This window comes from Massilia jejuensis (assembly GCF_042656795.1).
Taxonomy (GTDB): domain Bacteria; phylum Pseudomonadota; class Gammaproteobacteria; order Burkholderiales; family Burkholderiaceae_D; genus Telluria; species Telluria jejuensis.
Map to the genome: position 1 here is coordinate 1 of NZ_JBHSMS010000004.1, position 55267 is coordinate 55267.

General features: G+C 65.0%; 52 protein-coding genes and 3 pseudogenes. 26 read left to right on the forward strand and 29 right to left on the reverse strand.

Annotated features, from left to right (window positions below; genetic code table 11):
* Positions 1–553: 553 nt before the first annotated feature.
* A pseudogene (locus tag ACFPOU_RS00935) lies at positions 554–835 on the forward strand (IS5/IS1182 family transposase); the annotation flags it as partial.
* Positions 836–914: 79 nt separating this feature from the next.
* On the opposite strand, the gene ACFPOU_RS00940 reads toward ACFPOU_RS00935, so the two are convergent.
* The 5 genes and pseudogenes from ACFPOU_RS00940 to ACFPOU_RS00960 all read right to left on the reverse strand — a co-directional run bounded on the left by ACFPOU_RS00940 (position 915) and on the right by ACFPOU_RS00960 (position 3486).
* Positions 915–1385, reverse strand: a complete 471-nt coding sequence (locus ACFPOU_RS00940; protein ID WP_379715789.1) for a T6SS effector amidase Tae4 family protein — start codon at positions 1383–1385, stop codon at positions 915–917.
* A complete protein-coding gene (locus ACFPOU_RS00945; RefSeq protein WP_379715792.1) occupies positions 1382–1753 on the reverse strand; it encodes a Rap1a/Tai family immunity protein in 372 nt (123 codons plus the stop codon). The genes ACFPOU_RS00940 and ACFPOU_RS00945 overlap by 4 nt, the downstream gene beginning before the upstream one ends.
* Positions 1753–2243: pseudogene (locus ACFPOU_RS00950) on the reverse strand (Hcp family type VI secretion system effector). The gene ACFPOU_RS00945 and the pseudogene ACFPOU_RS00950 overlap by 1 nt, the downstream one beginning before the upstream one ends.
* Before the next feature lie 233 nt (positions 2244–2476).
* Positions 2477–2764 carry a hypothetical protein gene (locus tag ACFPOU_RS00955; RefSeq protein WP_379715795.1) on the reverse strand — a complete coding sequence of 96 codons (288 nt, stop codon included), beginning with the start codon at positions 2762–2764 and terminating at the stop codon, positions 2477–2479.
* Complete coding sequence (locus tag ACFPOU_RS00960) at positions 2764–3486, reverse strand: S24 family peptidase (RefSeq protein WP_379715798.1); 723 nt, start codon at positions 3484–3486, stop codon at positions 2764–2766. The genes ACFPOU_RS00955 and ACFPOU_RS00960 overlap by 1 nt, the downstream gene beginning before the upstream one ends.
* A 116-nt stretch (positions 3487–3602) precedes the next feature.
* On the opposite strand from ACFPOU_RS00960, the gene ACFPOU_RS00965 reads away from it, so the two are divergent.
* From ACFPOU_RS00965 to ACFPOU_RS00975, 3 genes and pseudogenes are all read left to right on the forward strand, one after another.
* Positions 3603–3833: a holin gene (locus tag ACFPOU_RS00965; RefSeq protein ID WP_379715801.1), complete on the forward strand. Its 231-nt coding sequence runs from the start codon at positions 3603–3605 to the stop codon at positions 3831–3833.
* Positions 3834–3921: 88 nt separating this feature from the next.
* Entirely contained in the window at positions 3922–4857 is a 936-nt protein-coding gene (locus tag ACFPOU_RS00970) for an aldo/keto reductase (RefSeq protein ID WP_379715804.1), read from the forward strand.
* Positions 4858–4892: 35 nt separating this feature from the next.
* Positions 4893–5306, forward strand: a pseudogene (locus ACFPOU_RS00975) (DUF6064 family protein); the annotation flags it as partial.
* A gap of 218 nt (positions 5307–5524) precedes the next feature.
* Here ACFPOU_RS00975 and ACFPOU_RS00980 read toward each other — a convergent pair.
* The gene (locus ACFPOU_RS00980) at positions 5525–6643 is read right to left on the reverse strand and encodes a succinylglutamate desuccinylase/aspartoacylase family protein (protein ID WP_379715807.1); all 1119 of its coding nucleotides are present in this window, start codon (positions 6641–6643) and stop codon (positions 5525–5527) included.
* Between the two features lie 197 nt (positions 6644–6840).
* On the opposite strand from ACFPOU_RS00980, the gene trmB reads away from it, so the two are divergent.
* Positions 6841–7533: a tRNA (guanosine(46)-N7)-methyltransferase TrmB gene (gene trmB / locus ACFPOU_RS00985; protein ID WP_379716025.1), complete on the forward strand. Its 693-nt coding sequence runs from the start codon at positions 6841–6843 to the stop codon at positions 7531–7533.
* Positions 7534–7589: 56 nt separating this feature from the next.
* Here trmB and ACFPOU_RS00990 read toward each other — a convergent pair whose 3' ends face one another.
* The 3 genes from ACFPOU_RS00990 to ACFPOU_RS01000 are packed head-to-tail and all read right to left on the reverse strand — an operon-like array spanning position 7590 to position 11601.
* The gene (locus tag ACFPOU_RS00990; RefSeq protein ID WP_379715810.1) at positions 7590–8864 is read right to left on the reverse strand and encodes a sugar MFS transporter; all 1275 of its coding nucleotides are present in this window, start codon (positions 8862–8864) and stop codon (positions 7590–7592) included.
* 28 nt (positions 8865–8892) lie between these two features.
* On the reverse strand, positions 8893–10716 hold the full coding sequence (gene recQ / locus ACFPOU_RS00995) for a DNA helicase RecQ (RefSeq protein WP_379715813.1): 1824 nt from the start codon (positions 10714–10716) through the stop codon (positions 8893–8895).
* Positions 10717–10743: 27 nt separating this feature from the next.
* The gene (locus ACFPOU_RS01000; protein ID WP_379715816.1) at positions 10744–11601 is read right to left on the reverse strand and encodes an undecaprenyl-diphosphate phosphatase; all 858 of its coding nucleotides are present in this window, start codon (positions 11599–11601) and stop codon (positions 10744–10746) included.
* Positions 11602–11730: 129 nt separating this feature from the next.
* On the opposite strand from ACFPOU_RS01000, the gene ACFPOU_RS01005 reads away from it, so the two are divergent.
* Positions 11731–12246, forward strand: a complete 516-nt coding sequence (locus ACFPOU_RS01005; RefSeq protein WP_379715819.1) for a hypothetical protein — start codon at positions 11731–11733, stop codon at positions 12244–12246.
* 96 nt (positions 12247–12342) lie between these two features.
* Here ACFPOU_RS01005 and ACFPOU_RS01010 read toward each other — a convergent pair whose 3' ends face one another.
* Positions 12343–12600, reverse strand: coding sequence for a YkgJ family cysteine cluster protein (locus tag ACFPOU_RS01010; RefSeq protein WP_379716027.1), 258 nt, complete (start codon positions 12598–12600; stop codon positions 12343–12345).
* Between the two features lie 144 nt (positions 12601–12744).
* Here ACFPOU_RS01010 and ACFPOU_RS01015 point away from each other — a divergent pair, with 144 nt between their 5' ends.
* The 5 genes from ACFPOU_RS01015 (at position 12745) to ACFPOU_RS01035 (ending at position 16964) form a co-directional block, all read left to right on the forward strand.
* Positions 12745–13641, forward strand: a complete 897-nt coding sequence (locus ACFPOU_RS01015; protein WP_379715822.1) for an SDR family oxidoreductase — start codon at positions 12745–12747, stop codon at positions 13639–13641.
* A gap of 112 nt (positions 13642–13753) precedes the next feature.
* Positions 13754–14416, forward strand: a complete 663-nt coding sequence (locus tag ACFPOU_RS01020; RefSeq protein WP_379715825.1) for a TetR/AcrR family transcriptional regulator — start codon at positions 13754–13756, stop codon at positions 14414–14416.
* Positions 14417–14577: 161 nt separating this feature from the next.
* Positions 14578–15231, forward strand: coding sequence for a protein-L-isoaspartate O-methyltransferase family protein (locus ACFPOU_RS01025; protein WP_379715828.1), 654 nt, complete (start codon positions 14578–14580; stop codon positions 15229–15231).
* A gap of 10 nt (positions 15232–15241) precedes the next feature.
* Positions 15242–15565, forward strand: a complete 324-nt coding sequence (locus tag ACFPOU_RS01030; protein WP_379715831.1) for a rhodanese-like domain-containing protein — start codon at positions 15242–15244, stop codon at positions 15563–15565.
* 40 nt (positions 15566–15605) lie between these two features.
* Complete coding sequence (locus tag ACFPOU_RS01035) at positions 15606–16964, forward strand: TolC family outer membrane protein (RefSeq protein ID WP_379715834.1); 1359 nt, start codon at positions 15606–15608, stop codon at positions 16962–16964.
* A gap of 90 nt (positions 16965–17054) precedes the next feature.
* Here ACFPOU_RS01035 and ACFPOU_RS01040 read toward each other — a convergent pair whose 3' ends face one another.
* From ACFPOU_RS01040 to ACFPOU_RS01055, 4 genes are all read right to left on the reverse strand, one after another.
* On the reverse strand, positions 17055–18290 hold the full coding sequence (locus tag ACFPOU_RS01040) for a hypothetical protein (RefSeq protein WP_379715837.1): 1236 nt from the start codon (positions 18288–18290) through the stop codon (positions 17055–17057).
* A 183-nt stretch (positions 18291–18473) separates the two neighbouring features.
* Complete coding sequence (gene gloA, locus ACFPOU_RS01045; RefSeq protein WP_379715840.1) at positions 18474–18887, reverse strand: lactoylglutathione lyase; 414 nt, start codon at positions 18885–18887, stop codon at positions 18474–18476.
* 101 nt (positions 18888–18988) lie between these two features.
* The gene (locus ACFPOU_RS01050) at positions 18989–19420 is read right to left on the reverse strand and encodes an OsmC family protein (RefSeq protein WP_379715843.1); all 432 of its coding nucleotides are present in this window, start codon (positions 19418–19420) and stop codon (positions 18989–18991) included.
* Positions 19421–19435: 15 nt separating this feature from the next.
* On the reverse strand, positions 19436–19747 hold the full coding sequence (locus ACFPOU_RS01055) for a hypothetical protein (protein ID WP_379715847.1): 312 nt from the start codon (positions 19745–19747) through the stop codon (positions 19436–19438).
* A gap of 284 nt (positions 19748–20031) precedes the next feature.
* Between ACFPOU_RS01055 and ACFPOU_RS01060 the strand changes: the two genes are divergently transcribed.
* Both ACFPOU_RS01060 and recN read left to right on the forward strand, forming a co-directional pair.
* Positions 20032–20934 (forward strand): NAD kinase, encoded by a 903-nt coding sequence (locus ACFPOU_RS01060; protein WP_379715850.1) that lies wholly within the window; start codon positions 20032–20034, stop codon positions 20932–20934.
* A 27-nt stretch (positions 20935–20961) separates the two neighbouring features.
* The gene (gene recN, locus ACFPOU_RS01065) at positions 20962–22626 is read left to right on the forward strand and encodes a DNA repair protein RecN (RefSeq protein ID WP_379715853.1); all 1665 of its coding nucleotides are present in this window, start codon (positions 20962–20964) and stop codon (positions 22624–22626) included.
* Between the two features lie 76 nt (positions 22627–22702).
* Here recN and ACFPOU_RS01070 read toward each other — a convergent pair whose 3' ends face one another.
* Positions 22703–25261: a sensor domain-containing protein gene (locus tag ACFPOU_RS01070; protein ID WP_379715856.1), complete on the reverse strand. Its 2559-nt coding sequence runs from the start codon at positions 25259–25261 to the stop codon at positions 22703–22705.
* A gap of 216 nt (positions 25262–25477) precedes the next feature.
* Between ACFPOU_RS01070 and ACFPOU_RS01075 the strand changes: the two genes are divergently transcribed.
* The gene (locus tag ACFPOU_RS01075; protein WP_379715859.1) at positions 25478–25906 is read left to right on the forward strand and encodes an organic hydroperoxide resistance protein; all 429 of its coding nucleotides are present in this window, start codon (positions 25478–25480) and stop codon (positions 25904–25906) included.
* A 34-nt stretch (positions 25907–25940) separates the two neighbouring features.
* On the opposite strand, the gene ACFPOU_RS01080 is transcribed toward ACFPOU_RS01075, so the two are convergent.
* Entirely contained in the window at positions 25941–26468 is a 528-nt protein-coding gene (locus ACFPOU_RS01080) for an ATP-binding cassette domain-containing protein (protein WP_379715862.1), read from the reverse strand.
* A gap of 221 nt (positions 26469–26689) precedes the next feature.
* Here ACFPOU_RS01080 and hemH point away from each other — a divergent pair, with 221 nt between their 5' ends.
* The 6 genes from hemH (at position 26690) to ACFPOU_RS01110 (ending at position 33252) form a co-directional block, all read left to right on the forward strand.
* On the forward strand, positions 26690–27793 hold the full coding sequence (gene hemH / locus ACFPOU_RS01085) for a ferrochelatase (RefSeq protein WP_379715865.1): 1104 nt from the start codon (positions 26690–26692) through the stop codon (positions 27791–27793).
* Between the two features lie 387 nt (positions 27794–28180).
* Positions 28181–28735, forward strand: a complete 555-nt coding sequence (grpE, locus tag ACFPOU_RS01090) for a nucleotide exchange factor GrpE (RefSeq protein WP_379715868.1) — start codon at positions 28181–28183, stop codon at positions 28733–28735.
* A 115-nt stretch (positions 28736–28850) separates the two neighbouring features.
* A complete protein-coding gene (gene dnaK / locus ACFPOU_RS01095) occupies positions 28851–30791 on the forward strand; it encodes a molecular chaperone DnaK (RefSeq protein ID WP_379715871.1) in 1941 nt (646 codons plus the stop codon).
* 115 nt (positions 30792–30906) lie between these two features.
* Positions 30907–32040 carry a molecular chaperone DnaJ gene (gene dnaJ, locus ACFPOU_RS01100; protein ID WP_379715874.1) on the forward strand — a complete coding sequence of 378 codons (1134 nt, stop codon included), beginning with the start codon at positions 30907–30909 and terminating at the stop codon, positions 32038–32040.
* Positions 32041–32188: 148 nt separating this feature from the next.
* Positions 32189–32866, forward strand: coding sequence for a carbonate dehydratase (can, locus tag ACFPOU_RS01105; RefSeq protein ID WP_379715877.1), 678 nt, complete (start codon positions 32189–32191; stop codon positions 32864–32866).
* Positions 32863–33252 (forward strand): nucleotide pyrophosphohydrolase, encoded by a 390-nt coding sequence (locus ACFPOU_RS01110; protein ID WP_379715880.1) that lies wholly within the window; start codon positions 32863–32865, stop codon positions 33250–33252. The genes can and ACFPOU_RS01110 overlap by 4 nt, the downstream gene beginning before the upstream one ends.
* Before the next feature lie 48 nt (positions 33253–33300).
* Here ACFPOU_RS01110 and ACFPOU_RS01115 read toward each other — a convergent pair whose 3' ends face one another.
* The 3 genes from ACFPOU_RS01115 to gabD all read right to left on the reverse strand — a co-directional run bounded on the left by ACFPOU_RS01115 (position 33301) and on the right by gabD (position 36925).
* On the reverse strand, positions 33301–35025 hold the full coding sequence (locus tag ACFPOU_RS01115; RefSeq protein ID WP_379715884.1) for a carboxylesterase/lipase family protein: 1725 nt from the start codon (positions 35023–35025) through the stop codon (positions 33301–33303).
* A gap of 149 nt (positions 35026–35174) precedes the next feature.
* The gene (locus ACFPOU_RS01120; protein WP_379715887.1) at positions 35175–35477 is read right to left on the reverse strand and encodes a DUF4844 domain-containing protein; all 303 of its coding nucleotides are present in this window, start codon (positions 35475–35477) and stop codon (positions 35175–35177) included.
* Positions 35474–36925, reverse strand: a complete 1452-nt coding sequence (gene gabD, locus ACFPOU_RS01125) for an NADP-dependent succinate-semialdehyde dehydrogenase (RefSeq protein ID WP_379715890.1) — start codon at positions 36923–36925, stop codon at positions 35474–35476. Before gabD ends, ACFPOU_RS01120 begins: the two co-directional genes overlap by 4 nt.
* A 176-nt stretch (positions 36926–37101) precedes the next feature.
* Here gabD and ACFPOU_RS01130 point away from each other — a divergent pair, with 176 nt between their 5' ends.
* Complete coding sequence (locus tag ACFPOU_RS01130) at positions 37102–38064, forward strand: L-lactate dehydrogenase (RefSeq protein ID WP_379715897.1); 963 nt, start codon at positions 37102–37104, stop codon at positions 38062–38064.
* Between the two features lie 52 nt (positions 38065–38116).
* Here ACFPOU_RS01130 and ACFPOU_RS01135 read toward each other — a convergent pair whose 3' ends face one another.
* Together ACFPOU_RS01135 and ACFPOU_RS01140 are read right to left on the reverse strand one after the other, a co-directional pair.
* Positions 38117–38425, reverse strand: a complete 309-nt coding sequence (locus ACFPOU_RS01135) for a DUF1540 domain-containing protein (RefSeq protein WP_379715900.1) — start codon at positions 38423–38425, stop codon at positions 38117–38119.
* Between the two features lie 99 nt (positions 38426–38524).
* Positions 38525–40054, reverse strand: a complete 1530-nt coding sequence (locus ACFPOU_RS01140) for a L,D-transpeptidase family protein (RefSeq protein ID WP_379715903.1) — start codon at positions 40052–40054, stop codon at positions 38525–38527.
* A gap of 318 nt (positions 40055–40372) precedes the next feature.
* Between ACFPOU_RS01140 and ACFPOU_RS01145 the strand changes: the two genes are divergently transcribed.
* From ACFPOU_RS01145 to ACFPOU_RS01155, 3 genes are all read left to right on the forward strand, one after another.
* Positions 40373–41131, forward strand: coding sequence for a gamma-glutamyl-gamma-aminobutyrate hydrolase family protein (locus ACFPOU_RS01145; protein WP_379715906.1), 759 nt, complete (start codon positions 40373–40375; stop codon positions 41129–41131).
* 128 nt (positions 41132–41259) lie between these two features.
* Positions 41260–42630, forward strand: a complete 1371-nt coding sequence (locus ACFPOU_RS01150) for a glutamine synthetase family protein (RefSeq protein WP_379716030.1) — start codon at positions 41260–41262, stop codon at positions 42628–42630.
* Between the two features lie 67 nt (positions 42631–42697).
* Positions 42698–44110: an aspartate aminotransferase family protein gene (locus ACFPOU_RS01155; RefSeq protein ID WP_379716033.1), complete on the forward strand. Its 1413-nt coding sequence runs from the start codon at positions 42698–42700 to the stop codon at positions 44108–44110.
* Positions 44111–44155: 45 nt separating this feature from the next.
* Here ACFPOU_RS01155 and ACFPOU_RS01160 read toward each other — a convergent pair whose 3' ends face one another.
* Positions 44156–45616: a high affinity choline transporter 1 gene (locus ACFPOU_RS01160; protein ID WP_379715909.1), complete on the reverse strand. Its 1461-nt coding sequence runs from the start codon at positions 45614–45616 to the stop codon at positions 44156–44158.
* Between the two features lie 129 nt (positions 45617–45745).
* On the opposite strand from ACFPOU_RS01160, the gene ACFPOU_RS01165 reads away from it, so the two are divergent.
* Positions 45746–47233, forward strand: a complete 1488-nt coding sequence (locus ACFPOU_RS01165) for an aldehyde dehydrogenase (RefSeq protein WP_379715912.1) — start codon at positions 45746–45748, stop codon at positions 47231–47233.
* A gap of 514 nt (positions 47234–47747) precedes the next feature.
* Here the strand turns inward: ACFPOU_RS01165 and thpR are convergent.
* The 6 genes from thpR to hda are packed head-to-tail and all read right to left on the reverse strand — an operon-like array spanning position 47748 to position 52402.
* On the reverse strand, positions 47748–48260 hold the full coding sequence (gene thpR, locus ACFPOU_RS01170; protein ID WP_379715915.1) for an RNA 2',3'-cyclic phosphodiesterase: 513 nt from the start codon (positions 48258–48260) through the stop codon (positions 47748–47750).
* A gap of 1 nt (position 48261) precedes the next feature.
* Complete coding sequence (panB, locus tag ACFPOU_RS01175; protein ID WP_379715918.1) at positions 48262–49119, reverse strand: 3-methyl-2-oxobutanoate hydroxymethyltransferase; 858 nt, start codon at positions 49117–49119, stop codon at positions 48262–48264.
* Positions 49116–49634 (reverse strand): 2-amino-4-hydroxy-6-hydroxymethyldihydropteridine diphosphokinase, encoded by a 519-nt coding sequence (folK, locus tag ACFPOU_RS01180; protein ID WP_379715921.1) that lies wholly within the window; start codon positions 49632–49634, stop codon positions 49116–49118. Before folK ends, panB begins: the two co-directional genes overlap by 4 nt.
* On the reverse strand, positions 49631–51028 hold the full coding sequence (gene pcnB / locus ACFPOU_RS01185; RefSeq protein WP_379715924.1) for a polynucleotide adenylyltransferase PcnB: 1398 nt from the start codon (positions 51026–51028) through the stop codon (positions 49631–49633). The genes folK and pcnB overlap by 4 nt, the downstream gene beginning before the upstream one ends.
* Positions 51021–51695, reverse strand: a complete 675-nt coding sequence (locus tag ACFPOU_RS01190; RefSeq protein WP_379715927.1) for a histidinol-phosphatase — start codon at positions 51693–51695, stop codon at positions 51021–51023. The genes pcnB and ACFPOU_RS01190 overlap by 8 nt, the downstream gene beginning before the upstream one ends.
* Positions 51695–52402: a DnaA regulatory inactivator Hda gene (gene hda / locus ACFPOU_RS01195; RefSeq protein WP_379715930.1), complete on the reverse strand. Its 708-nt coding sequence runs from the start codon at positions 52400–52402 to the stop codon at positions 51695–51697. Before hda ends, ACFPOU_RS01190 begins: the two co-directional genes overlap by 1 nt.
* Positions 52403–52819: 417 nt before the next feature.
* On the opposite strand from hda, the gene purM reads away from it, so the two are divergent.
* Entirely contained in the window at positions 52820–53863 is a 1044-nt protein-coding gene (gene purM, locus ACFPOU_RS01200) for a phosphoribosylformylglycinamidine cyclo-ligase (RefSeq protein WP_379715933.1), read from the forward strand.
* A gap of 159 nt (positions 53864–54022) precedes the next feature.
* Here the strand turns inward: purM and ACFPOU_RS01205 are convergent, their stop codons facing one another.
* Complete coding sequence (locus ACFPOU_RS01205; RefSeq protein WP_379715936.1) at positions 54023–55246, reverse strand: 6-phosphofructokinase; 1224 nt, start codon at positions 55244–55246, stop codon at positions 54023–54025.
* Between the last annotated feature and the right edge of the window lie 21 nt (positions 55247–55267).

Genomic DNA, 55267 nt, shown 5'->3' on the forward strand with positions numbered 1-55267 from the left:
CGGTCGAATATGAAAAGCAGTATTTCCAGCGGCTCGCGAGTGTCTAGTAAACTCGTGGCGATTCAGTTCGGACAAGCTGACCAACTTGGCATTGCTACATCCGAATTGCCACATGCAACATCACTCGAAAGAGAAACAAGGCACTGCCGGTATCTCTATGTTCAAATAGGGTACTGACGGATTGCTCGAGCCGTATGCAGGGAAACTTGCCCGTACGGTTCTACGGGGAGGGGGGCGCCGCGAGGCGCTCTCCTTACCCAACTTACGACGAGGGTTCGATTCCCTTCACCCGCTCCAATAAGAATCAGCCGAAAACGTCTTTTCGCCGCTTCACAAAATTAGCGTCGCTCCACAAAATTGACTGCCCGGGAACGTATCACGGGGAATCTGTGGCACATCCTCCAGTAAGACAGCTGTATCGGATCAATACGAATCCTGACGACTGGTCAGATGCGTGGTTCCACCATCTCGGCCTTGTCGCCTATTATTTGGTCAAATGGAGTGGGTGCCGTACCTCTTGGGCGATCGCGTCGGGTGCACGATGGCTCAGCGCCGCAAGAACGCCAAACCCTGAAAGACGAATCGCCTCGGAGCGGACGCCCGAAACGACATCCTGTACACGACACACAGGCGGGGCCGGACGATCTGGAAAAGATGGAGCGGCTTCCACTACCGCAGCCTCGTAGAGACCAAGATGCACTGTTTTAAACTATTGGGCGAACGCGTCATAGTGCGCGACTTTGTTGACCGTCAGGTCGCCGAACTACAAGTGCGGGCCGCGGTGCTGAACGGATTCACTCGGTTGGACACCCCGGTCACGGTCCCGGTGTTGTAAATCGAACTACAAAAGCGTCAGCTCGGTCTCCCCTCAATTTGCTCAACAAAGCCATGCACATCTGTCGGTTGTTGGACAGCTACCCCAGCGGCCAAAACCAGATCTCGACCGCACTGAAGTAGCAACTCCGGGCGCATCGATGGAACCCTCCACCTGCTGGCCAGACCAGGTCGATATGCCCACCATCTGCCGGCCCCCCACCGTGAATCCGGAAAAACGAAACGACTCCGCTTCGGACACCGATACCGAGGTTTGCGCTATTGTCTTCCATGAACACTTCCGGCGCGCCCCAAACTCGCTTAAGGATGCCTGACAGGCGGGCCTGACCAGGCTCGAGTCGCTTTCCCCTCAGCGACCCCGCATTCGCTATCATGCGCGCACCAGGAAGCACCATGCCAGCGCCAAGAAGCCCCATGCTCATGCGGATCGCGCAGGTATCGGCGAATGCTGGGTTGTCGACTAGATCAGTCCAGCCGATCAAGGCGTATAGTTCCTCGCGCTTGCCGGCCTTGGGATAGTGCTGGTGCACCATGTGGAAAGACGGCTTCATGGCCTAGCGCCCTTGGCTGGCTGGCAGGGAAAGGCCTGGCCCAGCAAACGCAGGATCAATGCCGAGGCGTTCTTCTTCCGCTCGGCCGGCGGCAACTTGGCTATCTGGTCAGCCAGTTCGTAGGCAAGATCCGGCGTCTTCAGCTGGTCTACGTCGCACCAGGTGCGACCCTCCGCGCTGTCCCGGGCGCCGTCGAGATAGCTGTACGCCTTCTCCCGCTGCATGTAGTCGTAGCTGCTGAGCGGTTCGGGCCTGATCATCATGTTAACGAACCTGTCACCACTGAGGGTTGGCGCAGAGAACGCTGCTTGGGTTAAGACCGAGGCCGCCAGCCCGGCGGAAATGGCCAGTATCTGTAGGGCGCGCATTACGCCATCCTGTTCGTGGCCAAATCCCAGCCGCCCGCCGTGTTGCCGCTGGCGCCACCGCTAACCCTCTGCCGCGTATATCGCCATTTCACCTTCGAAAACTTAAGCGACACCGCTTCGCTCATTGTGTTGCCCGGTATAACCGACGGCGCAAGGTAGCTGATCAGCACGTTCTCGAGTTCGATCTCGTAATACTTGATGCGGGCGCCGTCGCCGTCGGCCCGCATGAATTCAAATTTCGCCTTTGGGATCGTCTTGCCCATCGCACAGTGCTGCGCCAGAATGGGAGAGGCCAGATCGGCCGTTTTGTGAAAGCTGATGTCGGACAGCTCGACTCGCTCAGCTGTGTGTCCGCCTCCAGTCGATGCCGTGGCAGACTTCGGTTGGCGGAGCGACCAGTCTACTGACGGCATTCGATCCAGTCCTTGTGTGTGTCGTCGGTCGACTCGCCCTTGATCCCGTCGATCTGCAGATATACGTCGATTGCCATAGTGACCTCCTTAAATTAAGGAAGTCATTTTCACATTGTTAGGTCTACCGCAAGTTGTTAACCGTCAACGGTCGGGCTGGGGGGGCAGGTGGGCGACGATGACTGTGATATGGCAGTGTACAAGCGGGTGCCTCGTTGCTTGTCTTTGCATGGCTGGTCATGCGGTATCCTCGCGCTTTGCCCGCGCTTGTCAGCAATCACCGGCGGCTTAACCATGCCTACAAGCATAGGATCTAAAAGGGCAGGGGCAGGTCATTCACCGCCGGCAAGGCGATATCGATTTCCTGGAATTCCAGCGTCTCCAGTTGCAGCAGGGCAAGCAACTCCCCGGTCTGGAAGGGCGCGAAGGCGCGAAAGCCGTTCGGCTCGACCGACACCAGCATGACGGGCCGGGCCGGAAAGTGTTGCGCGACTTTCTGCAGCACCGGTTCCGCGGCGCCTTCCACGGTCAGCCCCGACTCGACGATCGCCACCACGATGGGCGCGCCGTGCGGCGCAAATTGCGTGACCTGTATTTTCATCAGATGCGGTCGCTTTCCTTGCGCACGACGCGCCCGATGATCAGGCAGGTGTCGCCCTCGCAGGCACGGCGGTAATAGGTGCGCTGGTCCGGGTTGTCCGAGGCCAGCCACCAGCGGCCGCCATCCTTCTGCATGCGCTTGACGACCGGCTCGCCATTGAAATTGACGGCAAACACTTCGCCCACCGCCGGCTTGCGGTCGGCGGTATTGATGACGACGATGTCGTCCTCGTACAAGGTCGGCTCCATGCTCTCCCCCTTGACCAGGATCGCGATCAGGCTGGCCGGATTGAGGCACTTGCGCTCGATCCAGTCGCGGCGCATGCCGACCGTGCCGCCATCGTGATGCTCAGGCTCGGTCTGGAAACCGGTCACCCCCGCCGACAGGCGCAGCTTGACCATTGGCACTTGCACGAAGTCGGTGTCATTCGCGTCGGACACGACCACGCGCATGGCGCCGGGGAAGAGCGCCGCCGGATCGCTGCCGCGCAGCCCGTCGATGATGGCGGCAGGCAGGCTCTTGCCGGTCACCTTGGCAATTGCCAGCAGTTGCTGCAGGCTCGGACTGTGTTTCTCGGTCTCCCAATGGGAGATGTTCGCCTTGGTATGGCCGCGCGCCGTCCCGAGCTCGAACGCCAGCTTCGTTCCCAGCGCTTCGCCCGACAGGCCGGCATCGCGCCGTGCCTCCTTGATCCAGATGGCGATCATCGTCTTAAGTTCCATTGTGAAATTGTATAGGAAATCTACACGCACAAGTATAGAAAAACTTTACAATTAAGTATAGGATAACTATACGGCTTTGATTTATCTCAATGCCACAATGAAACAAGGAGATGGCGATGAAAATGAATATGGTGGAAATCACGAGCATGCTAGGGGCGGTGACGTCGATCGGAACGGCGATGACGCTCGAGCGGATCGGGGTTGGCTTCGGCATCGTGTCGGGTCTGGTCACACTGGGCTTGAACGTGTTTTACATGATCCGCAAGGATGCGCGCGAGCAGCGGCAGGCTGAACTTGCCATTCGGGAGGCGCAAGCGCGGCTGGCGGCGCTCGGACTCGAGCCATGAACCTGGCGCTCCCTGGCGTGCTCCGATTGATTCCTCATCCAATCTGTGGTGAGAAGGTGTCGGCCGGCCGGGCGCCGTGGGAGCGAGCATGCAGGAAATGTCCACACACCGCAGGATGCTGTTGCGCGCCATGCTCGCGGGCGGCGGCACTGCCGTGTGCGGCGCCGCGCACGCCGCGCCCGCCGTGCCCGCACCGCTGCTCACCCGCGCAATTGCTTCCTCGGGCGAGCAATTGCCGGTCGTCGGCCTGGGCAGCTGGATCACCTTCAATGTCGGCGACGATCCCGTCGCGCGTGCCAACTGCACAGGCGTCGTGCGTGCCTTCCTGGACGGCGGCGGGCGCCTGATCGATTCGTCGCCGATGTATGGCTCGGCCCAGGCCGTCATCGGCCATGCGCTCAAACAGTTGCGGCATCCAAAGGCCGTGTTCTCGGCCGACAAGGTGTGGATCGGGTCCGGCGCCCGCGGTCCGGCCCAGATCGAACGCTCGCGTGCCTTGTGGGGCGTGCCGCGTTTCGACCTGCTCCAGGTGCACAATCTATTGGCCTGGGAAGAGCACCTGCGCACGCTGCAGGCAATGAAGGCGGCGGGGCGCGTGCGCCATGTCGGCATCACCACGTCCGAAGGCCGGCGCCACGACGAACTGGTCACGATCATGGAAACGCAGCCGCTCGACTTCGTGCAGGTCAGCTACAACGTGCTCGACCGCGAAGTGGAGTCGCGCATCCTGCCGCTGGCGCGCGAACGGCGGATTGCCGTCATCGTCAACCGGCCCTTCCGCCAGGGCGATCTGACGCAGGCGCTGGCACACAAGCCCTTGCCGGGCTGGGCGGCGGAGATCGGCTGCACCAGCTGGGCCCAGGCTTTACTGAAATTCATCGTGGCCGAACCCGCTGTCACCTGCGCCATTCCCGCCACTTCCAATCCGGTGCATGCGCGCGAGAACATGCTGGCCGCGCGTGGCCCGATGCCGGACGCGGCGCTGCGCCGGCGCATCGCCGCCGACGCGAAGCGGCTCGCATGAGCCAGTGGTGGACGTATTCGCTGTCGGACCTGCTGATGTTTTCAAAGGCGACGTATTTTCGCCTGTTCGAATTGCATAACCTGGCGCTGTGGCCGAGCCAGTTGCTGGTCCTGGCCGCGGGCGTCGCCCTGTTCGGCTGCCTCTGGCATGGCGGCCCGAAGGCGGGGCGCGCGGCTGCTGTCCTGCTGGCGCTGGCCTGGCTCCATGTTGCGTGGCGTTATTTGGCGCAGCGCTATGCGAGCATCCATACCGGCGCCCCGTATTTTGCGATCGCCTTTGCCCTGCAAGCCGTGCTGCTGTTCTGGCTGGCTTCGCGCAAGCTGGCGCCGCGCCTGACGGAACCGATCGGCTCCCTGGGCAAGCTGGCGCTGGCGATCGCGCTCGTTGCGCTGGCACTCTATCCGCTGCTGGCGCCGTTGGGCGGGCGTCCCTGGATGGAATACGAACTGTTCGGCCTGGCGCCGGACCCGACGGTGGCCTTGACGCTCGGCGCCTTGCTGCTGTGGCGCGCGCTGGCCGCTGTGGATCGTTCCGCTGCTCTGGTGCGCGCTCAGCACGGCTACTTTGATGGCATTGCAATCCGGCCAGGCCTGGATGCTGCCAATCCTGGCCGTGCTGGCGGCGGGCGCGCGCCTGCTGGCCGCCCGCCGCGCCGCCCGATGAGGCCTCAGGAACCGAGCAGGTCGCCGGCGCGGAAGGCCGTGGCCCCCGCGATCTTGCAAACGTGCATGCCGCGCAGCAGGTGGCGGTGCGCCGTGCTGGCGAACAGCACGCCGGCATGTGTCGGGCGTACCTGCGACACCTGGCCCGTGACCGGGTTGACGATCTCGGCCACGGCTTCCCCGGCCGCGACCTTCTCGCCCAGTTTTTTCAGGAACACGAGCACCCCGGAATGGGGCGCGGTCAGGGGCTCGACCGCCTCGAGCGGCGTCGGCGCGCACAGCGCTTGCGGCAGCGCCGTCAGCGGCAGGTCGATCACGCCGTTGATGGCCAGGTATTGCAGCAAGGCTTGGGCATCCGGCTGCGCCAGGTCGTAGCGCACGTCGTTCTCGCCGCGCAGCTCGACCGTGATGGCGACGCCGGCCGGGGGAATGGCGACCTCCGGCCCGAAATGCTCGGCCAGCTCCCACCACAGGCGGCTGCAGGCCTCGTCGAAGGGCTCGCCGCCGGACGCGCGCGCCAGCAACACGGCATGCGCGCCCATCAGGCTGGCCAGCGGCTGCACGGCCTCGGCCAGCGGCGCGCCGGCATACATGTGCAAGACCGCTTCGTTATCGCAATGCAGGTCGAGCATGATGTCGGCGTCGATCGCCATCGACAGCAGGATTTTCTTCAACAGGCCGCCGCTGGTGGCCGGCGCCCATGCCGCCAGCGAGTTGCGCGCGTGTTCGCGGATCAGGGCGACGTTCGCCGCCGCATCCCTGCCGAGCTTGCCTTCGAGGGACTGCTTCAGATCGGCCGCCACGTGCTTGTAGGCGCGGTTGAAATTCACCCCGGTGGACAGGTCGTAACGGCCGAAGGGCGTGCCGTGGATCGTTTGCGACAGGCCGATCGGATTGGCCGCCGGCACCAGGATGATCTCGCCACGGATGCGTCCCGCGGCGTCGAGGCGGTCCAGTTCCTGGCGCAGGAAATGGGCGACCAGCATCGCCGGCACTTCGTCCGCGTGCAGCGAGGCCTGGATATACACCTTCTTGCCGAGGCCGGGGGTGCCGTAGTGGAAAGAGGTCAGTTGAAAAGTGGCGACGTTGTCTTCGATCGCGATCGGGTGTTTGGTCGAATGCACGGCAGGCCTCGGCAGGATTGGCACGAAAGCGACGATTATGGCGCAGATTGCCTTTATGATCACACACCCGTGCGGCATTGCGGCAGCCGCGCTGGCGCCGAATGGCCGCGCAGGCGTAGGCTATAATGTCCGCCGTTCTTTCCTCACTCTATTTCTCCATGTCTGCAGACACTCCCGACAACAGCCCGGCCCGTACGATGCTGTACGACCCGACCGAACGCCGCATCCGCAGTTTCGTCACCCGCGCCGGCCGCCTGTCGACGGGGCAGGCACGCGCGTTCGAGGAATTCGGGCCGCAATTTCTGATCGCATATAACAAGGAGATGCTCGACTACGCGGCCGCCTTCGGGCGCCAGGCGCCGACCATCCTCGAGATCGGTTTTGGCATGGGCGACACCACGGCCCATATCGCGCGCCAGATGCCGGACAAGAATTTTATCGGCGTCGAAGTGCATACGCCGGGCGTGGGCAGCCTGCTCAAGCAGATCGGCGAGCAGGACATCGCGAACCTGCGCCTGATCCAGCACGACGCCTTCGAAGTCCTGAACCACATGATTCCCGATGCCTCGCTGGCCGGCGTGCACGTCTATTTTCCGGACCCCTGGCACAAGGCGCGCCACAACAAGCGCCGCCTGATCCAGCCCGCCTTCGTGGCCTTGCTGTGCCAGAAACTGGCAGACGGCGGCTATATTCACCTGGCGACGGACTGGGAAGATTACGCGGTGCAGATGCTCGCGGTGCTGGGCGCCGAGCCGCAGCTGGCCAATACCGCCGACGGCTATGCGCCGCAGCCGGCGTACCGGCCGCTGACCAAGTTCGAGAACCGCGGCCTCAAGCTGGGGCACGGCGTGTGGGATTTGGTGTTTACGAAGAAATCATCGCACGCATAAGCGGCAGGATGCAGGGTGACGGCCCTGCAGCCTCCCTGGAAATACGGTTCGGGTAGTCAGGCCAGCCGCGGGCGCCGCGCATACACCCCGAAGCACAGGATCAGCGCATAGCACAGCACCGGCACGGCCAGCGCCATCTTCAAGCCCACGGCATCGGCCGCGTGCCCCGTCAGCAGGGGCACGATCGCGCCGCCGACGATGGCCATGCAGATCAGGCCCGACCCTTCGGCCGCGCGCTCGCCGAGTCCTTCGCAAGCGAGCGAGAAAATGGTCGGGAACATGATCGAGTTGAACAGGCCCACCAGCAGCAGCGACCAGCCCGACACCATGCCGGTCGTATTCGCCGACACCAGCAGCAGCGCGATCGTCACCGCGGCCGCGCAGGCGAGCACCTTGCCCGGCGAGAACATGCGCAGCAGGGCGGCGCCGACGAAGCGGCCGACCATGGCGCCGCCCCAGTACAGCGGCACGTGCTTGCCGGCCGCTTCCGCATCCAGCCCCAGCACGTTTGCTTCCATCAGGTAATTCACGATCAGCGAACCGATCGCCACTTCCGCGCCCACGTACAGGAAAATGCACAGCGCGCCGAAGGCAAAGCGCTGTTGTCCCAGCAGTTCGAAGGCGCGCAGCATGCTCGCTTCCGGCGCCGGCGTCTCGATCAGTTTGCGCCGGTTGTGCCAGACCAGTGCCGCCACCCCGACCAGGGCGATGGCCAGGCCGATATAGGTCTGCACCACGACGCGCGTTTCGTCGGCGCGGTAGGCGTCGAGCGCGGCGCCGGACAGGCTGGCCGGGTCGACGGTGGCGAGCGAGCCGAGGATCAGGATCGCGCCCACGTAGGGAAAGACCGTGGTGCCGAGCGCGTTGAAGGCCTGGGCAAAGGTCAGGCGGCTGTGCGCGGTGGCCGGCGCCCCGAGCAGGGAAATGAGGGGATTGGCGACCACCTGCACGATCGTGATGCCGGAGGCGAGCACGAACAGCGCGACGAGGAAGGTGGCGAATACGCCCGACGACGATGCCGGGATGAACAGCAGGCAGCCGGCCGTCATGGTCAGCAGGCCGACGACGGCGGTGCGCATGTAGCCGATGCGGCGCACGATGGCGGCGGCCGGAATCGAGACGATGAAGTAGGCCGCGAAAAAGGCCGACTGCACCAGCATGGCCTGGGCATAGGTCAGCGTGAACAAGTCCTTCAGCTTTGGAATGATGACGTCGTTCAGGCTGGTGATGCCGCCGAAAATGAAGAACAGGGCGAAGACGAAGGTCTGCAGGCTGGCGGCATTGGCCGGCACGCCATGGGTGGCCGCGGCCGATGGGGAGTCGATATGCATGAGGGACGGGGAGTGCCGCGGCGGGATGCTACAGCATTTCGTTGATGATACCGACGATGTCCTCGCCGTAGGAAACCAGTTTCTTTTCGCCCACGCCGGTCACGCCGCGCAATTGGTCGAGCGAGGTCGGCTTGACCTTGGCGATTTCACGCAGCGTCGCATCCTGGAAGACGACATAGGCCGGCACGCCGTGCTCGCGCGCGCTGCCCATGCGCCAGGAACGCAGGCGGTCGAAAATCGCCTGTTCGGACTTCGACAGTTCCAGTTCGTCGTAGCCCTTCGAGGAAGAGAAGGAGGCGCGCTTGGGCTTGACCGGTTTCTGGTATTGGCGCAGCTGCACCTTTTGCCCGCCTTTCAACACCGGACGCGCGGCGTCGGTGAGTTTCAGGGAGCTGTAGGCTTCATGGTCGACCGTGATCAGCCCGAGCGCGATGGTCTGGCGCACGATCGCGCGCCACTCCTGTTCGCCACGGTCGTTGCCGATGCCGAACACGGACAGGGCATCGTGGTGCCACTGGCCGATGCGGTCGGTCTGCACGCCGCGCAGCACGTCGATCACGTGGCCGGCGGCAAAGCGCTGGTCGACCCGGTAGATGGTGGACAACAGCTTTTGCACTGGCACGGTCGCATCAAAACTGACCGGCGGAATCAGGCAGGTATCGCAATTGCCGCAAGGGCCAGACGGCTCGCCGAAATAGTCGAGCAGGCGCATGCGCCGGCAGCTCAGCGTTTCGCACAGGCCGAGCATGGCGTCGAGCTTGACCCCCAGCACGCGCTTGAACGTTTCGTCGGCTTCGGATTCGTCGATCATCCGGCGCTGCAGCACCACATCCTGCAAGCCATACGCCATCCAGGCGCTGGCGGGGCCGCCGTCGCGTCCGGCGCGGCCCGTTTCCTGGTAATAGCCTTCGATACTTTTTGGTAAATCCAGGTGGCAGACGAAACGTACGTCCGGCTTGTCGATGCCCATGCCGAAGGCGATCGTCGCCACCATCACGATATTTTCTTCGCGCAGGAAACGCGCCTGGTGCTCGGCCCGTTTCGCGTATTCCATGCCGGCGTGATAGGGCAGGGAGCGGATGCCGTTTTCGTTCAGGAAGTCGGCCGTTTCCTCGACCTTTTTACGCGACAGGCAGTACACGATCCCGGAGTCGCCCGGATGCTCGGTGCTGATGAAGTCGAGCAACTGCTTGCGGCCGGTGGTCTTCTCGACGATCGAATAGCGGATGTTCGGACGGTCGAAGGAGGAGACGAATTTCCGGGCGTCGTCGAGCTGCAGGCGGTGCGCGATCTCGTCGCGCGTTTGCTGGTCGGCCGTGGCCGTGAGCGCGATGCGCGGCACGTCGGGGAATTGCTCGTGCAGGATCGAGAGGCGGATGTATTCCGGGCGGAAATCGTGGCCCCATTGCGAGACGCAGTGCGCCTCGTCGATCGCAAACAGGGAAATGCGCGCATCGTGGAACAGGTCGAGGCAGCGCTGCGTCATCAGGCGCTCGGGCGCGACGTAGACGAGATCGATTTCGCCGGTGCGCACGAGCCGTTCGATGCGCAGCGTTTCCTCGAAGGTCTGGGTCGAGTTCAGGAACGCGGCGCGCACGCCGACTTCCTCGAGCGCATCGACCTGGTCCTGCATCAGCGCGATCAGCGGCGAGACCACCACGCCCACGCCCTCGCGCAGGAGCGCCGGGATCTGGTAGCACAGCGACTTGCCGCCGCCGGTCGGCATCAGCACCAGGGCGTCGCCGCCGCTGGCGACATGATGGACGATGTCGGCCTGCTGCCCGCGGAAGGCAGGGTAACCGAAGACGGTTTCCAGCAGGTGAAGCGCGCGCGCCTCGAGTTCGGTGGTCATGGGTAGATGTCGATGTCGCTGCCGGTTTTATTCCGCCCAGTTCACCAGGTCGTAATGCGCGGTGACGAGGACGATCACGCCGAACACGATACGGTACCAGGCGAAGATCGTGAAGTCGTGCGAGCTGATGTAACGCAGGAGCCAGCGCACGCACAGGAAAGCCGACCCGAACGCGGCCAGGGCGCCGAGGCCGAACATCGGCAGGTCGGCCATCGACAGCAGGGCGCGTTCCTTGTAGACCGAATAGACGGTGGCGCCGAGCAAGGTTGGAATTGCAAGAAAGAACGAGAACTCGGTCGCCGCCTTGCGCGACAGGCCGAATAGCATGCCGCCAATAATGGTCGCACCGGAACGGCTGGTGCCGGGAATCAGGGCGAAGGCCTGGGCGCAGCCGATTTTCAAGGCATCGAGCACGCTCATTTCGTCGACGGTTTCCACGCGCGAGGCATGCGGCAGGCCCAGTTGCGCATTTTCCTGGACGCCCTTCGGCTTGCGCTCGACCCACAGGATGATCAGGCCGCCGACGATGAAGGCGAGCGCGACCGGCACCGGCTTGAACAGCTCGGCCTTGATGGCCTCGGCGAACACCAGGCCGAGCAGGGCGGCCGGCAGGAAGGCGACGATTTGGTTGGCAAGGAACTTCTGCTGGCGCCGCTCGGTAAACATGCCGGAGAGCACGCGCGCGATGCGTACGCGGTATTCCCAGATCACGGCGAGCATGGCGCCGGCCTGGATCGCAATCTCGAACACTTTGACTTTTTCGCCCGTGAAATTGAGCAGGCTGCCCGCCAGGATCAGGTGGCCGGTCGAGGAAATCGGCAGGAATTCGGTGAAACCCTCGACCAGGCCCATGATGATTGCCTTGACGGCGAGAAGGATGTCCATGAATTGCTTTTATCGTGTAATGAAGAGGTGCGGGATGGAAGAAACTGCGCGGGGTCGAAGCTTACCACGAGCACGGCCTCAACCGCAGAGCCAACGGGGCGGGCATGCCCCGGACCAGCCCGCCCGCCCGTGACCGGCAGCGCCTTGCACGATAGCGCCACAAACTGCGTCACGGCGCCGATTCGCGTGCTAGACTGGATTCATGATTCACTCTGCCGTTCGACGATGAGTATTGTTGTAATCCTGGTCTTGCTGGCGGTTGCATGGTCCGCCCTTGCCATGGGACAGATCCACAATCCTTTCCGTGCACGCACTTCCCAGGTTCGCCTCTGGCGCCGTGCGTTTCCTTCGGCTTCCAAGCGGCAGATCGGTGAATTCCTCGCCCTGTTCGCCGACGCCTTTTCCTTCCGCCCCACCGAAACCCAGAAATTCCGCCCGGACGACCAGTTGCTCGGCGTCTATCGCGCCGTGAATCCGGCCAAATGGATTCCCGACTCGCGCGAAGTCGAACGATTGGCCAAGCAATTGCGCAGCCGTTATGGCGTGGCGCTGGCCGACATCTGGGACGAACGCATGACCCTGGGCGCATTGTTCGCCCACGTGCAGCAGCAAAAGCGCAATGCAGCCAGGCATGGCGCCGCATGATCTGCGGATCGCCTGACTAGGGACGGCGCCCTGGACGGGCACGGCCGATGCTCATCCATCGGCCGTGCCAGAATGAAGGCTCGACCGGCCCTCCGCTCAGCCCGGTGCCGTCGCCCGTTCCAGGTCGTCGAGCCAGGCAATGGCCTGCTCACGGCTCGCCCCGCACATTTCCACCGAAGGCTGCAAGCCGCCGCAAAACGCCGGCCGCTCGGGTTTGCCGAAAATGCGGCAGCGGTTGTCCGCGTCGAGCTGCACGCAGCGCACCCCGGCTGGCTTGCCGAAGGGCATGCCAGGGATCGGGCTGGTGATCGAAGGGGCGGTGCAGCAGGCACCACAGTGGTCGCGGCAGTTCATCGGGCGCGGGGGCATGGAAGAGCGCGCAGTATAACGCGCCCGCCGCGCCGCCACCAGCGGCCAGCTGTGGCCAGCAGGCGGGCGCTGCGGCGCTTTCGATCCTGCTAAGGTTGGCGCACCCGTCAGTTACCGGAGTTTTTTTCAATGGCAAGTTCGCTCAAACCACTCGACCAGCAAGTCATCGTCATCACCGGCGCCTCCAGCGGTATCGGCCTGGCCACCGCCCAGGACGCGGCCGCGCGCGGGGCGACGCTGGTGCTGGTGGCGCGCAGCGGAGAAGTGCTCGAAGCCATCGCCGACGCTCTTGCCACCGGCGGCCACGAAGCGATCCACGTGGTGGCCGACGTGGCCGACCGGGCCCAGGTCGACGAAGTGGCGCGCCGCGCGATCGCCCATTTCGGCCGCATCGATACCTGGGTCAATTGCGCTGGCAATACGATCTATGGCCGGCTCGACGAAGTGAGCGAACAGGACAGCCGGCGCCTGTTCGACATCAATTTCTGGGGCATGGTCAATGGTTCGCTGGCCGCCTTGCCGCACCTGCGCATGACGGGCGGCGCCCTGGTCAATGTCGGCAGCGAGGCGTCGGAACTGGCCATTCCCCTGCAGGGCATGTATTCGGCAAGCAAGCATGCCGTCAAGGGGTTTACGGATGCGCTGCGCATCGAAGTGGAGCACGTCGACGGGGCAGCGGTGTCGATTGCCCTGATCGAGCCGACGGCGGTGGACACGCCGCTGCCCCAGCATGCGCGCAACTACCTGGCACACGAACCGAAGCTGCCGGCGCCGCGGCTCGATCCGCACCAGGTGGCCGACGCCATCCTGCAGGCGGCGACGACGCCGACGCGCAACCTGAAGGTCGGCGCCATGGCCAGCATCGACGTGACCATGGAAAAGCTGATGCCGGGCGTGGTCGACCTGCTGTCCGTGTTCCAGGTGCCGCGTCAGCAAACCGGGGCCGCGCCGCGCGACCCGGCCGGCACCCTGTATCGGCCCGGCGCCGCAGGACGCATCTACGGCTGTGGCGGCAAGGCGCCCTGAACTGCTGGACACGTGCGCGCCGGATACTGCACGCCAAGGCGAAGGCGCGCTTGACTACGCTTGAACCCGGGTCTATATTCGATGACTTAATACTAAGTTGTCGGACGGAAGCATGGAATGCCCTTTTGACACCAAGCCGCGCTGGGAGCGCCGCAAGGATGCTCGTCCACATGAACTTCTGGCCGCGGCGATCGACCTGTTCGTCGAGCGCGGCTTCGCTTCGACGCGCCTGGAAGACGTGGCGCGCCGCGCCGGCGTCTCGAAAGGCACCTTGTACCTGTATTTCGAGAACAAGGAAGAGCTGTTCAAGGCCGTCGTGCGCACCAGCATCGTGCCCGTCATCGGCGCAGCCGAGTCCTCGGTCGCCGAATTCGAAGGCCACAGCGCCGACTTGCTGCGCAAGGTGATGCAGGATTGGTGGGAACGCATCGGCGCGAACAAGGTGTCCGGCATCGTCAAGCTCGTCACGGCGGAAGCGGGCAATTTCCCCGAACTGGCCAAGTTTTACCAGGATGAAGTCATCAACCGCGGCACGCGCATGATTTCCAGCATGCTCGAGCGCGGTATCGCGCGCAATGAATTTCGGCAAGTCAATGTCACCCAAATGACGCAGGTGCTGATCGCGCCCATGCTCATGCTGGTCACCTGGAAACATTCGATCGGGCCCTGCGAGCGCGGCGAACTCGAACCGCTGGCCTTTCTTGCCACCTTCCTCGACATGGCGTTGCACGGGCTGCTGCCGGCCACGCATGTGGTGGCACCGGCAGCCGTGTGACGGCGGGCGCCGCCGTGGTGCCGGTTTCCCATCGTTCACCCCCTTCAAACTGCAGACTGTCGCAATTTCGCGCGATCGAGATGCCATCCCGATAAGATGTGCTTCCCGAGGCAGTTCAACGATAAAATATCGGATTATTTCTTTGTCCACCGAGTATTAAGATGAATATCGAACAAGCCCGCTTTAACATGATCGAACAGCAGATCCGCCCCTGGAACGTGCTGGACCAGGACGTGCTCGACCTGCTGCATGTCGTCAAGCGCGAACAGTTCGTGCCGCAGGCCTATCAGAACCTGGCCTTTGCCGACGTGGAAATCCCGCTGCCAGGCGGCGAATCGATGTTCAACCCGAAGATCGAAGCGCGCATCTTGCAGGAACTGAACCTCAAGAAGCACGAGAACGTGCTGGAAATCGGCGCCGGCTCGGGCTACATGGCGGCACTCATGGCGCACCAGGCGCGCCAGGTGACGACGGTGGAAATCTCGCCTGAAATCAAGGCACTGGCCGAGCAGAACCTGGCCAAGGCCGGCATCACCAACGTGACCGTGGCCGAAGGCAATGGCGCCAATGGCTGGGAACAGGGCGCGCCCTACGACGCGATCGTCATCTCGGGCGGGCTCGAGAACATGCCGGAGACCTTCCTGAAACAGTTGAAAGTCGGCGGCCGCATCGCCGCCATCGTCGGCCAGGCGCCTGCCATGCAGTGCGTGCTCGTGACGCGCGTGTCGGAGGCGGCCTATGACACGGTCACGATCTTCGAGACCAACGTCAAGATGCTGTCGGGTGCGCCGGCCGTGTCGCGCTTTACCTTTTGAGGATGCAAGCATGCAGCACATGACCGCGCTTGAACTGGCCGCGCGCCTGGCTGACGAAAGCCAGCCGCGTCCGCTCTTGCTGGACGTGCGCGAGAACTGGGAATTTGCCACCTGCCATATAGCAGGCTCGACCCAGATCCCGATGCACCTGGTCCCGATTCGCGCCGGGGAATTGCCGGACGACCGGGACATCGTCTGCATCTGCCACCACGGTGTGCGCAGCATGCAGGTTGCCGCTTTCCTCGAACGCAACGGGTTCGAGAACGTAACAAACTTGACGGGCGGCATAGACGCCTGGGCCGTGCAGGTCGATCCGGCAATGCCGAAGTATTGACCTGTTTTCCCCATTTTCGATGACTCCGACGGAGACCGCAATGCAGAAACCCCTCATCGCCGTGCTGCTGGCCAGTGCTTTCGTGTCGCTCGATGCGCATGCGATCGACCTGATCCAGGTATACCGGCAAGCCCTGGCCAACGACGCCACCTTCGCCAGCGCCCGCGCTTCGCTCGCGGCCGGACGTGAGCGCGTTACCCAGGGGCGTTCGGGGTTGCTGCCGCAAGTCGGCCTGTCGGGTTCGGTCGTGCGCAACGACAGCGATTTCTCGCCCTTCAACGAAGGCGAAACCGTGCTTGTCTCGGGCGTGCCGACCCAGGTACGTGCGAGCGGCGCCAACCTGACGACCAAGGAATACACGCTGGCGCTGAGCCAGCCGCTGTTCCGCTGGGACCGCTGGCAGACCTACGAACAGAGCAAGCTGGCGCAAGCCATTGCCGAAGCCCAGTTCGCGCAGGCCCAGCAAGACCTGATCACGCGCGTGGCGCAGGCCTATTTCGACGTGCTGTCGGCCCAGGACACGCTGGAATCGACGCGCGCCCAGAAGAGCGCCGTGACCGAGCAACTGGCCTCGGCCAAGCGCAACTTCGAGGTCGGCACCCAGACCATCACCGACACGCACGAGGCACAAGCCGCCTATGACCTGGTGGTGGCGCAGGAGTTTGCCGCCGTCAATGACCTGGACAACAAGCGCAGCGCGCTGCAGGCGATCATCGGTACCGAACCGGCCACGCTGGCGCCGCTGCAGTCGGGCATCACGCTGGCGCCGCCGCAGCCGGCCACCGTCGACCAGTGGGTGTCGTCGGCCGAAAACCAGAACTATGGCGTGACGGTGCAGCAGCTCGCGCTTGAGTCGGCCAAGCGCGACATCTCGAAGAACCGCGCCGGCCACTTGCCGACGCTCGATCTCGTGGCCAGCTCGACGCGCCGCGATACGGGCGGGCGCATCCAGAGCGCCTCGGGCGACAACCGCAGCCATGCGATCGGCGTGCAGTGGTCGGTGCCGATCTTCAACGGCTTTGCCGTCACCAGCCGCGTGCGCGAATCAATCGCGCTCGAAGACAAGGCGCGCAACGACCTCGAGACGACGCGCCGCAATGCCGCCCTCCAGGCCCGCCAGTCTTTCCTTGGCGTCAATAGCGGCCTGGCCCAGGTCAGAGCGCTGCAGGCGGCGGAAGTGTCGAGCCAGTCGGCCCTGGAGTCGAACAAGCTCGGCTACCAAGTCGGCGTGCGCATCAACATCGACGTCCTCAATGCCCAGCGCCAGCTGTACTCGACCCGCACCGACCTGGCGCGCGCCCGCTATAACACCATCCTCAACGGCCTGCGCCTGAAGGCGGCCTCGGGCTCGCTGCGCGAAGCCGATCTGGTACCGGTGAACAATCTGCTGCAAAAATGAGTGCACACGAGATTTGCCGCCCGGGCTCCGGAGGCAAATAAAAAACGGCGCCTGTGCCATTGCACCGGCGCCGTCTTGTTTGGCACGCCGCTATTTACGCGGACGCAGCAGTCCCAATCCGCCATTCGTGCGCACGACGATCGCACCGTCGTCGGCCAGCGCCAGCGCCGCCACCAGCACCACGTCCCTCGGCAAGTCCTTCACGCGCGCGTTCAGGTCGACCAGGCCGTAGCCGACGCCCCAGGCGGTCGCATGCTCGGCGTGCGTTGCCGGGTCGATCGACGAGCCCACGACCAGGCCCGCCGCGTTGATCGCCACGGCATCGGAAAAACGGGTACCGCCGAGGCTGCCGAGTTCGCGCAGGGTGGTACCGTCATGCAGGAAGGCGACCTGGCGGCCGTCGGGGTAGTAGACATAACCGGCGGCCCAGCCGCTGGCATTGATCGCGCGCGCCGCCGAGCCCAGCGCCGCTGGCGGCAGGCCGAGATCGTGCAGCGTGCCGGCGTCGAAGCGGAAGGCGCGCAAGTCGCCGCCCGCGTCGCGCGAATAGCCCACCACTTGCCCAGCGTCGTTGATGTCCTGCGCCAGCGAGTCCTGGCTCAGCGAGCCCAGGTCCTGGATCGGCGCGCCGCTGCGCGCGTCGTACAGGAAGGCGTGGTACCAGGCGTTGCCCGGACCGTAGGCATAGCCGGCGACCTGCCCGACACTGTTGACGGCGAGCGCGAACGAGCTGGTGCCGCCGAAGGTGCCGAGGTCGCGCATCGCCTTGCCGTCGTGGTAGAAGGCATGCCACTGGCCGGCGCCATTGGCGGCCCAGCCGACCACCTTGCCGCAGGTAGTGATCGCGTTGCCATACGAATCGGCGCCGCCGAGCGTGCCCAGGTCGCGCAGGGTGCCGTCGTAGAAGAAGGCGTGCGGCGCCCCGGCGGCGGTGGTGGCCCAGCCGGCGACCTGGCCGCAGCGGTTCACCGAAAACGCCCGCGAGGCGTTGCCGCCCAAACTGCCGAGATCGATATTCGTCTTGCCGTTGTAGAAGAAGGCGCGCGTATTGCCCACCGCATCCCACGAGGTGCCCGCGACCAGGCCGCCGTTGGCGATGCCCTGGCGCGCAACGTCGCCGTAAATGATGCCCGGCAGGCCGAGCGGGCTGTAATCGTAGAGCGGACCAGCGTCGGCCGGGGGCGCAGGCGCAGCCGGCGGCGCAGGCTGCGCGACGGGATGCCCGCCGCCACCGCCGCCGCAGGCGGCCAGCAAGGCCGCCAGTACGAACGCCGTGGTCGCATGACGGGGCAGGGAAGTTGCGGTGACTGAACGGGAAGAGAACATGGCGCGCTCCATTGACGAGTTGACGGTTCAGTCTAGGAGTGCGCGCGCGCTTTTGTTCACACATTGAAGAGTTTGCTTGGCGCCGGTCAAATGCCTTGTTGACGGTAAGCAATAACAGCAAAAAGCTTCGCAAAAGAAAAACGGCGCCGGAGCGCCGTCGGTGCAGGTGCGCCGGGCAAGGCCTTATGCGCCCAGGCCGCCGGGTACGCCGTCGTCCTTGCGCTGGATGAACTCGATCTTGTAGCCATCCGGATCGGTCACGAACGCGATCACGGTGCTGCCGCCCTTGACCGGCCCCGGCTCGCGCGTGATGTTGCCGCCGGCGGCGCGCACGGCGTCGCAGGTGGCGTAGATGTCTTCGGCGGAAATGGCGATATGGCCATAGGCGGTGCCCATGTCGTAGCGGTCGGTGCCGTAGTTGTAGGTCAGTTCGAGCTCGGCGTGTTGCGGGTTGCTGCCGTAGCCGAGGAAGGCCAGCGTGTACTTGTATTCGGGATTGTCGCTGGTGCGCAGCAGTTTCATGCCGAGCACCTTGGTATAGAAGTCGATCGAACGCTGCAGGTCGCCGACGCGAAGCATGGTGTGCAGGAAGCGCATGGTAGGGTCTTTCCGGAAAATCGAAACGGCAATTTTATGCGCTCCGACGATTCTCTGCCGGGCCCGGCCATATTTGGCCGGGCCCGGTATGCGGCCGCGAATCAGTTTTCCAGGCGCGCGCTCAGCGTGATGTCGGCATTGAGCAGCTTCGACACCGGGCAGTTTTCCTTGGCGGTCTTGGCGGCCTGGTCGAAGGCTTCCTGGCTGGCGCCGGGGATCCTGGCCACCAGGTCCAGGTGCACGGCGGTGATGGTGAAGCCGTCGCCCTCTTTTTCCATCGACACCGTGGCCGTGGTGCGCAGTTCCTGCGCCGTCATGCCGGCCTTGCCCAGCTGGCCGGACAGGGCCATCGTGAAGCAGCCCGCGTGCGCGGCGCCGATCAGTTCTTCCGGATTGGTGCCGGGGCCGTCCTCGAAACGGGTGTTGAAGCCGTATTGCGCATCCTTGAGCGCGCCGCTGCCGGTCGAGACGGCGCCCTTGCCATCCTTGATGCCGCCGCTCCAGACGGCGCTGCCGTTACGTTTGATGGTCATGAGTAAAAGTCCTCGTTAGTTGGGTTTGCGTGGAACGGGCGCGGCCACGTCGTGATCGCGCATCGATTCGTGGCGGTCGGGTTGCGGATTGGCCTGGCCGGTGGCGCCGGCTTTCGGTTCGACCGCTTCGCTGATGCCGGGCGTATTGCGCAGGTCGGTGTCGACCAGGCCTTGCGCCAGGTCTTCGGCCGCCTGTTTCATGATGCCGCGCGGCCGCGTGTCCTGGCCGTCGGGCGACTCGTCCCGCTCGTGCGGCGAGCGCTTGACGCCGTCGTTTTCGATCTTCGTGGCGGTGTTGACGAAGCGGTCTTTGGTTTCGATAACCATGGGGTTCTCCTGTGCTGACTCTTGCCTGAATCCTAACGCGTCGTCTCGTGCGCAGTCGCGCAATTGGATGATTCCTTCTTGCAACCAAAGCGCTGCCTCGGCCTTTTCTATACTTGCCGGCAAGTCCCGCCGCGGCACCGGCCGTGGCCGGCTGGTCTTGCGGGATGGCGTGCGCCGCATTTATACTGTTATTTTGTACAGTAGTCGATGCGCGGCCGGGTGGCAGCGACCGTGATTATCGGTTAATCTCCAGCGTGTTCGCCCACCCATCGCCGAGAGACCTTATGCCCCTTACACCCGAATCGCAATCGATCATCGCGCTGGTGGTACGGCAAAACACGGCCGGCATCGAAGAGCCGGTGGCCAGCATCGTCGCCTTCCTGCAAGAGGCCGGGCACCGCGTCGTGTTCGAGGCGGACACCGCCGCCCACCTCGGCATGCCCGGCGTCGAGACGATGACGGTCGCCGAGATCGGCGAGCACGCCCCGCTGGCGATTGTCATGGGTGGCGACGGAACCATGCTCGGCATCGCGCGCCAGCTGGCCAAATACGAGATCGCCCTGATCGGCATCAACCTCGGCCGCCTCGGCTTCATTACCGACATCCCGGTCGAGCGCATGCTGCCGGCGCTGGGCGAAATCTTGCAAGGCAAATCCACCGCAGAAAATCGTGCCCTGCTGGAAGGGCGCGTGATGCGTGGCGGCGAAATGATTCATTGCGGCGTGGCCGTCAACGACATCGTGGTGGCGCGCGGCAGCGGCGCCGGCATGGTCGAGCTGCGCGTGACGGTCGACGGCCATTTCATGTACAACCAGCGTTCGGACGGCCTCATCGTGTCGACGCCGACCGGCTCGACCGCCTACGCGCTGTCGGCGGGCGGGCCGCTGCTGCATCCCAGCCTGCAAGGCATCGTGCTGGTGCCGATCGCGCCGCATGCGCTCTCGAACCGGCCGATCGCCATTCCGGACACCAGCAAGATCGTGGTGGAGATCGTCAGCGGCCGGGACACCTCGGTGAACTTCGACATGCAGACCTTCGCCTCGCTGCAGCATGGCGACGAAATCGTCATTTCGCGTTCGCCGAACACCATCACTTTCCTGCATCCGGAAGGCTGGAGCTACTACCATACGCTGCGCGAAAAGCTGCATTGGCACGAATACCCGTCGAACGACGGCAAGCTCAAATAAATTCCATTCCGGGAGACCCCTTTTTTCATGCTGCGCACACTGACCATCCGCGACTTCGTCATCGTCGACGCCATCGAACTCGAATTCGCCCGTGGCTTCTCGGTCCTGACCGGCGAGACCGGCGCGGGCAAATCGATCCTGATCGATGCGCTGCAGCTGGCCCTGGGCGGCCGCGGCGACGCCAGCATGGTGCGCGAAGGCGCGGCCAAGGCCGACATCACGGCCGACTTCGCGCTCACCGACGCCGCCACGTGCTGGCTCGAGCAGAACGCGTTCGCCAGCGAGGAGGGCGGGGCGCTGCTGCGCCGCGTGATCGACAACGCCGGCCGCTCGAAAGCCTATATCAACGGCATCGCGGCCACCGCCGGCCAGTTGCGCGAGCTCGGCGAGATGCTGGTCGACATCCACGGCCAGCATGCGCACCAGTCGCTGCTGAAATCGGACGCGCAGCGCGCGCTGCTCGACAACCAGATTGCCGTGCGCGACCCTGCTGCCGCCGCCGAAGCGCAGGAAGTGGCCGCCGCCTGGCGCGCCTGGCGTGCGCTGTCGCGCCAGCGCGAGGAATACGAAACCAACGCGAAGAACGTGCTGATCGAGCGCGAGCGCCTGGAATGGCAGGTGAGCGAGCTCGACAAGCTGGCGCCGAAGGCCGGCGAATGGATCGAGATCACGAACGAGCACAGCCGTCTGTCGCACGCCGCCAGCCTGATCGAAGGCGCGCAGGAAGCCCTGGCCGCGATCTCGGAATCGGACCACCCGATCCTGTCGCAGCTGTCCTCCCTGAACACCAGGCTGGGCAAGCTGGTCGATGTCGACGCCGAACTGCAAACCGTGCTCGACTGCATGGAACCGGCCCGCATCCAGCTCCAGGAGGCCGTGTATGCGCTCAACAGCTATATCGACAAGGTCGAGCTCGACCCGGCCCGCCTGCGCGAAGTCGATGCGCGCATGGACGCGCTGCACAGCGCCGCGCGCAAATACCATGTCGCGCCGGAAGAACTGCACGAGGAACACGCGGCGCTCAGCGCCAAGCTGCGCCAGCTGGCCGACGCCAGCGACATGGAAGGCTTGAAGCGCCAGGAAGCCAAGGCCGAAGCGGCCTACCGCAAGGTGGCCGACCGGCTCTCCGGCAGGCGCATCGCCGCTGCCCGCGCCCTGGGCGAGCAAGTGACGAACGCGATGCAGGAGTTGAGCATGGGCGGCGGACGTTTCGAGGTCGGCCTGATTCCCGGCGAGCCGGGCGCGCACGGCCTCGAAGTGGTCGAATTCCTGGTCGCCGGCCATGCCGGCGTGGCACCGCGCCCGCTGGCGAAAGTCGCTTCGGGCGGCGAGCTGGCGCGCATCTCGCTAGCCATTTCCGTCATCACCTCGAACGCCACCACCACGCCGACCCTGATTTTCGACGAGGTCGACAGCGGCATCGGCGGCGGCGTGGCCGAAGTGGTTGGACGCCTGCTCAAACGCCTGGGCCAGGAACGGCAAGTGCTGTGCGTGACCCACTTGCCGCAGGTGGCAAGCCAGGCCAACCAGCACTTCCAGGTCGCCAAGGGCACGACCGGCGAGGGCCGCACGGTATCGCGCATCGAGATCCTCAACAGCCGCGCACGCGTGGAAGAAGTAGCGCGCATGCTGGGCGGGATCGAGATAACGGAGACGACCCGCAAGCATGCGCGGGAATTGCTGGCGTCTTGAGGTGAAAAAGTGGGGTCACGTCTGACATTCGGACACGGCCTCGACTGCACGCGCATCGAGCGCTCTAGGCGAGCCCTTAGCCTCGATCCGGTACCGCGGCCTGGGAACACAGCAAGCCCTCGAACGCCTGCGCCGTCTTTGGCTGGTGGAAGAAATATCCCTGCCCGAAATCGCATCCGGCCTGGCGCAGCAAGGTGGCCTCGTGCTCGCTGCCGATGCCTTCCGCAATCACGCGCATGTCCAGCGTGTGCGCCATGTCGATGATGGTCTTGCACAGCGCCAGCTGGCGGCTTGCGGTCTTCATGTTGTCGACAAAGGTGCGGTCGATCTTGAGGAATTCGAACTGGTATTGCTGGATGTACGACAGCGATGAATAGCCGGTGCCGAAGTCGTCGAGCGCCAGGGCGATGCCGTGCTCGGCCAGCTGGCGCAGGCGCGCTTCGACCGTCTCGTCGTGTTCCAGTAGCGCCCCTTCGGTGACTTCGACCACGATCGAATGGTGCGGCAAGGCCTGCGCTTCATAGAAGGCGATGCAGCGGGCCATGCTGTCGCCGCCCTTGGCGATCTGCACCGGCGAGACATTGATGCTGACCTGGATGGTTTGCCCTTGCTCCCGTATCCAGCGCGCCGTATCGGTCACCACCGTATGGAAAATCCATTCGCCGATGTCGAAGATGAGGCCGGTTTCCTCGGCCAGCGGAATGAACTCGGCAGGGTTGATCCAGCCGCGCTCGGGATGCTGCCAGCGCAGCAGGGCTTCCGCCTTGACCACCCGTCCGGTGTCCATGTGCACGATCGGCTGGTAATACACGTGCAGTTGCTGCTGTTCGATGGCCAGGCGCAGGTCGTCGCTCATGCGCCGCCGTTCCTGGGCGCGCTCCTGCATGGCGGGCGAAAAATAGGCGACGCGGTTGCGCCCCAGGCGCTTTGCTTCGTACATGGCCTGGTCCGCATGTTTCAGGAGGGTGTCGGCGTCAACGGCGTCGCCCGGGAAGTGCGTGATGCCGATGCTGGCCGATAGGTACAGGCTCTCGCCATCGATATGGAAGGGCCGGCTCATGACGTCGATGACCTCGCGGGCGACGCGTTCGATGACATACGCATCCTCGTTGGCAAGATTGTGCATGTCGACGAGTAATACGGTGAACTCGTCGCCGCCGAGGCGGGAAACGGTGTCGGTCTCGCGCGTGCAGCCGAGCAGGCGATGCGCCGCTTCCTTGAGCAACTGGTCGCCGAAGGCGTGGCCGAGCGTGTCGTTGACTTCCTTGAACTGGTCCAGGTCGATGAACAGCAGCGAAAACGCCGGGTGTTCGCCGCGGTGACTGCCCTTGATCGCCTGGCGCAGCCGGTCGAGGAACAAGTGCCGGTTGGGCAGGCCGGTCAGGCTGTCGAAATTGGCCTGGCGCCACAGCAGTTCCTCGTCTTTCTTGGCGCGCGTGATGTCGCTCGCGATTTCGATGTAGTTGCGCACGCCGCCGGAAGCACTTTTGACGGCGGTGACCGAGCGGTTTTCGGCGATCAGGTGCCCGTCCTTGTGACGGCTCCAGATTTCGCCGCGCCAGTGGCCGGCGGCCAGGAGGTGCGCGCGCACGGCTTCGTGCTGGCCTTCCCGTGCCAGGTCGACATTGTAGAAGCCTGCGCTGCGGCCGATGACTTCGTCCTCGTCGTAGCCGCGCATGCGGGTGAAACCGGGGTTGACCATGACGATGCGCCCGGCGGCGTCGCTGATGGCGATGGCGTCGCTGCTATGGGCAAACACCAGCGAGGCGCGCGTCATCATTTCTTCGGCGTCCTTGGCCGGCGTAATGTCGGAGAGAGTGCCGAACACCCGGCTGACCTCGCCGGCATCGTCCTTCAGCGCGCGCCCGTGGCAGCGCAGCCAGATCCAGTGCCCGTACAGGTGCCGCAGCCTGAATTCGACGGAAAACGTGGGCAGGCTGCCGGCGCGTATCCGGCGCAGGCTCACCACCGTATCGAGCAGGTCGTCCGGATGCACGAGGCGGCGCATGCGCGAGGTGTCGAGATCGAGCTTTTCCGCCGTGTAGCCCAGCAGCCGGGAGCACTGGTTGGAGAGCAGGATCTGATTGCTATCGGCATGCCAGTCGAACGCGCCCGATCCGGACGCTTCCAGCGCCAGGCGCGAGCGCTCTTCCAGCTCCGCCAGATGGGCCTGCGCCCGATGCCGTTCGGTCACGTCGTGCACGCTGCCGATCAGGATCGAACAGGCTCCTGCGGCGTCCAGGACCGGGGTGACCGTGACTTCGCCGACCTTGGTACCGGTGGGATAGGTCGTTACTTCATCCCAGTGCACGCTCTGGCCCGTGTCGATGGCTTGCCGGTATTTGGCGCGGACCAGGGCGATCGATTCGGCCGGGATGACGTCTTCGACCGGTTTGCCGACGACGGCGCCGGGCGGCACGCCCGTGGTCGCTTCGAAAGCGGCGTTCACGTAGACGAACCGGTAGTGCAGTTCTTCCTGCCGCGTGACCTCGAGGACGAAGATGACGTCGCGGATCTGATGCTGGAGGAAGGACAGGACGCTGCCCTCGATGCCTTTGTGCAAGCCGAGCGATGCCAGCGCGCTGCGCACGTCATGGCCTGGATCGGAAGAACGGTCGGGTGGTGGCGAAGACATTGGTTCGTGTCGGCGGTTCAACGCGCGCGGTCGGTTCGGGCCAGGACTTGCCTCGTATTCCGACTGGGTATCGAGATCGAATTTACATGAATTTTGTTGTGCCGGGCATAGGGAAAGGTACAAAAAAAATTGGTCCCCGGCACAGCCGCGCTGGCGAGCGCTGCGCGCCTGCCGCATCTGCCACAATCTCTTTCCAACCCAACCACGGAGGAATCCATGAGCATCGACAAAGTCCTGTACCGCGCCAAGGCCACCTCGCAAGGCGGCCGCGAGGGAACGTCGCGCAGCGACAACGGCGTGCTGGACCTGAAGTTGACCACGCCGAAGGAACTGGGCGGTAACGGCGCCACCGGCACCAATCCCGAACAACTGTTTGCGGCCGGCTATTCGGCCTGCTTCCTGGGCGCGCTGAAGTTCGTCGCCGGCCAGGCCAAGGTGACGCTGCCGCCAGAGCTGACCGTGACGGGCGAAGTCGGCATCGGCCCCATCCCGACCGGTTTCGGCATCGAGGTCGACCTGGCGATCCACGGTCCCGGCATGGACCAACAGCAATTGCAGGAACTGGTCGACAAGGCCCACATCGTCTGCCCGTATTCGAATGCCACGCGCAACAACATCGACGTGCGCCTGAAGGTGACGACCTGACCTCACCCCGGCCCGGCGCCATGCCGGGCTGCCGCTACCAGTGGCCGCGCACGCCGATGCGGCGTGCGCGCCTTTCCATCCACGCGAACAGCAGCAGGCCCAGCGCCAGATAGGCGGCCGAATTGGCGCCGCACACCGGGGCGCGCAGGTCGGCCGCTTCGAGCAGGGCGCCGAGCTCGGCGCAATAGGCCGGATCGAACCGTTCGCCGCGCAGGTTGCAGAAATAGCGGGCGTTTTCCAGCGTCGACAGGCGTTCGTTGAAGGCGCCGCGGCCTTCCTGCGCCAGGCCGACCTGGCCCAGGTGGCGCTTGTTGCGCACCGGCGCGCCGCGCCAGTACAGCTGGCCATTGTCGGGCTCGAGCAGGCAAGCCAGGAGCTTGATCATCGTCGTCTTGCCGGCCCCGTTCGGTCCCAATAGACCGAGGATTTCGCCGGCATGCAGGCTCAGCGAGACATCCTGCAACGCGTGGATCGTGCAGCCGCCGCCATGGTATTGCTTGCCGACCCGCTCCAGCCGGAACAGCTCGGTGGCGCCCGTGCGCCCCTCCATCGAATCGGTCATGCAAGCCAGTTCATGTCAGGTTAATGCCTGTCCACGAGCCTGTCGGCTGGGACATGATCGCCACATTATTGGAAGTTGGCAATATATAAAGGTTACCAGGAATAAGGGTCGCTGTGTAACCGCAGCATGAAGTCGCTGATCTGATCGTCATATATGGCAGTATCGGCAAAATGGCGTGCACATCGCACTTATAATGAGCTCTTTTGCTATTTTTCAAGTTTATGGCCTTTCGACAAGAACCCCCCCACACCCACGGCAGCCCTGCCCGGAGCGCCATCGTCCTGGTCAATCTCGGCACGCCCGATGCGCCCACGCGCGCCGCCGTCAAGCGCTACCTCAAGCAATTCCTGTCGGACCCGCGCGTGGTCGAAATTCCGCGCTTGGTGTGGTGGTTCATCCTGAACCTGATCATCCTGCCGCTGCGCTCCGGTGCCTCGGCCAGGAAATACCAGACGATCTGGACGCGCGAGGGTTCGCCCTTGAAAGTGCACACACAGCAGCAGGCGAACCTGCTGGCCGACGCGCTCGAGGAACGCGGCCACGAGGGCGTGCAGGTGCGCATGGCGATGCGCTACGGTTCGCCGTCGATCGCGCAGGTGCTCGACGAACTGAAGGCGCACAATTGCGACCGCATCGCCGTCCTGCCGGCCTATCCGCAGTATTCCGGCACCACCACCGCCTCGATCTGGGACGCCGTCTTCGACCACTACAAGGGCGTGCGCAACGTGCCCGAGCTGCGCCTGGTGAAGCACTACCACGACCACGACGGCTATATCGACGCGCTGCACGACATCGTACTGGCGCACTGGGAAGCGCACGGACGCGGCCAGAAGCTGGTGATGAGTTTCCATGGGGTCCCGAAGCGCACGCTGATGCTGGGCGACCCCTATTTCTGCGAATGCCAGAAGACGGCGCGCCTGCTGGCCACGCGCCTGCGCCTGGGGCCCGACGATTATGTCGTCACTTTCCAGTCGCGCTTCGGCAAGGCCGAGTGGCTGCAGCCGTATACGGCGCCGACCGTGCAGGAGCTCGCCCGCCAGGGCGTGGCGCGCGTGGACGTGATTTGCCCCGGGTTCACCAGCGACTGCCTGGAAACCCTGGAAGAAATCTCGATGGAAGTGAAGCATGATTTCGAAAGCGCGGGCGGCAAGGAATTCCATTACATCCCTTGCCTGAACGAGTCACCGACCTGGATCGTGGGCCTGGCCGAAATCGCCGAGCAGCACCTGATCGGGTGGCCGACGATGATGAGCCCGTCCCAGCGCGAAGCCGAGCGGCGCGACGCCGACCTCGGCCGCGAAAACGCCCGGCGTCTCGGCGCTTGAGTGCCGCGTCGGTTAGCCGGCCGGCGCCACCTGCTAGAATGGCAGGTTCCGGCGGCGTGCCCTACAGCCCCGCGTAGCAGATGCACGCTACTGCGAGCGCGGTATAGATCACGACGGCGCTGCTGATCAACTGCAATCTCATGCTGGTTCCCTTGGTCCTGTGGCTGGTTCGATGACGTCCTGACGCGTCTTGTGAACATGGTAAGACTCGCAGCCGCGGAAAGAATCAGCTCATCGGTAAATCTTGTAACAAATGTTGTCGGACTTCTGCCGACCTCTGTTCAGTACCCCTTGAATTTGTAGGAGATCGCCCCATATGCGGCGCTGTACGACGAGGTGTGTCCGTCTCATAATTCAGCCAAGTATTTGATTCCAGGAGTCTTTTCGATGCACGATCAAGAAAATCCAGAGGTGATTTCCCAGCCGGAGAGCGATGCCGCTTCGGCTGACCAGGCTAACCAGGCCAGCGCGGCAGGCGCCGCACCGGGCCTCGAAGAACAGCTGAGCGCAACCGAGGCGAAGCTGGCTGAAATGCATGATGCCTTCATGCGCGCCAAGGCCGATGCCGAGAACATGCGCCGCCGCGCCCAGGAAGACGTCAGCAAGGCCCACAAGTTTGCGATCGAAAGCTTCGCCGAAGCCATGGTGCCGGTGCGCGACAGCCTCGAGATGGCATTGAAGGTCGAGGCGCCGACGGTCGAGTCGATCAAGGAAGGCGTCGAAATGACGCTCAAGCAACTGACTGCCGCGTTCGAAAAAAACCGTCTGGTCGAAATCATGCCGGCCCCGGGCGACAAGCTCGATCCGAACAAGCACCAGGCCGTGGCCGTCGTGCCGGCCGACCAGGAAGCGAACACCGTGGTCGCCGTCCTGCAAAAGGGTTACATGATCGCCGACCGCCTGCTGCGTCCGGCCATCGTCACTGCGGCGCAGCCAAAATAAGAAAAACATCCGGTGCTGATCGGCAAAAGGTGAGAATGACCGGCCCTTGAAAGCACGCAGTTTTTCCCAATATTCAAATACATCCGAAACTTAGTACATTTAAAGGAACAAAATCATGGGCAGAATCATCGGTATCGACCTGGGCACCACGAACTCGTGCGTTGCGATCATGGAAAACGGCCAGCCGAAGGTCATTGAAAACGCGGAAGGCGCGCGTACCACGCCGTCGATCATCGCTTACCAGGAAGATGGCGAGATCCTCGTCGGTGCACCGGCCAAGCGCCAGGCCGTCACCAACCCGAAGAACACCCTGTTCGCCGTCAAGCGTCTGATCGGCCGCAAGTACGACGAAAAGGAAGTCCAGAAGGACATCTCGCTGATGCCTTACGCGATCGTCAAGGCCGACAATGGCGACGCCTGGATCGGCGTGCGCGACAAGAAGCTGGCGCCGCAGCAGGTTTCGGCTGAAATCCTGCGCAAGATGAAGAAGACCGCCGAAGACTACCTCGGCGAGGAAGTCACCGAAGCGGTCATCACCGTGCCGGCTTATTTCAACGACTCGCAGCGCCAGGCAACGAAGGACGCCGGCCGCATCGCGGGCCTGGACGTCAAGCGCATCATCAACGAGCCGACCGCAGCCGCGCTGGCCTTCGGCCTGGACAAGACCGAAAAGGGCGACCGCAAGATCGCCGTGTATGACCTCGGCGGCGGCACCTTCGACGTCTCGATCATCGAAATCGCCGACGTGGAAGGCGAGAAGCAGTTCGAAGTGCTGTCGACCAACGGCGACACCTTCCTCGGCGGCGAAGACTTCGACCAGCGCGTCATCGATTACATCATCGACGAATTCAAGAAGATCAACGGCCTCGACCTGTCGAAGGATGCGATTGCCCTGCAGCGCATCAAGGCTTCGGCCGAGCGCGCCAAGATCGAACTGTCGTCGTCGCAGCAGACTGAAATCAACGAGCCGTACATCGCCATGGCGAACGGCGCGCCGGTCCACCTGAACCTGAAAATGACCCGCGCCAAGCTGGAGTCGCTGGTCGAGGAACTGATCGCCAAGACCATCGAGCCATGCCGTATCGCCATCAAGGATGCCGGCGTCAAGGTCACCGACATTGACGACATCATCCTGGTCGGCGGCATGACCCGCATGCCGAAGGTGCAAGAAAAGGTGAAAGAGTTCTTCGGCAAGGATCCACGCAAGGACGTGAACCCGGACGAAGCCGTCGCCGTCGGCGCCGCCATCCAGGGCTCGGTCCTGTCGGGCGAGCGCAAGGACTTGCTGCTGCTGGACGTGACGCCCCTGTCGCTCGGTATCGAAACCCTGGGCGGCGTGATGACCAAGATGATTCACAAGAACACCACGATTCCGACCAAGTTCTCGCAGGTGTTCTCGACGGCCGACGACAACCAGCCGGCCGTGACGATCAAGGTCTACCAGGGCGAGCGTGAAATCGCGGCCGGCAACAAGGGCCTGGGCGAATTCAACCTCGAGGGCATTCCGCCGGCGGCACGCGGCACCCCGCAGATCGAAGTGACCTTCGATATCGACGCCAACGGCATCTTGCACGTCGGCGCGAAAGACAAGGCCACTGGCAAGGAAAACAAGATCACCATCAAGGCGAACTCGGGCTTGACCGAGGACGAGATCCAGAAGATGGTGAAGGACGCCGAGCTGAACGCCGAGGAAGACAAGAAGGTCAAGGAATTGGCCGAGTCGCGCAACCAGGCAGACGCGCTGGTGCACTCGACCCGCAAGTCGCTGACCGAATACGGCGACAAGCTCGAAGCGGGCGAGAAGGAAAAGATCGAAGCGGCGATTGCCGACCTCGAAGGCTCGATCAAGTCCGGCGACAAGGCCGACATCGACAACAAGACGGCTGCGCTGACGAGCGCTGCGCAAAAGCTAGGCGAGAAGATGTACGCCGACATGCAGGCGCAGCAGGCCGGTGGCGCGGGCACCGAGGCTGGCGCGCAGCAGGGTGGCGAATCGTCGGCCCAGGCTGACGACGTCGTCGATGCCGACTTCAAGGAAGTGAAGGACGCGAAGTAAGCGCGTCGCGGGCGGGGAAACCCTCCTGGAACGGCCGAGCCGATGCAATGTTTCTTGCGCGGCTCGGTTTTTTTGCTCAGACAGTTCGATTCAGTAGATAACAGCAAGGTGCCAAATGGCAAAGCGTGATTTTTACGAGATCCTTGGGGTCGCGAAGGGTGCTTCGGAAGAAGAGATCAAGAAGTCGTATCGCAAACTGGCGATGAAGTACCACCCTGACCGCAACCCGGACAACAAGGAAGCGGAAGAGAAGTTCAAGGAGGTCAAAGAGGCCTACGAGATGCTGACCAATCCGGAAAAGCGCGAGGCCTATGACCGCTACGGTCACGCCGGCGTCGACCCGAACATGGGCGGCGGTGGCGGCTTTGGCGGCGGCGCCGGCGGTTTCGGCGATGCCTTCGGCGATATCTTCGGCGACATCTTCGGTGGCGGACGGGGCGGCCGAAGCGCGGGCGGCCCCCAGGTCTATCGGGGCGCCGACCTGCGCTACAACCTCGAAATCACGCTGGAACAGGCCGCCAACGGTTTCGACACGACCATTCGCGTGCCGAGCTGGGATAAGTGCGACACCTGCCACGGCAGCGGCGCCAAGCCGGGCACCCAGCCCGTCACCTGCACCACCTGCGCCGGCCATGGCCAGGTGCGCATGCAGCAGGGCTTCTTCAGCATCCAGCAGACCTGCCCGAAGTGCCATGGCAGCGGCAAGATGATTCCGGAACCGTGCGCGGCCTGCAGCGGCGCCGGACGCATCAAGCGCAACAAGACGCTGGAAGTCAAGATCCCGGCCGGTATCGACAACGGCATGCGCATCCGCTCGACCGGCAACGGCGAACCGGGCACGAACGGCGGCCCGTCGGGCGACCTGTATGTGGAAATCCACATCAAGCCGCATGCCGTGTTCCAGCGCGAGGGCGACGACCTGCATTGCGAAATGCCGATCTCGTTCACGAAGGCGGCCATCGGCGGCGAAATCGAAGTGCCTACGCTGACCGGCAAGGTCTCGTTTACGGTGCCGGAAGGCACCCAGACCGGCAAGACCTTCCGCTTGAAGGGCAAGGGCATCAAGGGCGTGCGTTCGGGCTATGCGGGCGACTTGTTCTGCCACATGGTCGTCGAAACCCCGGTCAAGCTGACCGAAAAGCAGAAGGACTTGCTGCGCGAGTTCGACCGCCTGACCAACGAAGGGGGCGCCAAGCACAGTCCGCAAAGCAAGGGCTGGATGGATAAAGTGAAAGACTTCTTCGAATAAGCACCTGTTCGATAACCGCTGAGTGGCGCAAGCCCTCGGCGGTTTTTTTATGCCCCATCCGTATGCGCGGTTGCGTCTACAATATTGGATTCTCACCAAACCTCACGGCGCCGCCGGGCCGTGTCATGTACAAACATAGGGGAAAACATTGGATAACAAAACCACTGGCCTGACGGCCGCCGATCTCTTCGAACGCAACCGCAAATGGGCCGCCTCGATGGTCGAAGAGAACCCGAATTTCTTCAAATCTTTGGCTGCTCAGCAAGCCCCGGAATACCTGTGGATCGGCTGCTCGGACAGCCGCGTGCCGGCCAATGAATTGCTCGGCATGGCGCCGGGCGAATTGTTCGTGCACCGTAATATCGCCAACGTGATCGTGCATTCCGACCTGAACGCGCTGAGCGTGCTGCAATTCGCGATCGACGTGCTGAAGGTCAAGCATGTCATCGTCTGCGGCCACTATGGCTGCTCAGGCGTGCACGCGGCACTCACGGGAACGCGCGTCGGCCTGGCCGACAACTGGCTCGGCCACGTGCGCGACGTGCGCGACAAGCATGGCAAATACCTCGGCAACGTGGCCGGCGCCCCGGCGACGAACCGCCTGGTCGAACTGAACGTGGCCGAACAGGTCATCAACGTGGCGCAAACGACGATCGTGCGCGACGCCTGGGAACGCGGCCAGCCGCTGACCATCCACGGCTGGGTCTACGGTGTCCACGACGGCTTGCTGCGCGACCTCGGCGTCACGGTCAGCAGCTTCGAGGAAATCGCCCCCAAGCTGGCGGTCGTGCTCGACGGCTACCGCGACCGCGCGGACGGCCAGTGAACGCGCCGGCCGGGCAGGGCGACCTGGCCCGCCTGCGCGCGCTCGTGCGCGTCTTCGTGGACGAGCGCGACTGGGACCGGTTCCATACGCCGAAGAATCTGGCGGCGGCGCTGTCGGTCGAGGCGGCCGAATTGCTGGAACACTTCCAGTGGCTCCAGCACGGCCGCAGCGACGAGCTCGGCGCCGCCGGGCTGGAACAGGTGCGCCACGAGATGGCCGACGTCCTGGTCTACCTGGTGCGCCTGGCCGATAAACTCGACGTCGACCTGATGGCGGCGGTGGAAGCAAAGATGGTCTTGAACCGCGCCAAATACCCGGCGGACAAGGTGCGCGGCGACGCGCGCAAGTACCGCGCTTACCAAGACGACGCGACCAGCGACGAATAACAGGCGGCGGTGGATCGAGGGTGGGCACGCAGTGCCCACCCCGCTTCGTCAAAACGTCACGATGTTATTCCAGGCGCTCGTGCACTTGTGGTCCGCATCGAAGCTGGTCAAGGGCGCAACACCCCCGCCCGACGCCACATCGAGTCCGAGCACGGTCGACGGCCCCGTAAACGCCGGCCAGTTCGCCGGCACCGCGTCGCCGCCGTTCGGATTGCCCGTCTTCGCAAAATTGCTCCAGTAACGCGTCATCGCCATCTGCAATTCACGCCGTTCGGCATTGCCCAGGTCGCCCAGGTTGTACAGGTACTGCAAATCATACGAGTGCGCCGCTCCTTGCGGGAAGCTCAGGTAGTAGCTGCCGTTGGCCACGCCGACCGTGGGCAGGGCCGTCTGGTCGCGAAATTCGTACATCCACACCGGCGAACCCTGGGCGGCGATGCGCTGCGAGGTGCGCAAGGCCGGGCAGGCGAAGCCCAGGTCGGTCGCCATGGCCGACACCGCCAGGCTCGGCTGCAAGGCGGGATTGCTGCCGTAAGCGGCCAGCGGATACAGCCTGGTGACGATGTCGGCGACGTTGGCGCCCGAGCCCGCCGTCAAGCCGGCCACCGTCGGCGCATAGCCCGCCGGCGGCAGCGCGAAACTGGTGTTGGCCGGATCGAAATTCGGCGGCGATGCCGCTGCCCGGCGCGCCGCTTCATTGATCGCAACATAGAGCGTGTACTCGTTTTCGTTGGTGCCGTTGACGGTCGGCACCTTGATGTTTTCGCCGGCCGCGAAGGTCGCCTTGACCGATTTGGTCAGCACCTTGCCGTCCACCGACGGCACCATGATCGGCAGCGCCGTGTTGATGGCCGTGGCCAGATGGGTGCGGATCACCGAGTCCGGCAGGCTGCGCAGGCAGGCCGCGGTGACCGCGCCCGGTGCGCAGCCGATGCCGGCGACGCCCGCGGCGGTGGCGGCATTGATCGCCGTGTCGACGATGGCGCTGCTGGCGGCGCCCATCTGCGCCGCGCTCAGCTGGCGGTCGTTGCCGTAGTTGCCGCTCTGGATCATGGCCTTGTTGAACAGGCCTTTCGATCCCGGCGAGGCGAGATGCGTCATCACGCTGAAACCGCCGGCCGATTCGCCGAACAGGGTCACATTGTTCTTCTCGCCGGCGAACTGGACAATATTGTCCTGTACCCATTTCAAGGCGGCTTGCTGGTCCATGATGCCGTAGTTGCCGGCCGCGCCGTCGAGCGCCAGCGCCGGATGCGCGAGGAAGCCCATGGCGCCGAGCCGGTAGGCCACGTTGACGACGATCACGCCCTTGTTCACCAGCGGCGACGGGTCCGCATACACCGACGTGCCGCCGGTATTGAAGGCGCCCCCGTGCAGGTTGACCATCACCGGGAAAGGACCGAGCCCGGTCGGCACGTGCACGTCGAGGTAGAGGCAATCCTCGCTGTCGCCGGGCAGGCGGAAGGGGCTGGCGCTGGTCTGCAGGCAGGGTGCGGCCGATTTCGTGTTCGCCAGGGCCGTGGTCCATGCTTGCGGGGCGGCCGGCGCCGTCCAGCGGCGCGCGCCGACCGGCGGCGCGGCGAAGGGAATGGCGAAATAGCTGCGCATGCCGAGCCGGTCGATGGCGCGCACTTCGCCGCCGGCGGTGCGCACGACATCCATCGCGCTGCTCGGGTCGGAGTAATCGCCGCCGCAGGCGGCCAGCACCGCCGCGACGCCCGAGGCCAGTACCGCGTTGAGTTGGCGGGGGTGTTTCGACGCTTTCTTGTTCACTGCGTGTCTCCTGATTCGTTGACGTTGGGTAAGGGCGTAGCGAGGTTGACCAATTGTTTATTTTCAATTGATCATATCTGGTTATTGTTGGCTGCGGAGCAAATACGCAGAAGAAAGGAAGAGGGGTGGCAGGCCGTGCCGCGCGCCTGTCAGCGCCGCTCCGGGCCCAGGACCCCGTCCGAACTGCGGATGCCGAGAAGATCCATGAGCGTTTCGAGTTCCTTGCAGACGTGATCGCGCGTGGCCGCATCGCCGGCGGGAATCCGCGCCAGCGTCTTCTGGAACTGCGTCATGACCCAGAACTTGGTCGGATGCGCTTCGATTCCCGCCAGCAGCGTGGCCGCCAGCGCATCGGGCAAGCCGGGCGGCGCACTCGCCTGGTACGCGCGCAGCGCGTCGAGCACCCGCGGCACGACGAACAGCGGCGCATCGACCACGCCGGCCACGATCACGTGCCCATGCAGATGTACTTGACGACCAGGTAGTCGTCCATCCCGTAGATCGACCCTTCACGGCCGAGACCGGATTGCTTGACCCCGCCGAAGGGTGCCACTTCGGTCGAGATCAGTCCGGTGTTGACGCCCACCATGCCGGTCTCGATCTGCTCGGCGACGCGCCAGACGCGCCCGATGTCGCGCGAGTAAAAATAGGAGGCCAGTCCGAACTCGGTATCGTTCGCCAGCGCGATGACTTCGTCTTCGGTGCTAAAACGGAACAGCGGCGCCAGCGGGCCGAAGGTTTCTTCGCGCGCGACGGCCATGTCGGCCGTCACGTCGGCCAGCACGGTCGGCTGGAAGAAGCTGTGGCCGAGCGCGTGGCGCTTGCCGCCCAGCAGCAGGCGCGCGCCCTTGGCGAGGGCATCGGCAATGTGCTGCTCGACTTTCAGGACGGCCTTTTCTTCGATCAGCGGGCCCTGGTTCACCCCTGCCTCGACGCCATTGCCGACTTTTAATTTTTCCACGGCCGCGACCAGCTTCGCGGCGAAGGCTTCGTAGATGCCATCCTGCACATAAATGCGGTTGGCGCAGACGCAGGTCTGGCCGGCATTCCGGTATTTCGAGGCGATCGCCCCTTCCACGGCCGCGTCGAGATCGGCGTCGTCGAACACGATGAAGGAAGCGTTGCCGCCCAGCTCCAGCGAGACTTTCTTGATCGTCGGCGCGCATTGTTCCATCAGCAGGCGGCCGACGGCGGTCGAGCCGGTGAAGCTGAGCTTGCGCACGGTCGGATTGCCCGTCAGCTCGCCGCCGATGGCTTTCGCATCGCCGACGACAACGCTGAACACGCCTTTGGGCACGCCGGCGCGCTCGGCCAGCACGGCCAGGGCCAGGGCCGAATAGGGCGTCAGCTCGGCCGGTTTCAGGACGATCGGACAGCCGGCGGCCAGCGCCGGGCCGACCTTGCGGGTGATCATCGCGGCCGGAAAATTCCACGGCGTGATGGCCGCGCAGACGCCGACCGGCTCTTTCGTGACGACGATGCGGCGGTCCGGCCAGGGCGACTGCAGGGTCTCGCCGGCAACGCGCTTGGCTTGCTCGCCGAACCACTCGAGAAAGGAGGCGGCATAGGCAACTTCGCCCTTGGCTTCGGCCAGCGGCTTGCCTTGCTCGGCCGTCATGATGCGCGCCAGGTCGTCGGCGTTTTCCAGCATCAGGTCGTTCCACTTGCGCAGCACGAGGCTGCGCTCGCGCGCGGTTTTCTTGCGCCAGGCCGGCCAGGCGGCGGCGGCGGCCTCGATCGCACGCCGGGTTTCCCGGGCGCCCATGTGCGGCACCGTGCCCAGTTTGTCGCCGGTGGCGGGATTGATCACGTCGACCGTGGCCGATTCGTCGGCATCGCACCATGCGCCGTCGATATAGGCTTGCTGGCGCAGCAGGGAAGGGTCGTTCAGGGTCAGCATGGGTCTCCTCGTTGGCATTGAGTCATGTTCGGTGTCACATGGTAGACCTTTTCAGGCGCGCACGCGGGATACGGTGCGGCGGTCCTTGAACCGGCAGGCCGCCGGTGCGATCATGGGGGCGTGCAGCCGGCAAGCGCGGTCGGCGCGGGCGGACGTGCACGATCGGAGGACATCCGATGGACGAGAGAACGAAGATTGCCATCGTCGGCGCCGGTCGCGTCGGCAGCACCCTGGCCTATACGCTCGCCGGCGCCGGCATCGCGCGCGAGATCGTCTTGATCGACGACGATGTCCAGCGCGCCGAAGGGGAAGCGATGGATATTGCCCATGGCGCGCCGTTTCACGCGCCGGTACGCGTCGGCGCCGCCGGCCTGGCCGCCACCGCCGGCGCCAGCGTCACCGTCATCGCCGCCGGCGTTGCGCAACAGCCGGGCGAAAGCAGGCCGGCGCTCCTGCAGCGCAATACCGCAGTGCTCGCAAGCATCGTGCCGCGCGTCGCGCACTGCAATCCGGACGGCCTGCTGTTGATCGCCACTAACCCGGTCGACGCCCTGACCTGGGTCGCCTTGCGCCTGTCCGGCTTGCCGGCCTCGCGCGTCTTCGGATCGGGAACGGTGCTCGACACCGCGCGCCTGCGTTCCGAGCTGGCCGCCCATTACGCGGTGGACGGGCGCAACGTCCACGCCTATGTGCTGGGCGAACATGGCGACAGCGAATTCGTCGCCTGGTCGACGGCCACGCTGGCAAACGTGCCGCTCGACAAATTCTGCCGCTTGACCGGCATGTGCTGCGATGCGCGCGACATGGCGGCGATCGAGGGGCGGGTACGCAATGCGGCCTACGAGATCATCCGCCGCAAGGGCGCCACCAATTTCGCGATCGCCGTCGCGCTCACCCGGATCATCGAAGCGGTCGTGCGCGACCAGGCATCGGTACTGACGGTATCGACCCTGGTCGACGGCCACTACGGCATCCGCGATGTGTGCCTGAGCTTGCCTGCCGTCATCGACCGCTCGGGGGTGCGCCAGGTCATTCCGGTTCCGCTGTCAAGCGAGGAAACGGAAAGCCTGGTCCGGTCGGCCGCGGCCATCCGCGCCACCCTCGGACCGCAGGCGGCGTCCCCGGGCATGGCTGGCTGATGCAGGCTGTCTCCCGGCCGGGGTCTGGCCGGGGTGCGCCGTGCACGCCTTGTCAAGGAGCAGCCCGTTGCCGGTATGTCAGGCAGGAAACGCCATTGTCGGCATGGCCTACCGCGATCTGGTCGGTCATGCATTCGTAATCGTCGTTGTATTGGCAGGCCGCTACCTTGCAGGCGCCCACGCCCGCCTGGCCTTGCCTGGCGCGCGAATGCGGCGTCGCGTCCAGGAAGGTGTCGCAGCCCGGATGAATGCCATCCCCGACCGTGATGGCGCGGGCGCGGCAGCAGTTGCCCGTGTTGTAGGCGCACTCGGCGACAAGGCATTCCCCGACCACGGGCATGTCGATTGCAATCCTCTTCATGATGACCTCCACGTGCTGGAAAAAGGCGTCGATTCAAGTTAGATGCCCTGGCCGGCCGAAAGTGCGGCGCGACAGGCAGGTCCGCGCCGCCGTCCCGCGTCAGGGCCGCGCGAGCGCTTCGAGCAGGGGGCCGTCGCGTCCATAGATATCCTCGGCGAAGACGATGCGGCCATCGCGTTCGGTAATGGCGGTCGCATAGAACAGCACCACCGGCACCGGGGCCGGCAGCGCCACGGTCCTCGTTTTGCCGCTGCGGATGGCCGCCTCGATGGCGTCCGCGTGCCACGCCTGCGTATCGGCCAGCACGAACTGCGCCAGCGCGACCGGGTGCTCGACGCGGATGCAGCCGTGGCTGAGGTCGCGCCGGCGGCGCTCGAACAACTCCTTGGCAGAGGTCGAGTGCAGGTAGATGTTCATCGGGTTGGGCATGGCAAATTTCAGGGCGCCGAGCGCATTGCGTTCGCCCGGCCGTTGGCGGATCCGCGCGGTGCCGGCGCGCAGCGCCGCAAGGGCCGCGTCCGGGTGCGCAATGACCCGGCCGTCGGGCCCAACCAGTTCCATGTCGTTCCTGGCGAGGTAGGCGCTGTCGCGCGCCAGCTTGGGCAGGATCTCGCCCAGCGCGATGCTGCGCGGAACGTTCCAGTACGGATTCAATTCGAGGTAGCGCATCTGGCCGATGAAGAGCGGCGTCGGCGTTTTCGCCGCGGTGCCGACGATGATGCGCATTTCCAGCGGCGGCGCGTCCGCGTCCGCGCTGCTGTCGAAGGCCCACAGGCGGTAGGCCGGCAGGTTCACCGCCACCGCGCGCCCGGGCGGCAGCGGCGGCAGCCAGCGCAGGCGTTCCAGGGTCAGCGCCAGTTGCGCGGCCCGGTGCCGCGGGGGCACCGCCAGGGCCGCCAGGGTCTGCGGCCCCAGCACGCCGTCCTCGGCCAGGCCATGGCGCGCCTGGAAACGCCTGAGCGCCGCCGCCAGTTCCTCGGTGTAGATGTCCCCGCCGGCGGGGGCGGCGTCGAGGTCGCCCAGCACCTGGAGCCGCTCGCCCAGCGATGCCGCGCCGGGATAGCGGTCGCCCGCGGCGACCCCGCCCGCGGCCGCCGGCAGGGGCGGCCAGTCCGGGTGCAGGCGCGCCAGCGCGCGGTAGTGCGCCAGGCTGGCCATCACCCTGCGGTACAGGGGAAAGGCCGGCGCGGCATCGTCCACCAGCTGTTCCAGGCGGCCGGCGCGTACGGCCTGGGCCAGCAGCGGCGCCAGGTCGGCAGCGCCTTCCCGGTCCGGCGCGCGGTACGCGGACGGCGTGCGGCCCGCATGCAGCTCCTCGAGGTAGCGCAGCATCGCTTTCCCGAGATCGCGCTCGAGCGCGATCTCGGCGGCTGCGTCGCGCTGCGCATCGAGACGGCGCGCCAGGTCGGCGGCGCCGTAGCGCTCGGGATTGAGGCCATGCGCCCCGGCCTGGCCGAGCAGGCGCACGGCCAGCCGCGCCTGCGCGGCGCCATCGGCCAGCCACGGTACCTCCGGTGCGGGCGCAAGCGCCTGCGCCGCGGCGGCCAGTGCATGGACGAGGACGAACAGGACGGGGCACAGGCGGCGTACCAGCATGGGCGCGAGGGACTGCGCTGACGGGGAAGGCATGGCGCGGGGCGGAATCCAAAAGAATAAGCTTGGACGCCAAGATAGTGATTTGCACGGCAGCTTGTCATTGATCTAAATCAAATATCGGGTTGGCCAGAGCAAGGTTCCCGGCGCGCTGGCGCGCGGCGCGCCCGTTCGTGTTGGCAGCATTCTTGAGTTAACGTTAAAATTTTGTTATGAAACCGCAGATTTTTTAGCAGGTCGACACAATGCTTGCGAGTTAAAGGCACCGTGTTTGATCTGGATTAACGGCTACTCGCGCTCCGACCAGATTGCTCGTATGATGGTCCCAGTGCGCTTCGAGACAAGGTAGAAACCATGCGCCCCATCGTTATCGTTCCAGCTTGCACGCGTGACTTCGGCGAACACCCGTACCATGCGGCCCAGCACAAGTATGTGGACGCCATCGTCCTCGGCGCCGACTGCGCGCCCATGATCCTGCCCTCGCTGGGCAAGGATCTCGACCTGGAGACGATGCTGCAGCTGTGCGACGGGATCATGCTCACCGGGTCAGCCTCGAATGTGCACCCCAGCTATTACTCGCAAGAGGTGCTCGACCCGTCCTTGCCGCAAGACCCTGCGCGCGACGAAACGACCTTGCCGCTGATCCGGGCGGCGGTCGGACGGGGTATTCCGATCATCGCGATCTGCCGCGGTTTCCAGGAGATGAACGTGGCGCTCGGCGGCTCGCTGCACCAGGCGGTGCAATTGGTGGAAGGCAAGTTCGACCACCGCGAAAAACCCGAGCTCGGCATGGATGAGCAATACGGCGACGCCCATAAGATCAGGCTGACCGCGGGCGGGATGCTGCACGGGATCGTCGGCGCCGATGAAATTCCCGTCAATTCGCTGCACGGGCAGGGCGTCAACGAACTGGCGCCGGGACTGGCCGTCGAGGCCGTTGCCGAGGATGGCCTGGTCGAAGCGTTTTCGGTCGGCGCCGCGCCCGGCTTCACGCTGGCGGTGCAATGGCACCCCGAATGGCGCATCACGCACAACCCGTATTCGATGAAGATGTTCGGCGCCTTCGGCCAGGCTTGCCGCGACTACCGCGCCAAAAGACAGGGACGCCCATGACCGCCTGCACGAAATGGGAAGTGCGCTGGGCGGCGCGTCCCGTCCCTTAGCTTGCCTCGTTCCCTCCCCCGCATACGTGCGGGGCGCCGCAGTGCGCTCCGCGAACCCTGAACAGACAAGAGGCAATGATGGCAATCCGCGAGAATTTTTCCTACACCGACATGGACGAGTGGCTCAATGCCAAGCGCGTCACCGAAATCGAATGCCTGGTCCCCGACCTGACCGGCGTCGCCCGCGGCAAGATCTTGCCGCGCACTAAATTTACCGAAGAGCGCGGCATGCGCCTGCCCGAAGCCGTGCTCGGCATGACCGTCACCGGCAACTCGCCGCTCGACGACGAAGCCTACGACCGCGCCATTTCGGCCACCGACCGCGACATGATCCTGAAGGCCGACCCGACCACCATCACCATGGTGCCGTGGGCGGTCGACCAGACCGCGCAGGTGATCCACGACTGCTATTTCGCCAACGGCGAGCTGGTCGACTTCGCCCCGCGCACGGTGCTGCGCCGGGTCCTCAAGCTGTACGAGGAAAAGGGCTGGAAGCCGCTGGTCGCGCCGGAACTCGAGTTCTACCTGACGGCGAAGAACATCGACCCCGACCTGCCGCTGGCCGCCCCGATCGGCCGCAGCGGGCGCGCCGAGACCAGCCGCCAGGTCTACAGCATCGACGCCGTCAACGAATTCGATCCGCTGTTCGAGGACATCTACGATTACTGCGACCTGATGAACCTCGACGTCGACACCCTGATCCACGAGATCGGCGCCGGCCAGATGGAAATCAATTTCCAGCACGGCGATCCGCTGGGACTGGCCGACAAGGTGTTCTACTTCAAACGCACGCTGCGCGAAGCGGCCCTGAAGCACGACATGTACGCCACCTTCATGGCCAAGCCGATGGCGGGCGAGCCGGGCTCGGCGATGCACGTGCACCAGAGCGTGGTCGACGCCAGGACCGGGCGGAATATCTTCAGCGGCGAGGACGGCAAGGAATCGGCGCTGTTCCGGCAATACATCGGCGGCCTGCAGCGCTACATGCCTTCGGCGATGGCGATCATCGCGCCCTACGTCAACTCCTACCGCCGCATCGTGCGCCACACGGCCGCGCCGATCAACCTGCAATGGGGCATCGACAACCGCACCGTGGGCTTCCGCGTGCCGGTCTCGGGCGCGCAGGACCGCCGCATCGAGAACCGCATCATCGGCGCCGACGCCAACCCCTACCTGGCGCTGGCCGTGACCCTGGCCTGCGGCTACCTGGGCATGGTCGACGCGCTCGAGCCGACCGCGATCGTCGAGGGCAGCGCCTACAAGATGGCGGTCGAGCTGCCGCAAGGCTTGCCGGAAGCGCTGCACCTGTTGCGTAAAGAGACGCGCCTGCGCGAAGTGCTGGGCGACCGCTTTATTGATGTGTATTCTGCGATCAAGGAACTCGAGCATCAGGAGTTCATGACCGTGATCAGCCCATGGGAGCGCGAGCACCTGTTGCTGCACGTCTGACCAGGATTTTTCACTACAACGAGGTGCCATCATGGCAACCGACGACACGGCGGTGCTGGCCGCCAGCATGACCGCCGCGGGCGTTCCCGACGTGCAAACGTTCGACACCCGTGCCATCCAGGAACTCGACGCGGCGCATTTCCTGCACCCGTTCACCGACCACGCGGCGCTGCGCGACAAGGGCGCGCGCGTGATCGTGCGCGGGCAGGGCGTCTATTTATGGGATTCCGAGGGACGACAGCTGATCGACGGCATGTCGGGCCTGTGGTGCGTGAACGTGGGCTATGGCCGCACCTCGATTTCGCAGGCGGTCTACCGGCAGATGGAAACGCTGCCCTTCTATAACAGCTTTTTCAATACCACCAACGTGCCGGCCGTGCACCTGGCGGCCGAACTGGTGGCGCTGGCGCCGCCGCAGTTCAGCCACGTCTTCCTTACCGGTTCCGGTTCGGAAGCGAACGACACCATCGTGCGCATGGTGCGGCGCTACTGGGACATCCTCGGCCAGCCCGAACGGCAAGTCATCATCAGCCGCCAGAATGCCTACCACGGCAGCACCATGGCGGGCGCCTCGCTGGGCGGCATGGCCGGCATGCACGCCCAGGGCGGCTTGCCGATTCCAGGCATCCGCCACATCGGCCAGCCGCACTATGCCGAACAGGGCCAGGGAATGAGCGAAAACGCCTTCGGCCTGGTGGCGGCGGCCTGGCTCGAGGAGGAAATCCTGGCGCTGGGGGCCGACAAGGTCGCCGCCTTCATCGGCGAACCGGTGCAGGGCGCGGGCGGCGTCATCATCCCGCCGGCCACCTACTGGCCGGAAGTGCAGCGCATCTGCGACAAGTACGGCATCCTGCTCGTGGCCGACGAAGTCATCTGCGGTTTCGGGCGCCTCGGCACCTGGTTCGGCTCGGAACTGATGGGCATGCGGCCCGACCTGATCAGCTTTGCCAAGGGCGTCACCTCCGGCTATGTGCCGCTGGGCGGCGTGCTGGTCGGCAAACGGGTGGCCCATGCGCTGGTCGAGCAGGGCGGCGACTTCCATCACGGCTTCACCTATTCCGGGCACCCGGTCGCCTGCGCCGCGGCGCTGGAAAACCTGCGCATCCTGCGCGCGGAGCGGCTGGTGGAGAAGGTGGCGCTGGAAACGGGGCCGCATTTGAAGGCGGCATTCAACCAGCTGGCGACCCATCCGCTGGTGGGCCACGCCGAGAGCTGCGGCATGATGGCGGGCCTGAACCTGGTGCGGGTGAAAGGCGCGACGGCGCACGCGTGCGTGCCGTTCGCGCGTGCGCTGCACGTCGGCATGCTCTGCCGCGGGCACATGTTCGACAACGGCGTCATCATGCGCGCCGTGGGCGATCGCATGATCGTGGCGCCGCCGCTGGTGATGACCAGGGCCGAGATCGACGACATGGCGGCGCGGATCTGGGACTGCCTGGATTTGACGCTGGCCGACGTCAAGGCGCGCGGCTGGATGTAGACGCCGGCGTGAACCCGGGGGGCGGCTGCCCCCACGTACGCTGGCTTACGCCCCTGCCCGAATCGACTTAGACTGCTCCGTCCGGTTCTTGAGCAGCTGCGGCGCCAGCGAACCGATGAACATGCCCGCGAACGCCGCCAGCAGGCCGGCCAGCTGTCCCGGGAAAGCCTCGCCCAGCGACGAGATTTGCGGGAAGAACGCGAGCCACACGAGCAAGCCGGCAGCGACCGACAGGATCGCGCCCTGGGTCGTCGCGCGCTTCCAGTACAGGCCCATCACCAGCGGCACGAAGGCGGCCACCAGCGTCACCTGGTAGGCCGACGACACCAGTTCATAGATCGAGGTGCCTTCCATCGCGATCGCATACGCCAGCACCAGGGCGGCGAAGACGACGATGGTCACGCGCATGGCCAGCAGTTGCTGCTTGTCGCTCAGGCCCGGACGCAGGTTTTTCAGGATGTTCTCGGTAAAGCTGGTCGATGGCGCCAGCAGGGTGGCCGAGGACGTGCTCTTGATCGCCGAGAGCAGGGCGCCGAAGAACAGGATCTGCATGATCAATGGCATCTTGGTCATGACAAACGTCGGCAGCAGGCGCTGGTAGTCGTTCTTGGCGAGGTCCAGGGCATTGTCGCCCATGACGACGACGGCCGCGGCGACGATGAACATCGGCACGAAGCCGAACAGGATGTAGCTGGCGCCGCCGATCACGGCGCCGGTGCGCGCGGTCGGGGCATCCTTGGCCGACATCACGCGCTGGAACACGTCCTGCTGCGGGATGCTGCCGAACATTATCGTGATGGCCGCGCCGATGAAGAACGCGATATCGGTGAAGGTCGGTTCCGGCCACAGGCGCCACAAATCGGCCTGCTGCGCCATGTCGAACACGCGCCCGGCGCCGCCGGCCAGGTCGGCCGCGAAGAAGGCGATGATCGACATGCCGAGCACCAGCACGATCATCTGGATGAAGTCGGTCAGCGCGACGGCCAGGAAGCCGCCGACCACCACGTAGATCAGCACGGCGAGCGTCCCGATCACCATGCCGGCCGCCGGCGCCATCGCGCCGTCGGTCAGCACCGAGAACACCAGGCCGAGCGCCGTGATCTGGGCCGCGACCCAGCCCAGGTAGCTGAGGATGATGGCGACCGAGCAGAAGATCTCGATGCCCTTGCCGTAGCGCTCGCGGTAGTAGTCGCCGATGGTCAGCAGGTTCAGTTTGTAGAGCTTGGTGGCGAAGAACAGGCCGACCAGGATCAGGCAGGTGCCGGCCCCGAACGGGTCTTCGATGACGGCGTTCAGGCCGCCCTGCACGAATTTGGCCGGCACGCCCATCACGGTCTCGGCGCCGAACCAGGTGGCGAAGGTCGTCGTGACCACCATGATCAGGGGCAGGCTGCGCCCGGCGACGGCGAAGTCACTGGTATTCTTGATGCGCGTACCGGCCCAAACCCCCAGCGCCAGCGTGCCCAGCAGGTAGAGCACGACACAGGTAATCAAGGTGTAATCCATGGTGGTAGAAGCTCCGGGGGTGAAAATTATCGAGCGGAAAATCGGCGATTATAGCGGCAGAACTTCGCCGCCGGCTGGCGTCCGGGCCGTTTTTCCTTGTGTTTGACTCACTTTGGAAGGAACACTGGCATGCCAACAACATCATGGCACGAAGCTGCCGCCGCACTGGCGATCGACGGCCGCGCTTTCATCGACGGCAAGCGTACCGACGCGCAGAGGGGTGCGCGCTTCGATTGCCTCTCCCCGGTGGACGGACGCACGCTGGCGCAGGTGGCGCGCTGCGATGGCCAGGACGTCGACGCCGCCGTCAAGGCCGCCCGCGCCGCCTTCGAGGACCGGCGCTGGGCCGGCAAGGCGCCCGCCGAACGCAAGAAGATCCTGATCCGCTTCGCCGACCTGATGCTGGCCCACCGTGACGAACTGGCGCTGCTGGAAACCCTCGACATGGGCAAGCCGATCCGCTACAGCCGCAGCGTCGACGTGCCGGCGGCGCAGAACTGCATCCGCTGGTATGGCGAGGCGATCGACAAGATCTACGGCCAGGTCGCTCCCACGGCCGATCACAGCCTGGCCCTGGTCACGCGCGAGCCGGTGGGCGTGGTCGCCGCCATCGTTCCCTGGAACTACCCGATGCTGATGGCGTCCTGGAAGATCGGGCCGGCCCTGGCCGCCGGCAACAGCCTGGTATTGAAGCCGTCGGAAAAATCGCCGCTCTCCGCGCTGCGCCTGGCCGAGCTGGCCCTGGAAGCAGGCGTGCCGGCGGGCGTCTTCAATGTCGTGCCCGGTTTTGGCGACGAGGCGGGGCGCGCGCTCGGCCTGCACATGGATGTCGACTGCATCGCCTTTACCGGTTCCACGCGCACCGGCAAGCAGATCCTGCAAATGGCCGGGCAGTCGAATCTGAAACGCGCCTGGACCGAACTGGGCGGCAAATCGGCGAACATCGTCTGCGCCGATTGTCCCGACCTCGACGCGGCCGTGTCCGCCGCCATCGGCGCGATTTATTTTAACCAGGGAGAAAGCTGCAATGCCCCTTCGCGCCTGTTCGTCGAAGCCTCGATCAAGGAGGCCTTCCTGGACAAGGCGCTCGCCATGATCCCGGACTTCGCGCCCGGCGACCCGCTCGCCGAAGCCACGGTGATGGGTGCGATCGTCGACCCGATCCAGATGAAAACCGTGCTCGGCTATATCGAGGCGGGCAAGGCCGATGGCGCGCGCCTGCTCGCCGGCGGCGCGGCGAGCCGGGTCGAGTCGGGCGGCCTGTACATCGAGCCGACCCTGTTCGACGGCGTCGACGCCGCGATGCGCATCGCGCGCGAGGAAATCTTCGGGCCGGTGCTGTCGGTCCTGTCGTTCACCGATATCGACGAGGCGATACGCCAGGCCAACGCCACCCCCTATGGCCTGGCGGCGGGGGTGTGGACGGCGGACTTGAGCAAGGCGGTCCGCGCCGCGCGCGCGCTGCGGGCCGGCACCGTGCACGTGAACCAGTACGACAACGACGACATCACCGTGCCCTTCGGCGGCTACAAGCAGTCGGGAAACGGCAGGGACAAGTCGCTGCATGCATTCGACAAATACACGGAGCTGAAGACGACCTGGATCCAGGTGGGGTAGACGAACAGAGCGGGACCGCGCCGGCGATACCCGCTCCGGTGTGCAGGGTTTGAAGGTTCAGCCGCTCAAGGCTTGTAGTACTTGATGGTGCTCATCGCCGCGCCGGCGCCGGTGAGCGTGATCTTCGATCCTTCCGGCAGGTAGAAGGTGTTGGCCGAACCGGTGACGGTGACCGTGCCCGGGGTGGCGCTCGGCTTGAAGACGAAGGTATTCGAGGCGCCGCCAGCACCGTCGGCGCGGTCGCGGCCGGCATGGCGGCAGCCGGCGCCGGCGCGGCGGCCGAAGCAGGCACCGGCGCCGAAGGGTCGCCGCCGCTACTGCCACAGGCGGTCAGCAGGGAAGCGATCAGCAGATACGGAAGAGACTTGACATGCTCGGCGACGTGTTCGTGCAGGCCTTCTGCGAGGTCAAGGAGTTGGAATTCGCCACCTTCAGCCGCGTGATCAGCTCGTGGGAGCGCGAGCATTTGATGCTGCTGGTTTGATTCTGTGGCGAGGCCGGCCCGGTCTTGGGCTCAGTATTGCTGCAGCACCGTATAAGCGCCCCCATCCCCCGGTGTCGACTCGACCAGCGCATAGCCGCCCACCTGCCAGAGGATCGGCTCGGCTTCGGGCGGCACGACGGCATTGTTGGCGCGCCGCGCCAGCGTCACATGGGGACGGTAGCTGCGTTCTTCCGGCCGCAAGCCGAGCGCGACGAGCGCAGCGGACAGGTTCGCGTGCAGTGCGAGCAGCGCGGCCGGCTCCTGGTGCGGCTCGAGTACCGCGATGCCGTGGTGCCACAGCCTGGGCGTGCCGATCGAGAGGGTAAACGGCGTGAACGGCACGGCGACACCGGCGCGCAGCGCCGGCACGCGCTCGCTCGGCACTTCGCCCAGGAAGTGCAGGGTCAGGTGCAGCTTGTCGGCGCGGACCGGAGAGGCGCCGCGCGGCCAGTTCCACGCGTCGCGCCGCGCGCGCAGCAGGTGGCGGATCGCGGGATCCGGCCACAGTGCCAGGAACAAACGGGTGGAAGCGCCGCCTGCCATCTTAAAAACAGTGTTCCTGCGCCGGGAAGCTGCCATCCTTGACGGCGCCGACATACGCCCGCACGGCCGCTCCGATGCTCGTTTGCCCTTCCATGAAATTCTTCACGAAGCGCGCCTTGTGGCCCGGGAAGACGCCGAGCATGTCGTGCATGACCAGCACCTGGCCCGAGCAGTCGGGACCGGCGCCGATGCCGATCGTCGGCACCTGCAGCAACTGCGTGGTTTCCTTGCCCAGCGCCGCCGGCACCGCTTCGAGCAGCACGATGGCCGCGCCCGCCGCCTGCAGGGCCAGCGCGTCGTTCTTGAGGCGTTCGGCGCCGGCATCGGTCTTACCCTGCACCTTGAAGCCGCCCAGCTGGTGCACGAATTGCGGGGTCAGGCCGATGTGGGCGCAGACCGGGATGCCACGCTCGGACAGGAAAGCCACGGTCTCGGCCAGCCAGGCGCCGCCTTCGATCTTGACCATCTGGGCGCCGGCGCGCATCAGCGCGGCCGCGCTCTCGAAGGCGGTTTCCTTGGTGGCATAGCTGCCGAAGGGGACGTCGGCCACCAGCAAGGCGTTCTTGTTGCCGCGTGCGACCGAGGCCGTGTGGTAGACCATGTCGGCAACCGTCACCGGCAGGGTCGAGCCATGGCCGGCGCAGACCATGCCGAGCGAGTCGCCCACGAGCAGGATGTCGACGCCGCAACGGTCCATCAGGGAAGCGAAGCTGGCGTCGTAGCAGGTCAGCATGGCGATCCTGGTGCCGGCCGCGCGCATCGCCTGCAGCGCGGGAATCGTGACGGCCTTCGCGACCGGCTTGCCCGGGGCCGGGGTGTCGCCGCCAGTCATTTCCTTTCCCTGCAAATAAGCGCTCATAGTGGTCCTTTTGAAAACAAATGGGTTGACGGCCCCGGTACTTGACCGAGGCGGGCGATGGCCTGGCCGGCCACGCCAGGGAGGTAATCGGCGGCGCGGCCGCGTCCGGGAATGCGCGCGTCCGGTGCCACTTCCAGCAGCGGCGCCAGCACGAAGGCGCGCTCGTGCATGCGCGGATGCGGCACGCTCAAGGCCGGGGTGTCGATGACGGCGTCGCCATACAGCAGCAGGTCGAGGTCGAGCGTGCGCGGGGCGTTGCGGTAGGGCCGTTCGCGCCCGTGCGCCGTTTCGATCGCTTGCAGCAGCTCCAGCAGGGCAGGCGCATCGAGGGTGGTCTCGACCAGGGCCACGGCATTGATGTAATCGTCGCCCGAGGAGTCGATCGGCGCCGTGCGCCACAGGCTGGAAGCGGCCACCAAACGGCAGCCGGGCCGGGTTTCCAGGCGCGCGAGGGCGTCGGCCACGCTGGCGCGTGCATCGCCGAGGTTGGCGCCGATGCCCACCACGGCGATCATTGCTCTTCCACGCCCGCGGTGGTGCCGACGCCGGCGTCGGCCGAGGCGCCCGCGCCTTCGCCGCTGCGGCTGCGCGCGGCGCGGCGCGGGGGACGCTTTTTCTTTTCGCCGGCGACCGGCGCCGGACGGTTCGCCTGCGTCACCAGGCGTTCGCGTTCGCCCGCCTCGGCTTCATAGAAGGCGGTCCACCATTCGCCCAGCTCCATGTCCAGCTCGCCGGACTCGCAGCGCAGCAAGAGGAAGTCGTAGCCGGCGCGGAAGCGCGGGTTTTCCAGCAATTTATAGGGCGCCTTGCCGTTGCGGCGCTCGAAGCGCGGCTGCATGGCCCAGATATCGCGCATGTCGGTGGCGATGCGGCGCTGCAGGGCCAGGTTTTCGGTCTGGGTGTCGAGCACGTCGTCGGCGGCCAGGTGCAAGGCCGGGATCGGCGCTTCGCCGGCGGCGCGGTAGGCGTTCCACTTTTCCAGCACCTGATGCCACAAGAGCGAAGCGAACAGGAAGCCCGGCGACACACCTTTGCCGGCCTTGACGCGCGAATCGGTCGATTCCAGGGCCAGCGTGACGAACTTCATGCCGATCGGCTGTTCCAGCACCACGTCGAGCAGGGGCAGCAGGCCGTGGTGCAGGCCGGCCGAACGCAGCTCTTTCAGGCAGGCCAGGGCGTGGCCCGAGAGCAGCAGCTTGAGCATCTCGTCGAACACGCGCGCGGCCGGCACGTTGTCGATCAGCGGGGCCATGACGGGAATCGGCGCGCGCGTGGTCGGCTCGATGGTGAAGCCGAGCTTGGCGGCGAAGCGCACCACGCGCAGCATGCGCACCGGGTCTTCGCGGTAGCGCGCTTCGGGCATGCCGATGATGCGCAGGGTCTTCCCGCGGATGTCGGCGATGCCGCCGTGGTAGTCCAGCACGGTCTGCGTGGCCGGATCGTAGTACATGGCGTTGATGGTGAAATCGCGCCGTGCCGCGTCTTCGTGCTGGGGACCGAAGTTGTTATCGCGCAGAACGCGGCCGTGTTCGTCCTTCGGGGCGTTGTTGCTGCCGTTGCCGCGGAAAGTCGTCACTTCCAGCAACTCCTGGCCGAACATCACGTGCACGATCTGGAAACGGCGCCCGATGATGAAGGCGCGGCGGAACAGTTTTTTCACCTGCTCGGGCGTGGCGTCGGTGGCGATGTCGAAGTCTTTCGGCTTCACGCCCAGCAGCAGGTCGCGCACGGCGCCGCCGACGACAAAGGCCTTGAAACCGGCTTCCTGCAGGGTTTGCGTCAGGCGGATGGCATTGGGCGACACGAGTTTCAGGTCGATGCCGTGTTCTTCCGCGCCGAGCGCGATGGCTTGGGTAGGGTCGCGCTCGTCTTTCACGCCAAGGATTTTACGAATGAATTTTTTAATCATTGAAGAGATGGAGTAAAGGCCAGCCTTGGCTGCGGGCGTGCATGGCGAGCGCGGCGCTCGGGTTGGTCGCGACCGGGTGGGACACGATCGACAGCAGCGGAATGTCGTTGTGCGAATCGCTGTAGAAATGGCTGCTTTCGAAACTGCCGAATGGGCGGTCCAGGGCAGCGAGCCAGGCATGCATGTGCACCACCTTGCCCGGCCCCGAGGTCGGCGTGCCGGCCAGCTTGCCCGTCAGCTTGCCGGCGCTGTCGACTTCCGGCATGGCCGCGATATGGTGCTCGACGCCGAAGCGCTTGGCGATCGGCGCGGTGATGTAATGGTTGGTGGCGGTGATGATCGCCACCAGGTCGCCGGCGTCCAGGTGGCGCCGCACCAGGTCCAGGGCGGCCGGGCGGATCGCCGGTTCGATCACTTCCTCCATGTACTGCGCGTGCATCGCCGCCAGGTCGCGCCGCGCGAAGCGCGCCAGCGTGCCGAGGGCGAATTCGAGGTATTCGACCGGGTCGAGCGTGCCGGCCTGGTACTGGGCGAAGAAGGCGTCGTTGCGGCGCGCGTACGCGCGCGCGTCGACGGCCCCGATGCGTACCAGGAATTGGCCCCACTCGTAGTCCGAGTCGATCGGCAACAGCGTATGGTCGAGGTCAAACAGGGCGAGCTTGTTCATTATTTAGTTTCCGACTGCGTGGATTCCGACTGCGCGGCATCGGCCGGCGGATGGGCCAACAGCAGGTCGCGCAGCAGCGGCAGCGTGACGGGACGCTGGGTTTCAAGCGAATACTGGTCGAGAGCGTCGAGCATCGTCGCCAGCGAGCGCATGTCGCGCTTGAAATGGGACAGCAGGTAGGGTAACACGCTGGCCGACAGTGTCAGGCCGCGTGCTTCGGCCGCCTGCGTCAAGGCGGCGATTTTCTGGTCGTCCGAGAGCCCGTGAATCAGGTAGATCAGGCCCCACCCCATGCGCGTTCTCAGGTCTTCGCGCACCGGCAGCACGGCCGGCGGCACCGGGCCGGTCGAGACCATGTAGGCGCCATGTTCGCGGATCTGGTTGAAGAGGGCGAAGGCATCGATCTGGGCGTTGGGCGCGAGCCGGTCGCAATCGTCGAGCAGGTACAGGGTGATGTCGGGCGAAAAAACAAAATCGGCGGGCGCGGCATCGGCGGCGATGTAGCGCGAACCGGGGGTGGCGGCCAGGGCTTGCAGCAGGTGGGTCTTGCCGGCGCCGGTATCGCCCCACAGGTAGGCGAAATGCTCGCGCGATGCGCGCTGCGCGAACTGGTGCATCAGGTGCGCCAGTTCGGCATTCTCCCCGACCTGGAAGGTATCGAGGCTGTGCGCCGGCTCGGCGCCTAAGTCGAGCACCAGCTGTTTCATGGCGATCGTGTCATCCCGGTAGTGTCATACGCATCCGCCATTATAGATGCGCTTGCGCCTGTACCGCGGGAAGCGCCGGCGCTAAGTACTCTACCGGAAATAAATGTGAATGCTGGCAAACAGAACCAGATGCGGTGCAAGGCGGCGAGTGCGCCGCAGTGCGAGCACTGCAAGCCGGAGCCAACGCAGCAACGCGCCGGTTCTGACAGCCAAAAACACATTTATTTATGGGCGAGTACTTAGGACCGGCAAGGGGTGCTCCGGATGGCGGAAGGGAGGGCATGTTTTTATTGTTATCTCGGTGAGCGCGGTTGGCAACTTGGGGCCGGGCCGTTTTGTTAGAATAGCGAATTGACTGGAATCAGCGATTGAATCTAGTTTACGCCTTCTATTTTACCGCCTCCGCTGCCAAATACCATGAGCCAACCATCTAATGTTTCTCTCTCCTACCGCGACGCCGGTGTCGACATCGACGCCGGCGACGCCCTGGTCGAAGCAATCAAACCGTTCGCCAAGCGCACCATGCGGGAAGGCGTGCTCGGCGGAATTGGCGGTTTTGGCGGGCTGTTCGAGATCAGCAAGAAGTTCAAGGAGCCGGTGCTCGTTTCCGGTACCGACGGCGTCGGCACCAAGCTGAAACTGGCCTTCGAGCTCAATCGCCACGACACGGTCGGCATCGACCTGGTCGCCATGAGCGTCAACGACATCCTGGTGCAGGGCGCCGAACCGCTGTTCTTCCTCGATTATTTCGCCTGCGGCAAGCTCGACGTGGCCACCGCCACGGCCGTGGTCAAGGGCATCGCCCTGGGCTGCGAACAGTCCGGCTGCGCGCTGCTCGGCGGCGAGACCGCCGAAATGCCGGGCATGTACCCGGACGGCGAATATGACCTGGCCGGCTTTGCCGTCGGCGCGGTCGAAAAATCGCGGATCATCGACGGCAGCAAGATCGCCCCGGGCGACGTGGTGCTGGGCCTGGCCTCGTCGGGCATCCATTCCAACGGTTATTCGCTGGTACGCAAGATCATCGAAGTGGCCAAGCCCGACCTGGAAGCGGACTTCCATGGCCGCAAGCTGTCGGACGTGCTGATGGCGCCGACCCGCCTCTACGTCAAGCCCTTGCTGGCGCTGATGGCGACGATGGAAGTCAAGGGCCTGGTCCACATCACCGGTGGCGGCCTGGTCGAAAACATCCCGCGCGTGCTGCAGGACACGCTGACGGCCGTGCTCGACGCCGGATCGTGGACGATGCCGCCGCTGTTCCAGTGGCTGCAGCAGCACGGCGGCGTGCATGATGCCGAAATGCACCGCGTCTTCAACTGCGGCATCGGCATGACCGTGATCGTCGCGCCGGAGAACGCGGATGCGGCCATGGCCCAGCTGCAGGCGGCCGGCGAGACCGTCTACCGTATCGGCGAGATCCGCACCCGCGAAGCGGGACAGGCGCAGACCGTGGTGGTGTAACGGCCGGCTGCAATCAGGTGCAAGGCGTCCCGCGGGACGCCTTTTTCGATCGTGCGGCGCACATCGATGGCACCCGGCGCCCGCTGTCTCCCAGGCCGCCTTCAGCCGGGCCGCATCCCTGACCTGCTCGCCGGCATCGAACTGTCACCATGGCAACGATCAGCCAGGGTCCGGATGCAGCACCTTGGCCACCCGCGCACCGCGCAGGCGGAAGGCATCGGGCATGCGCGATCCCAGCAGCGGGCGCAGGTACAGGCGGAAGGCGTCCGTCACGTCGGTGCCGCTTTCGCTGATGAATTCGTCTTCCATGGTGCGCGTCTTGCCGGCCACCTGGTCGAGCGGCAGCAGCGCGTAGTCGACCGAATAAAAGCCGGTGCGCCGGATTACCACCGAGCCGTCGGCGTCTCCCCACATCGCGAACTGCACCGCCTTTTCGCCCACCTCGCGCGCCTCGCGCTGGTCGACGTCCGACACGCAGCCGATGAAGGAGCGCTGCAGGTAGCCGAAGGTGTCGCCGCGCACGCGCTTGATGCCGAGCCTGGCCTTGATTTCCTCGCACAGCAAATCGGCCAGCGCGCCGGTGCCCGACAGCTGCACGTTGCCGTGCGCATCTTTTTCGATCTCTTTCGCCAGCAGCGTCACGATCGGCTCGCCCGCGGCATCGTGCACGCCTTCGGAGACGGCGATCACGCAGCGTCCGTAACGCGCGTAGGCCGCCTTCACGTCGGCCAGGAAACGCTCGAGCTCGAACACGCGCTCGGGCAGGTAGATCAGGTGCGGGCCGTCGTCCGGAAATTTTTTACCCAGGCTCGACGCGGCGGTGAGGAAGCCCGCGTGGCGGCCCATCACGACGCCGACATACACGCCGGGCAAGGCGGCGTTGTCGAGGTTGGCCCCGGCGAAAGCCTGGGCCACGAACCGGGCCGCCGAGGGAAAGCCGGGCGTGTGGTCGTTGCCGACCAGGTCGTTGTCGATGGTTTTCGGGATGTGGATGCAGCGCAGCGGATAGCCGGCGGCGCGCGCTTCCTGGCTGACGATGCGCACCGTGTCGGCCGAGTCGTTGCCGCCGATGTAGAAGAAATGTTCGATCTCGTGCGCGCGCAGGACGTCGAAGATGCGCTGGCAATAGGCCATGTCCGGCTTGTCGCGGGTCGATCCCAGGGCCGAGGAGGGCGTGGCGGCCACCAGTTCGAGGTTGTGGCTGGTTTCCTGGGTCAGGTCGAGGAAGTCCTCGTCGACGATGCCGCGCACGCCATGCAGGGCGCCGTAGATGCGGGTGACGTTCTGGAAGCGGCGCGCCTCGAGCGCGACGCCGACCATCGACTGGTTGATGACGGCGGTCGGGCCGCCTCCTTGTGCAACGAGGATTTTGCCGGACGACATTAGAACCTCCTTCACGCATGG

What these genes read in the sequence shown, in the direction of transcription:
- ACFPOU_RS01145 (WP_379715906.1), top strand. Translation starts at nt 40,373, where the DNA reads ATGCGCCCCATCGTTATCGTTCCAGCTTGCACGCGTGACTTCGGCGAA.
- ACFPOU_RS00960 (WP_379715798.1), bottom strand. Translation starts at nt 3,486, where the DNA reads ATGGAACTTAAGACGATGATCGCCATCTGGATCAAGGAGGCACGGCGC.
- dnaJ (WP_379715874.1), top strand. Translation starts at nt 30,907, where the DNA reads ATGGCAAAGCGTGATTTTTACGAGATCCTTGGGGTCGCGAAGGGTGCT.
- ACFPOU_RS01190 (WP_379715927.1), bottom strand. Translation starts at nt 51,695, where the DNA reads ATGAACAAGCTCGCCCTGTTTGACCTCGACCATACGCTGTTGCCGATC.
- ACFPOU_RS00940 (WP_379715789.1), bottom strand. Translation starts at nt 1,385, where the DNA reads ATGAAGCCGTCTTTCCACATGGTGCACCAGCACTATCCCAAGGCCGGC.
- ACFPOU_RS01015 (WP_379715822.1), top strand. Translation starts at nt 12,745, where the DNA reads ATGGCAAGTTCGCTCAAACCACTCGACCAGCAAGTCATCGTCATCACC.
- ACFPOU_RS00990 (WP_379715810.1), bottom strand. Translation starts at nt 8,864, where the DNA reads ATGCATATCGACTCCCCATCGGCCGCGGCCACCCATGGCGTGCCGGCC.
- ACFPOU_RS00970 (WP_379715804.1), top strand. Translation starts at nt 3,922, where the DNA reads ATGCAGGAAATGTCCACACACCGCAGGATGCTGTTGCGCGCCATGCTC.
- ACFPOU_RS01070 (WP_379715856.1), bottom strand. Translation starts at nt 25,261, where the DNA reads ATGTCTTCGCCACCACCCGACCGTTCTTCCGATCCAGGCCATGACGTG.
- gloA (WP_379715840.1), bottom strand. Translation starts at nt 18,887, where the DNA reads ATGCGCTTCCTGCACACCATGCTTCGCGTCGGCGACCTGCAGCGTTCG.
- ACFPOU_RS01080 (WP_379715862.1), bottom strand. Translation starts at nt 26,468, where the DNA reads ATGACCGATTCGATGGAGGGGCGCACGGGCGCCACCGAGCTGTTCCGG.
- folK (WP_379715921.1), bottom strand. Translation starts at nt 49,634, where the DNA reads ATGATCGCCGTGGTGGGCATCGGCGCCAACCTCGGCGATGCACGCGCC.
- ACFPOU_RS01160 (WP_379715909.1), bottom strand. Translation starts at nt 45,616, where the DNA reads ATGGATTACACCTTGATTACCTGTGTCGTGCTCTACCTGCTGGGCACG.
- ACFPOU_RS01130 (WP_379715897.1), top strand. Translation starts at nt 37,102, where the DNA reads ATGGACGAGAGAACGAAGATTGCCATCGTCGGCGCCGGTCGCGTCGGC.
- recQ (WP_379715813.1), bottom strand. Translation starts at nt 10,716, where the DNA reads ATGACCACCGAACTCGAGGCGCGCGCGCTTCACCTGCTGGAAACCGTC.
- ACFPOU_RS01135 (WP_379715900.1), bottom strand. Translation starts at nt 38,425, where the DNA reads ATGAAGAGGATTGCAATCGACATGCCCGTGGTCGGGGAATGCCTTGTC.
- grpE (WP_379715868.1), top strand. Translation starts at nt 28,181, where the DNA reads ATGCACGATCAAGAAAATCCAGAGGTGATTTCCCAGCCGGAGAGCGAT.
- ACFPOU_RS01050 (WP_379715843.1), bottom strand. Translation starts at nt 19,420, where the DNA reads ATGACCATCAAACGTAACGGCAGCGCCGTCTGGAGCGGCGGCATCAAG.
- ACFPOU_RS01165 (WP_379715912.1), top strand. Translation starts at nt 45,746, where the DNA reads ATGCCAACAACATCATGGCACGAAGCTGCCGCCGCACTGGCGATCGAC.
- ACFPOU_RS01035 (WP_379715834.1), top strand. Translation starts at nt 15,606, where the DNA reads ATGCAGAAACCCCTCATCGCCGTGCTGCTGGCCAGTGCTTTCGTGTCG.
- ACFPOU_RS01020 (WP_379715825.1), top strand. Translation starts at nt 13,754, where the DNA reads ATGGAATGCCCTTTTGACACCAAGCCGCGCTGGGAGCGCCGCAAGGAT.
- pcnB (WP_379715924.1), bottom strand. Translation starts at nt 51,028, where the DNA reads ATGATTAAAAAATTCATTCGTAAAATCCTTGGCGTGAAAGACGAGCGC.
- ACFPOU_RS01040 (WP_379715837.1), bottom strand. Translation starts at nt 18,290, where the DNA reads ATGTTCTCTTCCCGTTCAGTCACCGCAACTTCCCTGCCCCGTCATGCG.
- ACFPOU_RS01155 (WP_379716033.1), top strand. Translation starts at nt 42,698, where the DNA reads ATGACCGCCGCGGGCGTTCCCGACGTGCAAACGTTCGACACCCGTGCC.
- ACFPOU_RS01030 (WP_379715831.1), top strand. Translation starts at nt 15,242, where the DNA reads ATGCAGCACATGACCGCGCTTGAACTGGCCGCGCGCCTGGCTGACGAA.
- ACFPOU_RS01025 (WP_379715828.1), top strand. Translation starts at nt 14,578, where the DNA reads ATGAATATCGAACAAGCCCGCTTTAACATGATCGAACAGCAGATCCGC.
- thpR (WP_379715915.1), bottom strand. Translation starts at nt 48,260, where the DNA reads ATGGCAGGCGGCGCTTCCACCCGTTTGTTCCTGGCACTGTGGCCGGAT.
- hda (WP_379715930.1), bottom strand. Translation starts at nt 52,402, where the DNA reads ATGAAACAGCTGGTGCTCGACTTAGGCGCCGAGCCGGCGCACAGCCTC.
- ACFPOU_RS01140 (WP_379715903.1), bottom strand. Translation starts at nt 40,054, where the DNA reads ATGCCTTCCCCGTCAGCGCAGTCCCTCGCGCCCATGCTGGTACGCCGC.
- ACFPOU_RS01060 (WP_379715850.1), top strand. Translation starts at nt 20,032, where the DNA reads ATGCCCCTTACACCCGAATCGCAATCGATCATCGCGCTGGTGGTACGG.
- trmB (WP_379716025.1), top strand. Translation starts at nt 6,841, where the DNA reads ATGCTGTACGACCCGACCGAACGCCGCATCCGCAGTTTCGTCACCCGC.
- ACFPOU_RS01055 (WP_379715847.1), bottom strand. Translation starts at nt 19,747, where the DNA reads ATGGTTATCGAAACCAAAGACCGCTTCGTCAACACCGCCACGAAGATC.
- ACFPOU_RS01075 (WP_379715859.1), top strand. Translation starts at nt 25,478, where the DNA reads ATGAGCATCGACAAAGTCCTGTACCGCGCCAAGGCCACCTCGCAAGGC.
- panB (WP_379715918.1), bottom strand. Translation starts at nt 49,119, where the DNA reads ATGAGCGCTTATTTGCAGGGAAAGGAAATGACTGGCGGCGACACCCCG.
- ACFPOU_RS01010 (WP_379716027.1), bottom strand. Translation starts at nt 12,600, where the DNA reads ATGAACTGCCGCGACCACTGTGGTGCCTGCTGCACCGCCCCTTCGATC.
- gabD (WP_379715890.1), bottom strand. Translation starts at nt 36,925, where the DNA reads ATGCTGACCCTGAACGACCCTTCCCTGCTGCGCCAGCAAGCCTATATC.
- ACFPOU_RS00965 (WP_379715801.1), top strand. Translation starts at nt 3,603, where the DNA reads ATGAAAATGAATATGGTGGAAATCACGAGCATGCTAGGGGCGGTGACG.
- ACFPOU_RS00945 (WP_379715792.1), bottom strand. Translation starts at nt 1,753, where the DNA reads ATGCGCGCCCTACAGATACTGGCCATTTCCGCCGGGCTGGCGGCCTCG.
- dnaK (WP_379715871.1), top strand. Translation starts at nt 28,851, where the DNA reads ATGGGCAGAATCATCGGTATCGACCTGGGCACCACGAACTCGTGCGTT.
- recN (WP_379715853.1), top strand. Translation starts at nt 20,962, where the DNA reads ATGCTGCGCACACTGACCATCCGCGACTTCGTCATCGTCGACGCCATC.
- ACFPOU_RS01150 (WP_379716030.1), top strand. Translation starts at nt 41,260, where the DNA reads ATGGCAATCCGCGAGAATTTTTCCTACACCGACATGGACGAGTGGCTC.
- ACFPOU_RS00955 (WP_379715795.1), bottom strand. Translation starts at nt 2,764, where the DNA reads ATGAAAATACAGGTCACGCAATTTGCGCCGCACGGCGCGCCCATCGTG.
- ACFPOU_RS01000 (WP_379715816.1), bottom strand. Translation starts at nt 11,601, where the DNA reads ATGGACATCCTTCTCGCCGTCAAGGCAATCATCATGGGCCTGGTCGAG.
- ACFPOU_RS01205 (WP_379715936.1), bottom strand. Translation starts at nt 55,246, where the DNA reads ATGTCGTCCGGCAAAATCCTCGTTGCACAAGGAGGCGGCCCGACCGCC.
- hemH (WP_379715865.1), top strand. Translation starts at nt 26,690, where the DNA reads ATGGCCTTTCGACAAGAACCCCCCCACACCCACGGCAGCCCTGCCCGG.
- purM (WP_379715933.1), top strand. Translation starts at nt 52,820, where the DNA reads ATGAGCCAACCATCTAATGTTTCTCTCTCCTACCGCGACGCCGGTGTC.